The 57671-nt window shown below is 60.8% G+C and carries 54 protein-coding genes and 1 pseudogene (1 of these 55 running past the window's edge); 34 read left to right on the top strand and 21 right to left on the bottom strand.

All coding sequences use genetic code 11. The features are described 5' to 3' along the window. The first annotated feature begins 54 nt into the window (after positions 1-54). Complete coding sequence (locus FSO04_RS09455; RefSeq protein ID WP_154559419.1) at positions 55-1077, top strand: aldo/keto reductase; 1023 nt, start codon at positions 55-57, stop codon at positions 1075-1077. A gap of 81 nt (positions 1078-1158) precedes the next feature. Here FSO04_RS09455 and FSO04_RS09450 read toward each other — a convergent pair whose 3' ends face one another. Continuing rightward, a complete protein-coding gene (locus FSO04_RS09450) occupies positions 1159-2847 on the bottom strand; it encodes a hypothetical protein (RefSeq protein ID WP_154559418.1) in 1689 nt (562 codons plus the stop codon). 181 nt (positions 2848-3028) lie between these two features. Continuing rightward, positions 3029-3886 carry an oxidoreductase gene (locus FSO04_RS09445; RefSeq protein ID WP_154559417.1) on the bottom strand — a complete coding sequence of 286 codons (858 nt, stop codon included), beginning with the start codon at positions 3884-3886 and terminating at the stop codon, positions 3029-3031. Between the two features lie 116 nt (positions 3887-4002). Between FSO04_RS09445 and FSO04_RS09440 the strand changes: the two genes are divergently transcribed. After that, positions 4003-4938, top strand: coding sequence for a LysR family transcriptional regulator (locus FSO04_RS09440; RefSeq protein WP_154559416.1), 936 nt, complete (start codon positions 4003-4005; stop codon positions 4936-4938). 101 nt (positions 4939-5039) lie between these two features. On the opposite strand, the gene FSO04_RS09435 is transcribed toward FSO04_RS09440, so the two are convergent. Then, positions 5040-5423, bottom strand: coding sequence for a hypothetical protein (locus FSO04_RS09435; RefSeq protein WP_154559415.1), 384 nt, complete (start codon positions 5421-5423; stop codon positions 5040-5042). Between the two features lie 272 nt (positions 5424-5695). On the opposite strand from FSO04_RS09435, the gene FSO04_RS09430 reads away from it, so the two are divergent. Then, entirely contained in the window at positions 5696-6364 is a 669-nt protein-coding gene (locus FSO04_RS09430) for an RraA family protein (protein WP_154559414.1), read from the top strand. A gap of 150 nt (positions 6365-6514) precedes the next feature. Here FSO04_RS09430 and FSO04_RS09425 read toward each other — a convergent pair whose 3' ends face one another. The 3 genes from FSO04_RS09425 to FSO04_RS09415 form a co-directional block, all read right to left on the bottom strand. After that, positions 6515-7549: an L-idonate 5-dehydrogenase gene (locus FSO04_RS09425; RefSeq protein WP_154559413.1), complete on the bottom strand. Its 1035-nt coding sequence runs from the start codon at positions 7547-7549 to the stop codon at positions 6515-6517. 249 nt (positions 7550-7798) lie between these two features. Beyond that, complete coding sequence (locus FSO04_RS09420) at positions 7799-8914, bottom strand: porin (RefSeq protein ID WP_233464787.1); 1116 nt, start codon at positions 8912-8914, stop codon at positions 7799-7801. A gap of 123 nt (positions 8915-9037) precedes the next feature. Next, positions 9038-10246 carry an aspartate transaminase gene (locus FSO04_RS09415; RefSeq protein WP_168435625.1) on the bottom strand — a complete coding sequence of 403 codons (1209 nt, stop codon included), beginning with the start codon at positions 10244-10246 and terminating at the stop codon, positions 9038-9040. Positions 10247-10520: 274 nt separating this feature from the next. Here FSO04_RS09415 and nac point away from each other — a divergent pair, with 274 nt between their 5' ends. From nac to FSO04_RS09340, 15 genes are all read left to right on the top strand, one after another. Continuing rightward, positions 10521-11456, top strand: a complete 936-nt coding sequence (gene nac / locus FSO04_RS09410; protein ID WP_073430279.1) for a nitrogen assimilation transcriptional regulator NAC — start codon at positions 10521-10523, stop codon at positions 11454-11456. Between the two features lie 224 nt (positions 11457-11680). Further along, a complete protein-coding gene (accB, locus tag FSO04_RS09405) occupies positions 11681-12178 on the top strand; it encodes an acetyl-CoA carboxylase biotin carboxyl carrier protein (RefSeq protein ID WP_154559412.1) in 498 nt (165 codons plus the stop codon). Positions 12179-12184: 6 nt separating this feature from the next. Continuing rightward, positions 12185-13537, top strand: a complete 1353-nt coding sequence (gene accC, locus FSO04_RS09400) for an acetyl-CoA carboxylase biotin carboxylase subunit (RefSeq protein ID WP_154559411.1) — start codon at positions 12185-12187, stop codon at positions 13535-13537. Between the two features lie 83 nt (positions 13538-13620). Further along, entirely contained in the window at positions 13621-14292 is a 672-nt protein-coding gene (gene pxpB / locus FSO04_RS09395; RefSeq protein ID WP_233464789.1) for a 5-oxoprolinase subunit PxpB, read from the top strand. Next, a complete protein-coding gene (locus FSO04_RS09390; protein ID WP_154559409.1) occupies positions 14289-15296 on the top strand; it encodes a 5-oxoprolinase subunit C family protein in 1008 nt (335 codons plus the stop codon). Before pxpB ends, FSO04_RS09390 begins: the two co-directional genes overlap by 4 nt. Positions 15297-15299: 3 nt before the next feature. Further along, positions 15300-15764, top strand: a complete 465-nt coding sequence (locus tag FSO04_RS09385; protein WP_154559408.1) for an acetyl-CoA carboxylase biotin carboxyl carrier protein — start codon at positions 15300-15302, stop codon at positions 15762-15764. A gap of 85 nt (positions 15765-15849) precedes the next feature. Next, positions 15850-16617: a LamB/YcsF family protein gene (locus FSO04_RS09380; protein WP_168435624.1), complete on the top strand. Its 768-nt coding sequence runs from the start codon at positions 15850-15852 to the stop codon at positions 16615-16617. 172 nt (positions 16618-16789) lie between these two features. Beyond that, positions 16790-17548 carry an SDR family oxidoreductase gene (locus tag FSO04_RS09375; protein ID WP_154559407.1) on the top strand — a complete coding sequence of 253 codons (759 nt, stop codon included), beginning with the start codon at positions 16790-16792 and terminating at the stop codon, positions 17546-17548. A 32-nt stretch (positions 17549-17580) separates the two neighbouring features. Continuing rightward, positions 17581-18591 (top strand): 2-hydroxyacid dehydrogenase, encoded by a 1011-nt coding sequence (locus FSO04_RS09370; RefSeq protein ID WP_154559406.1) that lies wholly within the window; start codon positions 17581-17583, stop codon positions 18589-18591. Between the two features lie 348 nt (positions 18592-18939). Then, complete coding sequence (locus tag FSO04_RS09365) at positions 18940-19641, top strand: amino acid ABC transporter permease (RefSeq protein WP_154559405.1); 702 nt, start codon at positions 18940-18942, stop codon at positions 19639-19641. 1 nt (position 19642) lies between these two features. Then, positions 19643-20392, top strand: a complete 750-nt coding sequence (locus FSO04_RS09360) for an amino acid ABC transporter permease (RefSeq protein WP_154559404.1) — start codon at positions 19643-19645, stop codon at positions 20390-20392. A 27-nt stretch (positions 20393-20419) separates the two neighbouring features. Further along, a complete protein-coding gene (locus tag FSO04_RS09355; protein ID WP_154559403.1) occupies positions 20420-21148 on the top strand; it encodes an amino acid ABC transporter ATP-binding protein in 729 nt (242 codons plus the stop codon). A gap of 115 nt (positions 21149-21263) precedes the next feature. Further along, positions 21264-22112, top strand: a complete 849-nt coding sequence (locus FSO04_RS09350; protein ID WP_154559402.1) for a transporter substrate-binding domain-containing protein — start codon at positions 21264-21266, stop codon at positions 22110-22112. A 56-nt stretch (positions 22113-22168) separates the two neighbouring features. After that, positions 22169-22765 (top strand): gluconokinase, encoded by a 597-nt coding sequence (locus tag FSO04_RS09345; protein ID WP_154559401.1) that lies wholly within the window; start codon positions 22169-22171, stop codon positions 22763-22765. A 19-nt stretch (positions 22766-22784) separates the two neighbouring features. Then, entirely contained in the window at positions 22785-23540 is a 756-nt protein-coding gene (locus tag FSO04_RS09340) for a glucose 1-dehydrogenase (RefSeq protein ID WP_154559443.1), read from the top strand. 71 nt (positions 23541-23611) lie between these two features. Here FSO04_RS09340 and FSO04_RS09335 read toward each other — a convergent pair whose 3' ends face one another. Further along, the gene (locus FSO04_RS09335) at positions 23612-24157 is read right to left on the bottom strand and encodes an SRPBCC family protein (protein ID WP_154559400.1); all 546 of its coding nucleotides are present in this window, start codon (positions 24155-24157) and stop codon (positions 23612-23614) included. A gap of 118 nt (positions 24158-24275) precedes the next feature. Then, positions 24276-26507 (bottom strand): SulP family inorganic anion transporter, encoded by a 2232-nt coding sequence (locus FSO04_RS09330; protein ID WP_267905023.1) that lies wholly within the window; start codon positions 26505-26507, stop codon positions 24276-24278. 224 nt (positions 26508-26731) lie between these two features. Between FSO04_RS09330 and FSO04_RS09325 the strand changes: the two genes are divergently transcribed. Beyond that, positions 26732-30049, top strand: coding sequence for an adenylate/guanylate cyclase domain-containing protein (locus FSO04_RS09325; protein ID WP_233464786.1), 3318 nt, complete (start codon positions 26732-26734; stop codon positions 30047-30049). On the opposite strand, the pseudogene FSO04_RS48715 reads toward FSO04_RS09325, so the two are convergent. After that, positions 30031-30180: pseudogene (locus FSO04_RS48715) on the bottom strand (epoxide hydrolase); the annotation flags it as partial. The gene FSO04_RS09325 and the pseudogene FSO04_RS48715 sit on opposite strands and share 19 nt — an antisense overlap. Positions 30181-30328: 148 nt before the next feature. Here FSO04_RS48715 and speB point away from each other — a divergent pair. Next, positions 30329-31306, top strand: coding sequence for an agmatinase (gene speB / locus FSO04_RS09315; RefSeq protein WP_154559398.1), 978 nt, complete (start codon positions 30329-30331; stop codon positions 31304-31306). 78 nt (positions 31307-31384) lie between these two features. Here the strand turns inward: speB and FSO04_RS09310 are convergent, their stop codons facing one another. Continuing rightward, on the bottom strand, positions 31385-32308 hold the full coding sequence (locus FSO04_RS09310) for a LysR family transcriptional regulator (RefSeq protein ID WP_154559397.1): 924 nt from the start codon (positions 32306-32308) through the stop codon (positions 31385-31387). A gap of 228 nt (positions 32309-32536) precedes the next feature. Between FSO04_RS09310 and FSO04_RS09305 the strand changes: the two genes are divergently transcribed. Further along, a complete protein-coding gene (locus FSO04_RS09305; RefSeq protein WP_154559396.1) occupies positions 32537-33679 on the top strand; it encodes a branched-chain amino acid ABC transporter substrate-binding protein in 1143 nt (380 codons plus the stop codon). A gap of 54 nt (positions 33680-33733) precedes the next feature. Here the strand turns inward: FSO04_RS09305 and FSO04_RS09300 are convergent, their stop codons facing one another. After that, positions 33734-34660, bottom strand: coding sequence for a LysR family transcriptional regulator (locus FSO04_RS09300; protein WP_168435622.1), 927 nt, complete (start codon positions 34658-34660; stop codon positions 33734-33736). 280 nt (positions 34661-34940) lie between these two features. Between FSO04_RS09300 and FSO04_RS09295 the strand changes: the two genes are divergently transcribed. The 3 genes from FSO04_RS09295 (at position 34941) to betA (ending at position 39815) form a co-directional block, all read left to right on the top strand. Continuing rightward, positions 34941-36449, top strand: a complete 1509-nt coding sequence (locus tag FSO04_RS09295) for an aldehyde dehydrogenase family protein (protein ID WP_154559395.1) — start codon at positions 34941-34943, stop codon at positions 36447-36449. Between the two features lie 104 nt (positions 36450-36553). After that, positions 36554-38080 (top strand): purine-cytosine permease family protein, encoded by a 1527-nt coding sequence (locus FSO04_RS09290; RefSeq protein WP_154559394.1) that lies wholly within the window; start codon positions 36554-36556, stop codon positions 38078-38080. A gap of 43 nt (positions 38081-38123) precedes the next feature. Next, positions 38124-39815, top strand: coding sequence for a choline dehydrogenase (gene betA / locus FSO04_RS09285; RefSeq protein ID WP_154559393.1), 1692 nt, complete (start codon positions 38124-38126; stop codon positions 39813-39815). A gap of 125 nt (positions 39816-39940) precedes the next feature. Here betA and cuyB read toward each other — a convergent pair whose 3' ends face one another. The 4 genes from cuyB to FSO04_RS09265 form a co-directional block, all read right to left on the bottom strand. Then, positions 39941-41422 (bottom strand): cysteate racemase, encoded by a 1482-nt coding sequence (gene cuyB, locus FSO04_RS09280; RefSeq protein ID WP_154559392.1) that lies wholly within the window; start codon positions 41420-41422, stop codon positions 39941-39943. Next, on the bottom strand, positions 41419-42708 hold the full coding sequence (locus FSO04_RS09275) for a dicarboxylate/amino acid:cation symporter (protein ID WP_154559391.1): 1290 nt from the start codon (positions 42706-42708) through the stop codon (positions 41419-41421). The genes cuyB and FSO04_RS09275 overlap by 4 nt, the downstream gene beginning before the upstream one ends. A 180-nt stretch (positions 42709-42888) precedes the next feature. Continuing rightward, positions 42889-43803 carry a LysR substrate-binding domain-containing protein gene (locus tag FSO04_RS09270; protein WP_154559390.1) on the bottom strand — a complete coding sequence of 305 codons (915 nt, stop codon included), beginning with the start codon at positions 43801-43803 and terminating at the stop codon, positions 42889-42891. A 305-nt stretch (positions 43804-44108) separates the two neighbouring features. Next, positions 44109-45464, bottom strand: coding sequence for an epoxide hydrolase family protein (locus FSO04_RS09265; RefSeq protein WP_154559389.1), 1356 nt, complete (start codon positions 45462-45464; stop codon positions 44109-44111). Here FSO04_RS09265 and FSO04_RS09260 point away from each other — a divergent pair. Further along, positions 45463-45627, top strand: coding sequence for a hypothetical protein (locus FSO04_RS09260; protein WP_154559388.1), 165 nt, complete (start codon positions 45463-45465; stop codon positions 45625-45627). The two genes, FSO04_RS09265 and FSO04_RS09260, sit on opposite strands and share 2 nt — an antisense overlap. Positions 45628-45651: 24 nt before the next feature. On the opposite strand, the gene FSO04_RS09255 is transcribed toward FSO04_RS09260, so the two are convergent. Together FSO04_RS09255 and FSO04_RS09250 are read right to left on the bottom strand one after the other, a co-directional pair. Further along, complete coding sequence (locus FSO04_RS09255; protein WP_097395422.1) at positions 45652-45888, bottom strand: DUF4148 domain-containing protein; 237 nt, start codon at positions 45886-45888, stop codon at positions 45652-45654. A 255-nt stretch (positions 45889-46143) separates the two neighbouring features. Next, positions 46144-47067 (bottom strand): LysR family transcriptional regulator, encoded by a 924-nt coding sequence (locus FSO04_RS09250; RefSeq protein WP_154559387.1) that lies wholly within the window; start codon positions 47065-47067, stop codon positions 46144-46146. Between the two features lie 137 nt (positions 47068-47204). On the opposite strand from FSO04_RS09250, the gene FSO04_RS09245 reads away from it, so the two are divergent. Further along, on the top strand, positions 47205-48488 hold the full coding sequence (locus FSO04_RS09245) for an MFS transporter (protein ID WP_154559386.1): 1284 nt from the start codon (positions 47205-47207) through the stop codon (positions 48486-48488). Between the two features lie 126 nt (positions 48489-48614). Further along, positions 48615-49373, top strand: coding sequence for a creatininase family protein (locus FSO04_RS09240; RefSeq protein ID WP_154559385.1), 759 nt, complete (start codon positions 48615-48617; stop codon positions 49371-49373). A gap of 30 nt (positions 49374-49403) precedes the next feature. Here FSO04_RS09240 and FSO04_RS09235 read toward each other — a convergent pair whose 3' ends face one another. Continuing rightward, positions 49404-49985 carry a thioredoxin family protein gene (locus FSO04_RS09235; protein ID WP_154559384.1) on the bottom strand — a complete coding sequence of 194 codons (582 nt, stop codon included), beginning with the start codon at positions 49983-49985 and terminating at the stop codon, positions 49404-49406. Between the two features lie 237 nt (positions 49986-50222). Here FSO04_RS09235 and FSO04_RS09230 point away from each other — a divergent pair, with 237 nt between their 5' ends. The 4 genes from FSO04_RS09230 to FSO04_RS09215 all read left to right on the top strand — a co-directional run bounded on the left by FSO04_RS09230 (position 50223) and on the right by FSO04_RS09215 (position 54058). Beyond that, the gene (locus tag FSO04_RS09230) at positions 50223-50594 is read left to right on the top strand and encodes a GFA family protein (RefSeq protein ID WP_154559383.1); all 372 of its coding nucleotides are present in this window, start codon (positions 50223-50225) and stop codon (positions 50592-50594) included. Between the two features lie 126 nt (positions 50595-50720). After that, entirely contained in the window at positions 50721-51461 is a 741-nt protein-coding gene (locus FSO04_RS09225; protein WP_154559382.1) for a response regulator, read from the top strand. Then, complete coding sequence (locus FSO04_RS09220; RefSeq protein ID WP_154559381.1) at positions 51458-52774, top strand: sensor histidine kinase; 1317 nt, start codon at positions 51458-51460, stop codon at positions 52772-52774. The genes FSO04_RS09225 and FSO04_RS09220 overlap by 4 nt, the downstream gene beginning before the upstream one ends. A 240-nt stretch (positions 52775-53014) precedes the next feature. Next, entirely contained in the window at positions 53015-54058 is a 1044-nt protein-coding gene (locus FSO04_RS09215; RefSeq protein ID WP_154559380.1) for an alpha/beta fold hydrolase, read from the top strand. Positions 54059-54123: 65 nt separating this feature from the next. Here FSO04_RS09215 and FSO04_RS09210 read toward each other — a convergent pair whose 3' ends face one another. Next, the gene (locus tag FSO04_RS09210) at positions 54124-54297 is read right to left on the bottom strand and encodes a CsbD family protein (protein WP_154559379.1); all 174 of its coding nucleotides are present in this window, start codon (positions 54295-54297) and stop codon (positions 54124-54126) included. Between the two features lie 314 nt (positions 54298-54611). On the opposite strand from FSO04_RS09210, the gene FSO04_RS09205 reads away from it, so the two are divergent. Continuing rightward, on the top strand, positions 54612-54959 hold the full coding sequence (locus FSO04_RS09205) for a Spy/CpxP family protein refolding chaperone (RefSeq protein WP_154559439.1): 348 nt from the start codon (positions 54612-54614) through the stop codon (positions 54957-54959). Positions 54960-55030: 71 nt separating this feature from the next. Continuing rightward, positions 55031-55417: a hypothetical protein gene (locus FSO04_RS09200; protein ID WP_154559378.1), complete on the top strand. Its 387-nt coding sequence runs from the start codon at positions 55031-55033 to the stop codon at positions 55415-55417. 173 nt (positions 55418-55590) lie between these two features. Here FSO04_RS09200 and FSO04_RS09195 read toward each other — a convergent pair whose 3' ends face one another. Further along, positions 55591-56451 carry an alpha/beta hydrolase gene (locus FSO04_RS09195; RefSeq protein WP_154559377.1) on the bottom strand — a complete coding sequence of 287 codons (861 nt, stop codon included), beginning with the start codon at positions 56449-56451 and terminating at the stop codon, positions 55591-55593. Positions 56452-56480: 29 nt separating this feature from the next. Next, complete coding sequence (gene rimJ / locus FSO04_RS09190; protein WP_154559376.1) at positions 56481-57083, bottom strand: ribosomal protein S5-alanine N-acetyltransferase; 603 nt, start codon at positions 57081-57083, stop codon at positions 56481-56483. A 336-nt stretch (positions 57084-57419) separates the two neighbouring features. Between rimJ and FSO04_RS09185 the strand changes: the two genes are divergently transcribed. Beyond that, on the top strand, positions 57420-57671 hold the 5' portion of the coding sequence (locus FSO04_RS09185; RefSeq protein ID WP_154559375.1) for a nuclear transport factor 2 family protein. It continues 132 nt past the right edge of the window; the window shows 252 of its 384 coding nt (coding positions 1-252); its start codon is at positions 57420-57422; its stop codon lies beyond the right edge, outside the window.

The following is a 57671-nucleotide window of genomic DNA, read 5'->3' as shown; positions in this document are numbered from 1 at the left end:
GACCGATACTTCAGCGCAAGCGCCTTGCTTGCGGCGCACCTACCGAGGAACATCATGAAGCAACTTCAACTGGGTAAGACGGGTCCGCAAAGCTCCGCCATCGGTCTTGGCTGCATGGGGATGTCGGGCATGTACGGTCCGTCCGATCGCGCTGAAAGCATCGCAACGATCCACGCCGCGCTCGAAGCCGGCATCACGCTGCTCGATACCGGCGATTTCTACGGCTCCGGCCACAACGAAATCCTGATCGGCGAGGCCCTGAAAAGCGCGCCGCCGTCACGCCGCGACTCGGCGATCATCAGCGTGAAATTCGGGGCCATGCGCGACCCCGCTGGTGGCTGGTCGCTCTACGATGCGCGTCCCGCGGCGGTCAAAAACTTTCTTGCCTACTCGCTGCAGCGGCTGGGCGTCGATCATATCGACATCTACCGCCCTGCGCGGCTCGATCCCGACGTACCTGTCGAAGACACGGTCGGGGCGATCGCCGACATGATCAAAGCCGGCTATGTGCGGCACGTCGGCTTGTCCGAAGTGGGCGCGACGACCATTCGCCGTGCGGCGGCGGTGCACCCGGTGAGTGACCTGCAGATCGAGTACTCGCTGATTTCACGTGGCATTGAAGACGAGATCCTGCCGACGTGCCGCGAACTCGGGATCGGCGTGACGGCGTACGGCGTGTTATCCCGCGGTTTGATCAGCGGCCACTGGAGCAAGGAATCCGCGGGGAAAGGCGATTTTCGCGCCATGAGTCCGCGCTTTCAGGGCGACAACGTCGATCACAACCTCGCGCTGGTGGATGCGCTGCGCAAGGTGGCCGATGCAAAAAGCGTTTCGGTTGCGCAGATTGCGATTGCGTGGGTCGCGGCTCAAGGCAGCGATATCGTGCCGCTCGTGGGCGCACGTCGGCGCGATCGTCTTGCCGAAGCACTCGGTGCGGTTGATGTGACGCTCAGCGCGGAGGATCTGGCCGCGATCGCGCAGGCAGTGCCGCGCGGAGCTGCCGCAGGTGAACGTTATGCAGCGGCGCAAATGGCGCATCTCGACAGCGAACAGGGGAGTAAGGGCCACGCTGCCTGATGCGTTGACGGGTCGTGCAAACCGGGTGAGCCACGCACGGTTGAATGCGCCGCGGCGTGGCCTCACCCTGTTGTCAGTGCGTCAGAAACGGTGGTCCTGATCAGTACCCGGCGTGAACGAAACGCCGCGCAATACCTCACCAAAGCCCGCGCCTCGCAAGGCGACAAATTTCTCGCGAGCGGCGCCGGACACAGTCGTATTCGCGAGCAGGTCGCGAATGGCTACCAGCTTGTTCGGATCGGCGCCCACATCGCCGTTGCCGCTGATGGTCGACGTCATTGCCCAGAGCGTGACTGTGCCGTCATTTTCGACGCGGCCAGTCAGGTTGCGCAGCCCATCCGCCGCCGGTGCCCACGGCAGTCCAGTCGCCGTATTGGAGCCGGTCGGATATCCGGAGACCGTGTATTGCTGGCCCAGGTTCAGACCCGCCTGCAGGGTGTAGGCGAGCGTCCACTTTTTCGCACCGGCGTTATACACCCACTTCTGCAGACCCGCGCCAGTCTGCGCGGCCGCATGCGTGTAAAGATCGGGGCCACCCGTGTAACCATCGCCCTCGTCCGCGACATAGAGCGTCGTCGCGTTGGCGAACCAGAGGCCAAACGGAAAGGAGAGCGTAGTCGCGGTCTTGTTGGGTGTCGACGGAAAGCCGGCCAGCACGCACATATTGCTTGGCAGTCCGTTGGTTTGGACCGTCGCGGCGTCGTAAGCAAGCGCCTTGCTGGGCAATGCCGCATTGGCGGCCGGCACACCCGTGCCAGACGGGCAGGCGTTTCCAGTGGTATCCACAAAGTACACCGTGTTTACGCCGTTGCTGCCGCTGCCCTTCGTAAAGTAGAGGACATTGTTGAATACGGTCATGCCCCGGAAGTTGTCGTCCTTGCCGATCTTGTCCGCCGGCTTGCCAAGTTCAGTGACCGAGAAGCTGGCGACCGGCGTCGGCGCGCCTGGATCCTGCTGCGCCTCATGCTTCTTCGTCGCGTCGATGAATTGTGCGCCGGCGCCGAGGATCACGCCGGCCGGTTGCGGATTGGCACCGTTACCCGCGTTGCCCGCTGTGTAGAAAAAATCTTCGCCATCGCGGTTATTCAGAATCGCCGAACGGCCGTTGTTGCCGCTATATGCATTCGTCTCGGTGATGCGGAAGTGCCCATCACGGTCGACGCGTGCGACTGCCCGATAGTAATTCTGCCCCACCGGATTAGTGGGATCGACGACGCCTGGCGCGTTCGAATTGGAGACGTCCAGCGTATTCACCGGCGCCACATACCCCATAAAGGTCAGGTACTGGCCGTCGAGCGAAAGGTGCAGGCCGAGTTCAGATTTGGAGCTGAAGCTGGTGACGAGTTGGTCACGTCGCGGCGTTTTCTGCAAACTGTTGGGCACTTCGAGCGAGCTGACCCACTCGCCGGACGGCGTGAGCTGATCGAGAAAGATCCGCGACGTGATGCCGAAGCTGCCGTCATAGCCGTCGTTGTTCCACACGTACGGATAGGTGCCGTCGCTCGGCGCGCCAGTGGCCGCGCTACAGCCGCCCTGAGTGGCTCCGCAATTCGGCGGCAGGACCGCGCCAACCTGAACGTTGCTTGACTGGTTGTCGTACACGCTTCGACTTACAACCAGTAAGCCTGGTTCAAAGCGACTTTCACCGCGGAAATCGGACTGTTCGGCATGTGCGTTGAGGGCGGCGGCGCAGAGCACCAGTGCTACCGTGGAGGCTGGTCGGGGAAATGACAGGCGGCGTGTCGCGTTGCAGACGGGAGTCGTTTTCATCTGTAGGTTCCGGGTGGGGAGGTGGAAGTTCTTTTCAGACGGACTAGCACGTACAACCCGGTTACCGTAACAACGCATGATGAAGGATTAGTGGCGGCGACTTCGGTGCAAACCCCCATTGCGTATCGGCCTATCCGCTTCCCATTACGCAACGCAAATGGGAAGCGGATAGTGTCAGCATTTATTCAGAAAAATCAGTCGATGCCGACAACGCCTTCCAGGTTTCGGTTTCCTGCGTGACATAGGCATTCTTCTCAGCGATCGCCTTCAGCGTGTCGGTGCCAAGCGGCAGCCGCAGCGGAGGCGTTGGTGCGTCGACCAGATCGACCATGGCGGCCGCGAGTTTCTCCGGGTTGCCCGGCTGGTTGTGGTTCATGCCGGTAGCGAGCCGGCGAACAGCTCCTGACGTCTCGTCATAGTCGGCAATCACGTTCCCAGCAACAACAAGCGATGACGCGTCGAGAAAGTCCGTACGGAAGTATCCAGGCTCCACGACCGTTGCGTGAATGCCGAGCGGCTTCAGCTCGGCGTGCAATGCCTCGGTCAAGCCTTCAACTGCGAACTTGGTCGAACAATAGGCGCCGAACCCGGCGGCTGACCGATAGCCGCCGATCGACGACATATTGATGATGTGACCGGCCCGCTGGGCGCGCATCACCGGCAGAACGGCGCGCGTGATATTCAGCAAGCCGAATACGTTCGTGTCGTACATGCGGCGCACATCGGCATCGCTTGACTCCTCGATGGCGCCAAGCAAACCGAAGCCCGCGTTATTGACCAGAACGTCGATCCGGCCGAATCGTTCAACTGCGGCTTGAACCGCGGCCTTCGCCTGGGCTTCGTCGGTCACGTCCAGCGCGACGGGAAGGAGTGCCGGCGAGTGACCGAAGCGCTCGGCGATCGCTGCGACATTGCGGCCGGTAGCAACGACCGCGTTGCCGTCAGCCAGGGCTGCCTGGGCGATCAGCGCGCCGAGGCCGCGCGTTGCGCCGGTGATGAACCAGACGCGCTTGAAGCCGTTGTTCGTGTTGTTAGCCATGATGTTTCTCCTACGGTTCGGGTGAAAGTGAACGAATAATAGGAGTGTCGATTGGCATAAACTAGAGGCTGATTGGTAGACTGATAATCAACTTTTATTTGCTAATTCGGGCGGCCATGAACGAAGTACGCGCGATCACGATATTCGTCCGGGCCGCGGCGCTGGGAAGCCTGCGCAAGGCCGCCGTGGATCAGGGCATCTCGCCGCAGGCCGCGAGCCACGCGGTCATGCAACTGGAAAAGGAGCTGGGGGTTCGGCTTTTCCACCGAACCACACGCAAGTTGAGTTTGACCGAGGAGGGGCAGGGGCTTCTGGACAACGTGAGACCTGCGTTGGCGATACTGTCGTCGGCACTCGACGACGCGCGGCGATCGAAAGAGGCGATTGCGGGCCCGTTGCGGGTGAGTGCACCAAGTGCATTCTGGCGCACCGTGCTATGGCCATATTTCCTGGAATTCGCCGAATTGCACCCGAATGTGCAACTGGACGTGCAGTTCGACGATCACTTCACCGACCTCGTCAGCGATCGCGCCGATGTTGGCTTTCGCGGTGGTTCGCCGCCGTCGGGCGGCACGATCGCGAGACGGCTGTTGCCGATCCAACTGATTGTCTGTGCCTCGCCTGCCTATCTCGAGCGTTATGGCGCGCCGCGGACCATCGACGAGCTCGACGGGCACCGTTGCACCGGCTATCGACGGGCGAATACCGGCAAGCAGGCTCCGTGGGAATTTCTGATCGGTGACGAGATCGCCTATCGCGACGTCGCAGCTAGCTTATGCGTCAATGACACGGACGCGGAGACCCAAGCCGTGCTGGCGGGACTCGCAATCGGTCAACTCGGCAGCTTTTCGGCGACCCTGCCCATCAAACGTGGCGAACTTGTTCCGCTGCTCGTCAGGCATGTCACGCAGCGTGAGGCCATCTACGTCTACTATCGCCATCGAACCGAGCAACCGCTGCGCGTGAGGACGTTCATCGACTTTATGGTCGAGCGCCTCGCGGGGAACAGGGATTTCTATCTCGAGCCGTCTGAGCTTCGTGCTGCGCGTTGAACGTGCCGGGTTCAGATAAGCCTCTGAACGGGGATAACGTACTGCAGCGTTAGCGAGTTAGCTTGCGGACGTCATGTGATGAGGCGGCCGGCAGCGATGCTTTATGTCTTCGGCAACGTGGATTTGCCGCTCCGTTTGCGCGGCTTCGGTTCGACACCTACGCGCGGGTCGCGTGCGAGCACGAGCGCCGTCATGGTTTCGACGGTGGTTTCAAAAGCCGGATCGTCTTGCGGCACATAAAGCCATTTTCCAAGCACCGGATGCGGCCGCAAAGCGGGTACTTCTTCAATGAGCGCGGCGTGGCGTTCGTGCGAGGTGCACACCAGCAAGCCATTCCACGGCTTGTCGCGATCGGCGGCAATCAGACATAGCAGGCCGTCGATATAGGCGGCATCGCTGCCGAACATCCGTTTGCGAATATAGGTGGCGTCGCGCTCGAATGCGTCGAAGATCCAGACGAGCGAGTTGCGGATGGAAGAGGGCATCGGTGTGAAATCCCAGGGGCAATGAGCGATGTTAACCAATGTCTGCTTTCGCTGCCTATGACTGATCGTCGAGAGTCGACCTCGGCGTATCTGAGCGCCGCCTCCTCCGGCAATTGCGTTTCATAAGCGTTTCCTATCGTGCAAGAACGAACCCGTCTTGGCGCGATTTGCGGGGGCGATATACCGTTATATCCGTGTTGCAGCGGTGTCGTGCCTACTCGTTCCTGATCTGCATGAGCCGCTCCCCTTACATCCGGAAGCGAAGATCGACCATGTACAAAGCCATCAGGAAGAACCCGTCGGCGGCTCAGGCTGCCGAAACGATCCTTAGCGCGTTGCGCGACATCCCCGTCTCTGCGCTCAGCGACAACATGCATCGCAACATCGGCAGTGTGGGCCTGCACCCGTATCAGCGGCCCGGCAAGAAGACGATGGCCGGTACCGCGGTCACGGTGCGCTCGCGTGGCGGGGATAACCTGACTTACCTGCGCGCCCTGGAGTTTTGCCGTCCAGGGGACGTACTGGTCGTGGATGCTGGTGGTGATCTCAACAACGCCGTGGTCGGCGGCATTCTGTCGTTCTACGCGGCCCACATCGGCGTTGTTGGTTTGGTGGTAGATGGTGCGATCCGTGACGTCGCGGAAATCCGCGATCGGGATTTTCCGGTTTACGCCCGTGGGGTCACGCATCGGGGGCCGTATAAAGACGGTCCGGGTGAAATCAATGTGCCGGTGTCGGTCGGCGGCATGGTGGTCAATCCGGGGGATATCGTGGTCGGCGATCAGGATGGCTTGCTCGCCATTCCGCAAGGCGATGCCGAACACGTCATCGAAAAAGCGCTGGCCGTTCTGGAAGCAGAGGCTGAGACGATGCGAGCGATGAAGGACGGCCGCTGGAACCGCGCGTTTATCGATGCGCTCGAAGCACGATGCAATAACTGAGCACCGTGTGGGGAGAAGGAAAAAGCCGACGTCTACATCGCGACGTCGGCTTTTTTTATCGCCCTTTCATTGCCCATTCGCGTGATGGGTGGACGCATGACGACGAGAATGCGGCTTGCCGCGTCATCGTCGCCACACGTGCGGGATCAATTAATCGAAGCTCACCAGCACCTTCATCGATTTTGAACGGTCGCCCGCTGTCTGGAACGCCTTGACCGAATCCTGATACGGGAAAATGCCCGAGATCAGGGGCTTCACGTCGATCAATCCCTTGTTCAGCAGTTCGACGGCAATGGCGAATTCTTCGTGGAAGCGGAACGCGCCGCGCAGATCGAATTCCTTGGCGACGATCACATTGATCGGCAACGAGATGTCGCCGCCGAGGCCGACCTGGACGATCACGCCGCGCGGTTTGAGCACGTCGAATGCCCCGCGCAATGCCGCTGCGTTGCCGCTCGCCTCGAACAGAACGTCGAAACTGCCCTTGTCGACGGCGAACGGCTGGAGCGCGTCAGGCGTCTCCGCGATGTTGAACGCGAGGTCGGCGCCGACCTTTTTCGCGCTGTCGAGCGGAAGCGCATTCACGTCGGTTGTCACGATCATCGCTGCACCGGCCCTGCGCGCGGCCGCCGCGATCAACGCGCCGATCGGCCCACATCCTGTGACGAGCACCCGCTTACCGAGCAACGGACCCGCGCGCCGAACGGCGTGAAGGGCAACCGAAAGCGGTTCGGCCATCGCGGCTTCCGCATCGCTCAACGAGTCCGCCACGACGTGCGCCTGTGAACGGTCGATCACGATCTCCTGCCGGAATGCGCCCTGCACGTGCGGCGTGCGCATCGCGCTTCCGTAGTAACGCATATCCAGGCAGTGGTTCTGCAGCCCTTGCTGACAGTATTGGCACAGGCCACACGGCCGGCTCGGGCTGATGGAGATCCGCGTACCGACCGGCATATCCGTCACACCAGGTCCCACACGCGAGACGGCGCCCGAGACTTCATGGCCGAGCACCATGGGCTCCTTGATGCGAATCGTGCCGAAACCGCCATGGTTGAAGTAGTGAAGATCCGAACCGCAGATACCGCCGGCCCGAACCCGTACGAGCAACTGGTTGGCTTCCGGTTCAGGCGTGGGAACGTCCTCGATGCGCAGATCGAGTGGGGCGTGAATGACAAGTGCATGCATGGTGAGGGCCTATAACGGTGAATGCGGGATCAGCACGCTATACGGTAGCGCCTCAAGGCCCAGTCGACAAAGATCAAAGTTGTCTGGGCCGATAGTCGACGCTTATGGATGCTCATTCGAGCGCCTTGGTCATGTTCTCGATGACATTGTTGACGATCGGGACAAGACTTCGCGTCCCGATGTCGTTCGGCTTTCGGTGAGGTCTGCCGGCGTCGGGCGACACCGAACAGACGTGCCACACCGCAAACCTTAGAACTTGTGACGCAGACCGATCGTCGCTTCGAACAGCGAGTTGAAGCCATAGAACGGCTGGTTCGAGCCGGAGGCGGCGGCGAGGGTCGTCCATGCGCCGGTGAGGTGGTTGTAGTCCACGCCGACATAGACGTCGGTGCGCTTGCTGAGGAAATAGTCGAACGTCGGACCGGTCGTGATGCGCGTGCCGCTCTGACCTGCGTGATGGACGAAGTCGATGTAGAACGGCAGATCGAGCACGAGTCCCGGCGTGATGAAGTACTGGACCGCGGTGGAGAAGGAGTCGTTGCGATAGTCGGCCGGATAGACGTGGCTGTAGATATACGAGCCGAACACCTTCGCCGCGCCGAACTTATACGTTGCGCCCGCGGTGAAGATCTTTTGCGAGCTGTCCGGGATCGTCACGCCGAAGTACGTGCTGCCATAGGTGCTGGTCGCAGGCGTCAGGCCGCCGATGTCGTTGACGATCTGATAGGCCGCGCCAACGCTCAAGGGGCCGTGGTCGTAAGAAAGGCTGACGGCCGGCGACGAGTTCTGGTGAGTATTTCCCGCTACCCCGCCAAACGTATACGAGCCCTTGAGGGTGAAACCCGCAAGCGTCGGCGAGGTATATCGCACGGAATTGTCCAGACGGCCGCCGCCAGTCAGACCGGCACCTTGAAAGCCGACCGTGCCGGTGTAATTGGCGAACGCATAGATATCGTGCGTCCAGCCCATTTCATGCACCAGCGTGTATTGCCGGCCCATCGTCAACGTGCCGTAGTCGGTACTGCGCAGCCCCACCATCGCGGTGCGGCCGAACAGGCGGGCCGCGCCGGACGGCGTGGATTGCTGCGTCACACCGGTATTCGGTGTAAAGCCGCCTTCGAGTTGGAAAATGGCGGCTAATCCGCCGCCGAGATCCTCGGTTCCCTGCAGACCCCAGCGGCTACCCTGAATCTCGCCGCCGCTACCCATCGTGAAAAGCTTCCCGCCGGATTTGTTCTGGTGGGTGTCGTAGCGCACCGCTTCGTCGATGATGCCGTACAGGGTGACGCTCGACTGCGCGTGCGCGATCCCAGAAACTGCTGCCAGTCCTAATCCAGTTAGTATGCCTAATGTATGTTTTTTCACGAGTAGATCCCCTTGCAGATTGACGAAAAATGGAAAATTCCAAACCGACTGCCACGTCCTCGCGGCGCGGCATGTCTTTTTTTCAAAGCGACGACGCGACGTATTCACGTCGTCGCCGTACTCTCAGTTCAGTGCGGCGACCGCGGCGGCAATCTTCCTGCAGCCTTCATCGATGATGTCGATGCTTGTCGCGATCGACATCCGGAAGAAGGGTGAAACGCCATAGGCCGATCCGGCAACTAGCGCGACGCCGGCATGCTCGAGCAGATACAGAACGGCATCCACGTCGCCTTCGATGCGTTTGCCCTGCGGCGTGGTGCGGCCGATCATGCCGCCGCAATTGACATACAGATAGAAGGCGCCGCCCGGCGTTTTGCAACTGATGCCGGGAATCGCGTTAAGGGCTTCGAGTGCGTGGTCGCGGCGTTCCTTGTAGGTCCGCACCGATTGCTGCACGAATGTCTGGTCGCCCGTCAGCGCTGCGAGCGCCGCGGCCTGGCTGATCGAACTGGCGTTACTGGTGGATTGGGACTGGAGCGTGTCCATGGCCGCGATCAGGTCGGCGGGACCGGCGGCGTAGCCGATGCGCCAGCCGGTCATCGCGTAGGTCTTGGACACACCGTTGACGACCAGGGTGCGTGAGCTGAGTTCGGGTTCAATCGACAAGAGGTGCTGTGATGCTTCGCCTTCGAACCGGATGTGTTCGTAGATGTCGTCCATCATCACCAGCACCTGCGGGTGACGCAACAGCACATCCGCCAATGCGCGCAGTTCTGCGGCGCTATACGTTGCGCCCGTGGGATTGGTCGGCGAATTGATGATCAGCCAGCGCGTACGGGGCGTAATCGCCGCTTCGAGGGCGGCGGGCGTGAGCTTGAAACTGTCTTCCTCGGTGCAGGGCACGACGACCGGCACGCCGTCGCAGGCGAGCACCATGTCCGGATAGGACACCCAGTAAGGGGCGGGAATCAGAACTTCATCGCCTGCTTCAACGGTGATGGCGAGCGCGTTGAAGATCGCGTGTTTGGCGCCGCACGTCACGATGATGTGTTTGGGATCGTACGAGAGACCGTTCTCGCGTTGCAGCTTTGCGGCGATGGCGGCGCGCAGCGCCGGCGTGCCCGCGGTTTGCGTATAGCGCGTTTCGCCGCGCTCCATCGCATCGAAGGCGGCCTGGCGAATGTGCGCGGGCGTGTCGAAATCGGGTTCGCCGACCACGAGGTTGACGATGATTTTCCCCTGCCGCCGCAGTTCCGCGGCCCGGTCCGCCGCGGCGCTGCTCGGCGAAGGTTTGATTCGTTGGACGCGGGCGGCAATTCGCGATGCACTCACACTTGACTCCTCAACGGCATTTGATGAGGCTTCACCTTAAGCGCGCGAAAAAGTTCAAGCCAAGACGTCTTTCCGCTGGCGCAATAACATCCACTTATGACAGGACGGTACGCGTGCACGTCCGGCATTTACCGATCGGGGTTCATGCGGGAATACGCTGACAGGCCACGCTTTTAGCGTTGCAGGAGCGGGAGCGAGGTTTTTTAAGCACTGTGCGCGGGGCGGCGCTTGCCCTATCATTGTTGCCATCACTTAACGTTGAGACGCGACTACCGTGAACCTGCGGCGTTTGAAGTACTTCGTGAAGATCGTCGATATCGGCAGCCTGACGCAGGCCGCCGAAGTGCTTCATATCGCCCAGCCGGCGCTGAGCCAGCAGTTGATCACACTCGAAGACGAGTTCCAGCAACAACTGCTCGTACGCACCAAGCGGGGCGTCACGGCCACTGAGGCGGGCGCCACGCTGTATCGCCACGCCCAGTTGATACTGCGCCAGTACGAACAGGCTCAGGCCGACGTGAAGAGCGCCGGTCAGACGCTGTCAGGCCAGGTTTCGGTCGGGCTCGCGCCCGGCACCGGCGCGTCGGCGCTGTCGCTGCCGTTGCTGCGGACCGTGCGCGCCCGCCATCCGGACATCCTGCTCTATATCAACGAGAATTTCGGCACGACGCTCAGCGAACTGATCATGAACGGGCGTATGGACATGGCCGTGCTGTATGGCGACAAGCCCGTCCACGGCCTGTCGTTCCAGCTTCTGATGAACGAGGAACTGTTCCTCGTGGCGCCGCGCAGCATGGGGATCACGCAGGAGCAGATCGCCGTGACGGAGTTGCGCGACGTGCCTTTGCTGCTGCCGCGTCCGTACAACTATCTGCGCAAGTACGTCGACGAGGGTTTCGCGCGCGTGCAGATGATCCCCAAGGTCGTGGCTGAAATCGAATCCGCGTCGACGTTGTCGGCCGCGGTGAGCGCGGGGATCGGTGCGACCATCCTGCCCGATTCCACCGCACGGGTCGTAGCCGCGGCGGGCGACGTCGTGCAATGCCGGATCGTTTCACCCGTCATCAAGATTCCGCTTTCGGTCTGTCTGTCCGACCATTTGCCGCTTTCCGAGCCCGCCGCGGCCGTCAAGGACATCCTGCTGGAACTGGCCGGCGACCTTGCGCTCGACGTGCGCTTCGAGTCCGGCGCCGATAGCGCCGATACATAAGCGCGCCTTATCGCTACAAAGCCAAACCGTCTTGGCGCATTTTTTATGCGCCGGATACATTGAGTCCATCGTCGATCGCCCCGGTTCGCAGTGAGCCGGCGCGACGAGGCTAGCCGTCACGCGGGCGGGGCAACCAGAGATTGAATCGGGTTGCCGTACAGCCCCAGCGGTGCTTCGCGCACGCCAATCGACCGGCGCGCGTCCAACCGGCTACGGACTCAAAGATGGATCTCCAGAAGATTAAGGCGCTTATCGACCTGTTGGCGGACTCTCCGCTGGCCAAGCTCGAAGTCATCGAGGGCGAGGAACGGGTCAAGCTAGTGAAGGCGAAACGGCGCGGCAAGCGGGCTGAGGCGCCTTCGGGCGATGAACGTGTAGCCGTGACGTCCACCCCGGGCACCCAAGGGAGCCAAGGGGCTCAATCACCGCTCGCGGCGCCTGCGCAATCCGTCGACACCCCTCAGGCAGCCCCCGCAACCACCAGTGAGCCGCAACTCGTTCGTGCGCCCATGTTCGGTGTCGTTCATCTGACGCCGGCGCCCGGCGAGGCGCCCTTCGTGAATCCCGGCGACACGATCAAGGAAGGACAGGTGCTCTGCACGATCGAGGCAATGAAGATGTTCAACGCGATCGAGTCCGAACTCAGCGGCGCCGTTCTGGAGATTCTTGTAGCTCCGGGCAGCGAAGTGGAATCCGGGCAGCCGCTGTTCCGGATCGGCTGATCGACCATGTTCAACAAAGTACTGATTGCCAACCGCGGCGAGATCGCGCTTCGAATCCAGCGCGCCTGCCGTGAACTCGGTCTGAAAACCGTCGCCGTCCATTCCGAGGCAGACGCCGATGCGCGGTATGTCCGGCTCGCCGATGAAGCGCTGTGCATCGGTCCTGCCGCACCGGGGCAGAGTTATCTGAACCGGGCCGCGATCCTGTTCGCGGCGCACGTGAGCGGCGCACAGGCGATTCATCCCGGCTACGGCTTCCTGTCGGAAAACGCGGATTTTGCGGCGCAGGTCGAGGCTGCCGGCATGGCCTTCATCGGCCCCGAGCCCGACTCCATTCGAACGATGGGCGACAAGGTCGCCGCCAAACGGGCCATGCGCGCGGCCGGCGTGCCCTGTGTTCCTGGCCCGGACGGCGGTCTGCCGGACGACCCCACGGAGATCCTGCGGGTCGCGCAGGAGATCGGCTATCCGGTGATCGTCAAGGCGGCGGGCGGCGGCGGCGGGCGAGGCATGCGCGTCGTGCCGGGCCCCGAGCAATTGCTTGAGGCGGTGTCGGTGACGCGCGAAGAAGCACGCCGCGCCTTCGGCAAGCCCGAGCTCTATGTCGAGAAGTTTCTCGAGCATCCGCGTCACGTCGAAATTCAGGTCCTGTGCGATACGCACGGCAATGCCCTGTGGCTCGGTTCGCGCGACTGTTCGCTGCAACGGCGTCATCAGAAGGTACTGGAAGAGGCGCCCGCACCCGGCATCGACCCGGAATTGATCCGGCAAGTGGGCGAGCGCTGCGTCGAGGCCTGCCGGCAGACGAATTACCGCGGCGCGGGCACCTTCGAATTCCTGTTCGAGAACGGCCAGTTCTACTTCATCGAAATGAATACGCGGCTGCAGGTCGAACATCCCGTGACGGAAATGACGTCGGGCATCGACATCGTGCGGGAACAGATAAGGATCGCCCAGGGACACGCGTTGACGATTCGTCAGTCGGACATTCGCACGCTTGGCCATTCGCTGGAATGCCGGATCAACGCCGAGGACCCGTTCACCTTCGCCCCGTGTCCGGGGAAGATTTCCGTTTGGGAACTGCCGGGTGGCAACGGCGTGCGTGTGGACTCGCATATGAGTGGCGGCGCGGTCGTGCCGCCTTATTACGACTCGCTGATCGCCAAGGTGATCACCCACGGAGCAACCCGTGAAGAGGCGCTGGCGCGCATGCGCATCGCGCTCTCGGAGATGCGCATCGAAGGCATTCGCACCAACGTGCCATTGCATCAGGCCATGCTCGAGGACGAAGGGTTCGGTGAGGGCGGCGTCGATATTCATCATCTGGAGCGTTGGCTCGCAAAGAGGAAACAGACATGACGCTGACTGTTGAGCATGCGTCGATTGCGCACGGGGACGTAGTCGAACGGCTGCGTCCGGATTCACAGAGGACTGTCCTTGCAATGAAACAGGATGAATCGGAGCAGGCGCTTTGCATCAGCATGCTGGGTACGACGGCCATGCTGTTCGAAGCGCCCGGCGCGCTCGATCTGCATGCGCAGCGCCGCATCTGGACACTCGCCCGCGAGGTCGAATCATGGCCTGGCGTGCGTGAAGCGGTACCCGGCGTGACCAATCTGATGCTGACGTTTTCCACGCCGCCCGCCGATCCGGACTCGCTCGGCGCCGCGTTGCGCGACGCGTGGGCCGCGGCGGGCGAGTTGCAGATCGAAGGGAGGGTGGTGGACTTGCCGGTGGAATACGGCGGCGAGTTCGGGCCGCATCTGCAGGACGTGGTGAATCACACCGGCTTGTCTATCGACGAGGTCGTGCAATTGCACTGCGCGCCGCTCTACACGGTCTATGCGCTCGGCAGCCATCCCGGGTACTGCTATCTGGGCGGCATGGACCCGCGTATCGCCACGCCACGGCGCAAGGTGCCGGTGCTGGGTTTGCCTGGCGGTGCGGTGTCGATCGGCGGAGTGCAGACCGGAGTCTCCGCATCGACGGGACCGAGCGGCTGGAACACGATCGGTCATACATCGATGTCGTTCTTCGACCCCACGCGCGATAACCCGGCCACACTCGCACCCGGCGACATGATCCGCTTTCGCGTCGAAAGGATTGTTCCATGATCGAGATCTTGTCTTCGTCCGCGCTCGCGACGGTGCAGGACCAGGGGCGTGAAGGCTATCTGCGTTACGGCGTGGGAACGGCCGGCGCGATGGACCGGTTGGCGCTCGCGGTCGGCAATCTGTTGCTCGGCAATCCGGACGACGCGGCCGGCATCGAAATTCCGATGTTTCCGTTCCGCATCCGCTTCCTTGAAGATCTTTCGTTCGCCATCACCGGTGCCGATTGTTCGGCGCGCTTAGGCGACCGGCCGGTGCTGCCGTGGTGGACCGTGCATGCGAAACAGGGCGACGTGCTGACGATCGGCGTGCCGACCAGCGGCACGCGCTGCTACCTGTCGCTCGCGGGTGGCGTGGACGTACCGGTGGTGCTTGGTTCCCGCAGTACGCAATTGCGCGGCCAGTTCGGCGGCTACAACGGTCGTCAGTTGCAGAAGGGTGATGTGGTGAAGGCAGTGGGTCTCGCCGAGCGCGTCGTGCCGCAAGATGCTGTGCTCGCCGCAGGATTCGGCACGGTGCCGCCGGAGTACTCGTTGCCGGCGCCGCTGTCCCTGCCCGCAGCCGAGGCAGGCGAAACCGTGGTGCGCGTGCTGCCCGCCGCGGAATACGACTGCTACGAGCCGGAATCGCTCGAAGCGTTCTGGCGCGACGGGTGGAAAGTGACGCCGCAGAGCGATCGCTACGGATATCGCCTCGCTGGTCCGACCCTGGTCGCGACGCATTCGATCGAAAAGCGTTCGCACGGCATCGTGCCGGGCGTGATCCAGGTGCCGCATAGCGGCCAGCCGATCATTCAGTTGCGGGATGCGCAACCGTCGGGTGGCTATCCGAAGATCGGCACCGTGATCGAAGCCGATTTGTGGCGGCTCGCGCAGGCGCGCATTGGTACGAAGATTCGCTTTGTTCAGACGACGTACGCGGAAGCCGTTACGGCGCTGGAAGAACTGGACAGTTATCTCGTCAGGGTGCGCAATCTCGTTGCACTGTTTTGCCCTTCCCGACACTGACACATGACACAAAAAATCGAAGTGGATATCGGCGAGCTTCGGCAGATCACGTCGTGGCTCGCGGCAGTCGATATCGAGTTCATCGAAATCAGCAAGCCCGGGGCGACGGTTCGGTTGACGATGGAGCAGGCGCCTTGCTCTGCTGGTGCGGATGCGCCGGCGCAGGCGGTTTCGGCTGTGGTTCCTGGCGGACTCGCGCGCGCAGCGGACACTGCGCAGACGCAGGCCGTCAGCATCACCGCGAAGTCGGCCGGCATCTTTCTGTCGACGCATCCGGCGCGCTCAACGCCTTTGGTCAGCGCGGGCGATCACGTCAAACCGGGCGACATTGTCGGCTTGCTGCAGATCGCGCAATTGTGCGTGCCCGTGGTCGCGTCGGCGGACGGCATGGTCATGCGCTTGTGCGTCTCGCATGGCACAACGGTCGGTTACGGAACGCCCTTGCTCGAACTCTCGCCGTCGGCGTAGACGCATATCGATAGATAGACACTGAGTCGGTGTGGTCCGCTGCGGATAGCCCGGCACAGACCGCTTAAAGAATGGAGAGTGGATAGTGGAAATCGACCTGAACGCGGACCTGGGCGAAGGCTTTGGACCCTATCGAATGGGCGAAGACGAAGCGATGCTCGATATCGTTTCGTCCGCCAACGTCGCATGCGGCTATCACGCGGGCGACCCCGTCATCATGGACAAGACGGTGCGGATGGCTCTCGCGCGCCAGATCGACGTCGGCGCGCATGTCGGCTTTCCCGACATGATGGGCTTCGGCCGGCGGCAGATTCAGGCGGACCCGCTTGAACTGGCGAATTACGTGGTGTATCAGATGGGCGCGCTTGCGGGCATCGCGAAGCGGGCCGGGCATCGCGTCACGCACATGAGCTTTCACGGCGCGCTGGGCAACATGGCTGCGGCATCGTATGAACTGGCCGAGCCGCTGGTGCGGGCGCTCGCCGAGTTTGATCGCGATCTGATCATCAGCGTTTCGACGAACACCGAAATCGAACGGGCCGCCGATCACATCGGGATGCGCACGGCCAACACGTTTCTCGCCGACCGTGCCTACGACGATCAGGGCGCGCTCGTGTCGCGCAAGCTGGAAGGCGCGGTCATCAAGGACCGCGCGGCTGTCCTCGCACGCGTCAAGGAGTTGCTCGAAGACGGCACGATCACGACGATCACGGGCAACAAGCTCAAGATCGCGGTCCAATCGATCCTGCTGCACGGCGATACGCCTGGTGCCGTCGAACTCGCGCGCACGGTGCGCGGCGTGATCGAATCGGCGGGTGGCCGGGTCGTGCCGGTGTCGAAGCTCGTACGCTAGGCGCGCGCCGGCCGACCTGCATCGATCAACCTGCATTGATCAACCATAAGCCAGTCTTATCGCCACAAAGCCAATCCGTCTTTGCCCCACGTTTTCACGGCGTATACATTGGTAACAGGCTTATCGCACGCCTCAAAGGGCGACAGTTCAGAACTACAGATAGAGGTCATTCATGCCGTTTTCAGACTATAAGACCGCGCTGGTGACGGGCGCTTCGACCGGAATGGGCGCTGCGATCGTCGAGCGCTTCTGCCGTGAAGGACTCGAAGTGCATGCGCTCGCCCGCAACGCGGATCGTCTGAATGAGCTGGCGGAGCGAACCGGTTGCATCCCGCACGCGATCGACGTGTGCGATCTGGCAGCCGTCACGAAGCTGACGCAGGACGTGCAGTTCGATATCGTCGTGAACAACGCCGGCGTATCGACCAAAGGCTCGATTCTGGATGCCGCTGCCGCAGACATCGACCTTCAGGTGGAAGTCAACCTGCAAGCTGTTCTGCATATCGTGCGGCTTACCATGCCGGGCATGGTTGCCCGCGATCGCGGTCATATCGTCAATATCAGTTCGATCGCAGGGATCTACAACTTCAACGGCAACTCCATTTACGCCGCAACGAAGGCCGGCATCCATGCGTTGTCGCGCCAGTTGCGAGTGGACGCGACCGGCAGACGCGTACGCGTGACGGAGATCTGTCCGGGCCGTGTCGCCACCGATATTTTTGGCCACGTGCATGGCGACATCGAGGCGGCGCGCAAGCAGTTCATTGATGGCTTCGAGTTGCCGCTGCCGTCCGATATTGCCGATGCCATCGCCTTTGCGATCGCCGCGCCGCTCGCGGTCAACATTAGCAATATGGAAATCCTGCCCACGCTGCAGGTGCCGGGCGGGCTGACGACGATCAAGCGCGATCCCGCCGACCACAACGAGTAAGTGCAATCCAGAGTCCAACAAGGAGGTTTTCCATGGGTGCATCGGTACTGGTTACCCGTGCGTCATTTCCGGACATCGTCGACCGCCTGCGCGCGAACTTCGACGTGACCGACAATCCGGACGATACGATCTGGACGCAACCAGAGCTGATTGCCAGGCTGCAAGGCAAGGTGGGGGCCATGACGGCCGGCAGCGACCGGATCGACGCGACCTTGCTCGACGCTTGCCCGCAGTTGAAGGCGGTATGCAATATCGGCGTGGGCTACAACAACGTTGACGTGGAAGCCTGTACCGCGCGTGGCGTGCTGGTGACGAATACGCCGGACGTCCTGACGGATACCACCGCCGATTTCGGCTTCGCGCTGATGATGGCAACGGCGCGCCGCATCACCGAGTCGGAGCATTTCCTGCGTGCCGGCGAATGGACCAAAACCGGACGCTACGACATGTTCGTCGGCAACGACGTGCATGGTTCGACGCTCGGCATTCTCGGCATGGGACGTATCGGCCAGGCCATTGCGCGACGTGGCGCATTCGGCTTCGGCATGCGCGTGATCTATCACAATCGCTCGCAACTGGCGCCGGATGTCGAAGAGAGCTGCAAGGCACGCTATGTCGACAAGGAAACGCTGTTGCGCGAGTCGGATCACCTGATCATCGTGGTGCCTTACTCGGCCAGCTCGCATCACGCGATTGGCGCCGCGGAACTCAAGCAGATGAAATCGTCGGCCACGCTGACCAACATCGCGCGTGGCGGCGTAGTGGACGACGCAGCTTTGGCGGTAGCGCTGAACGAAGGCAGCATCGCGGCGGCGGGTCTGGATGTATTCGAAGGTGAACCGGTTATCTGCCCGGCGCTTCTCGCGCAAAAGAATGTGGTGCTTACGCCGCATATTGGCAGCGCGTCTGTCAGCACGCGGCGTGCGATGGCCTCGCTTTGCGCAGACAATTTGATCGCCGCTCTAGGGTACGGCGCAGCGGCCGGCAAGCCGCCGACACCGGTGAACCCGCAGGTGCTGACGCGCCCGACAGCCACAGCCTGAACGATGACCGGCGCAGCATGCTGCGCCGGCGCAATACCGCCGTTGTTTCTCAAGCGTGAGCGCTCCGATAAAGGAGCGCGCCACTGACGATGAGGCGCCCGCAGAGGCGCCACATACTGGAGACAAACACCATGTACAACCACGCCTGTCCCACTGCCGGAAGCCGCTCCGATTCATCATTCCCGAAACTTATTGCACCAGAAGAAAGGCCTCTGCAACGGCCTTTTTTCGCGAGCTAGTATCAATTCAACACGGAAGTCAATGACGGCTTCCGGGGGATGACGATGCTGCCGCCGGTCGAGTCAGACCGGGATCATCGCTTCGATCCGAATCATTGGGACGTGCTACATGAAACTTCATTTTGACCTGGTGACAGTGCTGCGAGGCGACTATGGGGCGCTGTTTCTCCATGGGATCGAGCTTACCCTCGCGATGGCCGCGCTGGCGTGGATACTCTCACTGGTCGTGGGCATTCTTCTCACGCTGATCCGCCTGACCAACAATCGCCTCGCGACGGCGTTTGTCGCGTCATTCGTGGCCTACCATCGCAATGTGCCGATGCTGGTCCAGATCCTGTTCTGGTACTTCGGCATTTCGAACATCCTCCCCGAATCGTTGCAGACCCTGCTGAACCACTACAACGGCCAGTTCATTTTTGCGGTCGTGGCGATCGGCTTGTGCAGCGCGGCCTACCTCTCCGAAGATATCCGCAGCGGATTGCGTGCGATTCCCTACGGTCAGTACGAAGCTTCGCGTGCGCTGGGCCTGAACTTCCTGAACGGCATGCGTTTCGTCGTGCTTCCGCAAGCGCTGCGCAATGCAATTCCGCCGATGGTCAATCACGCGGTCCTGCTGTTCAAGAACACGAGTCTCGCGATGGCGATCGGCGCGGCGGAGCTGACCTATGTCACCCGGCAGATCGAGAACGAAACCTTCCTCTCTTTCGAGTCGTATTTCATCGCCACGGCGGTGTATCTCGGCCTCTCCCTCGTCATCATGCTGTGCGGCGCCAAAATCGCGATGCACTACCGCATTCCGGGAGTGAAGTGACATGTTCGATATCCTGCGCGACAACTGGACACTGCTGCTTATCGGACAGTATCCGCATGGCCCGTTAGGCGGCATCGTGCTGACGATATTGCTGTCGCTTTCAGCACTCGTCATCGCATTTCCCCTGGGTATCCTGGTCGCCCTGGCACGCATCAGCCCTTTCCGGTTTCTGCGTGCGCCGGCCACAGGTCTCGTTTATATGGTGCGGGGCATCCCGCTCCTGATGGTGATTTTCTGGGTGTACTTTCTCGTGCCTGTTCTGACCGGCTATCCGGTCACCGGGTTTGTCACGATGCTGTGCGCGCTCGTCATCTATGACTCGGCCTATCTCGGGGAAATCATCCGTGCGGGCATCGAGGGTCTGCCGAAAGGGCAGACCGAAGCCTCGAGAGCGCTCGGCATGAGCTACATGAAGACCATGCGCGCGGTCATCCTGCCGCAGGCGCTTTACAACGTGGTGCCGAGCATGGTCACGCAGTTCGTATCGACGATCAAGGAAACCTCGCTGGGTTACATCATCAACGTCCAGGAAATCTCCTTCGCGGCGGATCAGATCAACAACCGGCTGCTGACGAAACCCTTTCCCGTGTATCTGATTCTCGCCTTGAGCTACTTCGCGCTGTGTTACGCGCTGACGCAGCTTGCGCAGTATCTGGAGCGGCGCGTGACGCGCAAGCGGGCCGGCGTCGCATCGAGGACCCAGAAGGCGGCCAACGTTGCGCTGACCGATCCGCTGCCCACCGAGAACTAGGCGCTCAATCACTTCGAGGTATTTCGCATGATCAAGTTTTCCAGCGTCAACAAATGGTACGGCGAATATCACGCTCTCGTGGACGTGAACGCCGAAGTTCGCAAAGGCGAAGTCGTGGTGGTCTGCGGACCATCCGGATCGGGTAAGTCGACTCTGATTCGCACCGTCAACCGGCTCGAGGAGATCAACCGTGGGCAGATCTTCTTCGACGGTCAAAACATTCACGACAAGAAGCTGGGTCTGAATGCTTACCGCAGCCGTGTCGGCTTCGTGTTTCAGCAATTCAACCTGTTTCCGCATCTGTCGGTGCTGGACAACATCACGCTCTCGCCGATGCGTGTGCACGGCCTCAAGCGCGCGGAAGCGGAACGTAAAGCGGCGGATTTGCTCGCGCGCGTCGGTCTGTCGAACAAGGCCAGTGCGTTTCCGCCGCAATTGTCCGGTGGTCAGCAGCAGCGTGTGGCGATTGCGAGAGCGCTGGCGATGGATCCGCCGGCAATGTTGTTCGACGAGCCCACCAGCGCGCTTGATCCGGAGATGGTCGGCGAAGTGCTAAACGTGATGAAGAGCCTCGCGCAGGAAGGCATGACGATGATGTGCGTCACGCATGAGATGGGTTTTGCACGCGAGGTTGCCGATCGCGTGTGGTTTATGGACGCAGGGAAGATTCTCGAAACGGCGGAGCCGGAGGAATTCTTTTTGCGCCCGAAACACGAGCGGGCGCAGCGATTCCTGTCCGATCTTCGCTCGCATTGAGGCAAGCAAGGCGGTATGGCTTTCGCGGCACAGATACAGGTTCGGATTCAGATTCGGTTTGACCACCGTTGATCAGCAGTCGATTGCTTTACACATAAACTTCAGGAGCATCACGATGCAGGTAAAGAAGATTTTCGCGGGGATGTTGGTCGTTGGCGGCGCGGTTGCATCGATTGCCCCGGCACATGCTGATCAATTGGCCGATATCAAGGGCCGCGGCGAGTTGAGCTGCGGTGTGTATTCGAACGTCGAGCCGTTCTCGTATCCCAACGCGCAGACGCGCCAGCTCGAAGGCATGGACGTGGACCTGTGCAACGCGGTGGCGAAACAGTTGGGCGTGAAGGCGAAGCTTGAACCGTTGGCTGTCGAGGCGCGGATTCCGCAATTGAAGCTGGGGCGTGTCGACATTGTGGTCGCCAACCTGGCCTACACGAAAACCCGCGCTACGCAAATTGCCTTTAGCGACTCGTACTACTCGACCAAGGAAGTCCTTGTCGTGAAGAAGGCCGATGCGAGCAAGAAACTGACCGATTTCGCGGGCCAGAAAATCAGCGCTGCCGACGGCTCCACTTCCGCTCAGTCGATTCCAATTTCGATCAAGGATGGCCAGGCGGTGACGTTTCACGATACCAGCTCGGCGTTTCTCGCACTTGAGCAGAACAAGGTCAAAGGCTTCGTGACAAATCAGATGACTGCCACGAAGATCGCGAAGCAGGTGGACGGCACGGACGGCGCGGTGGCGATTGCGTCGGAGCCGATGCTGATCGAGCCGATCGCGGTGGGCTTGCGCCAGAACGAGCCGGCCATGCTGAGCGCGGTCAACAAGGCCTTGGCTTCGATGGAGCAGAGCGGCGAGATGAGCGGTATCTTCGACAAGTGGCTCGGACCGAAGACGCCGTATGGCCTGACGCGAACCGACAAGGTCACGCCGATCGACAAGCTCAAGTTCACGCCGGTGTCCTGAGGCGGAAAGCGTGTGATGCAGCGGCGCGCTTTCATCCGCGTTCCGCTGCCGGTTGAATGGCCGGCGCGATTCATTGGATCGCGTGCCGTGACGACGTAGCTGGATTTTGCAACGTGACACATAAAATAGTGGTGATGGGCGTGTCGGGCTCGGGCAAGTCGACACTTGCACGCGAGTTGGCCGTGGCGCTGGAGGGCGTTTTCATCGAAGGAGACGAGCATCACTCGGCGGAAAGCCGTGACAAGATGTGCCGCGGAATCGCGTTGTGCGATAGTGACCGCGAGCCGTGGCTGGACCGCCTCGCCGAGCAGGTGGATGATATGCACAGGACGGCCGTGCTGTCCTGTTCCGCATTGAAACGTCGCTATCGGGAGCGCATGCGCGCGCGTGTCGCCGGGCTGAGATTCGTGTTTCTCGACATCACCTTGGCCGCAGCGGTTGCACGGGTTTCCAAGCGGCTGGATCATGAGTTTCCAGCGACATTGGTGGCGAATCAATTCGCAACGCTCGAGTCACCTGTAGGTGAAGATGGTGTGCTCCACCTTTCCGCTTCGCTGCGCAGCGCGTGCGGTCTGAGAGAGGTCATGCAATGGCTGGGTACGCCGGACGGTGCTGGATGGAAGTCGGACGAATTAGAGTCGAAGAGGAGTTGAGTTGAACAACAATCTGAAGATGTTTGATCTGTCGGGGCGTCGTGCTCTGGTTACCGGGTCGAGTACGGGTATCGGTTATGCGCTGGCCAAAGGATTGGCAGGTGCTGGCGCTGAAGTGATTCTGAATGGTCGCAACGCGACGAGACTGGCAGAGGCTGTCAGCCGTTTGCGCGATGAAGGCGCGACCGTTCATGCCGCGAGTTTCGACGTGACGTCGGCCGCTGAGGTCGATGCGGCGATCGCCGATATCGAACGCGAAATCGGTTCGATCGACATTCTCGTCAATAACGCCGGGATGCAGCGCCGTGCGCCGCTCGAACAGTTTTCCCATGCTCAATGGGAAGAACTGATGAAGACCAACGTCGACAGCGTGTTCCTGGTCGGCCAGGCGGTCGCGCGGCACATGATTGCTCGCAAGCGCGGCAAGATCGTCAACATCTGTTCGGTGCAAAGCGAACTGGGCCGTCCGAACATCGCGGCCTACACGGCGAGCAAAGGCGCAGTGAAGATGCTGACGAAAGGCATGGCAATCGACTGGGGGCAACATGGCATCCAGGTCAATGGACTTGGGCCGGGGTACTTCAAGACGGAGCTGACCGAAGCACTCGTCAAGGATGAAACGTTCAGCAACTGGCTGATCGGACGCACGCCGTCGCGCCGCTGGGGCGATGTGGAAGATCTCGTCGGCGCTGCTGTGTTTCTGACGAGCGACGCTTCGAACTTTGTGAACGGTCATATCCTTTACGTGGATGGCGGCGTGACGGCCACGCTGTAGGGGCTGGTTCGTATCGGGCGATCGTGGCTTGTCGAAATACTGCAAGTTGAAGCGCGAGCCGAGCAAGATTGCTATTGCTGCGATGTCACTTCCAGAAGGTCCTTAAGTTGCAACACTGCCGTGTCGGATTCCGCTTGAATCCGCGCGCGCAGAACAAGCCAGTTGAGTATCGCGAACCACAACGACGGCGCGTGATAAGTGAACGTTCGCTCGAAGCGTGTTCCGCTCGCGGTCGATGTCAGTAAATACGTGACACTGCCAGCCGATCTGCCTTCAATCTTTCCGTCTATTTTCCATTTGCCTGGAGGCTCGCGCGCAGTGACGGTCCACACCACGCTGCCGCGTCGGCCCGCCACACGGAACTCCTCCACGACCTGCTCGCCCAGATCGAGCGAATGGTCAACGGCGCCACTGACCGCGAGTGACGATGGATGCCAGGCTGGCCAGTGAGCGGGTGTCGTGACATAGTCGAACACGACTTTGGAGGGACGTTGAATCGACGCAACCGTAACGATGCGGGTGTCGAGCCCAACCTGCTGCGGTAACGGCAAAAAGAGCAACCCGATAACAACGAGTGCGGCCAATATTGCCGTTACGTACCGGGTACGTTTTTTCATGGCGACTTGTACTCCACATACTCAGGACGACGACACCGTACTGCAGCGTGCCTGATCAAGGGTAATCTGGTTGGGGAGTGTTCATCTCGCGTCAGTGCGTGACAATCGAACGAGCCTGTCAATGCGCCGCGCGCAATGCCTCGTCCGCAACAGCCAGCCGTGACGCCATGACCTTGACGACAAAACGATGAATTTGCTGCGCGGTCTCGGGATCGTCCTGCTCGAGCGCACGCAACGACTCGAGCGTCAAACGCCGGACACGCGCGGGGCCCTCGGCAAGCACATCCGCGCTGCGCACCTGCTGCGTGTACACCGCCATTTCGCCGACGATGGTACCTGGCCCGAACGAGCGCAACCTGAGGGATCTGCCGTCCGCAAGCCGCAGCAAGACGGTGACACGGCCGCGCTCGACGAAGTACATGGCGTCCCCTGGTTCGCCGTGACGGAACACCGGCTGCCCCGCGTCAAGCTCGCGCACATCCAGAAGGGCCAACAGCCTTTCAAGCGCGCGCGGCGTGAAATGCGGCGCGAGCATCGCGTGGAAATCCTCTTCGCCGCGCGGCAGCGCGCGTGGATCCGACGCGAGAAGCGTATCTTCGACCCATTCCAGCCCCGCATCCAGCGTAGCGAACTCGTGGATCCGGAGGTTCAGCGTGCCGGTCTTCAGGAGCAGGTCACGCGAGCGTGCCGGCAGCCCCGTCAACACCAGGTCAGCATCGAGCGTCGCACACAGTTGCCTGAGCTTGATGAAGCTGACCGATACCGACGCGTCCAGGCCGTTGGTCGAAGCGAAGTCGAGCACGACAAAGCGAACGGGTACCGGCCCGTGCCGGGTTAGCCGTTCGCGCACGCGCTGCAAGATCGAATTGGCGGTGCCGAAGAAGAGGAAGCCCTGCAGACACGTTCCGCACACCCGTGCACCTAGTTCGTGAAGCCGTCCGGTTGCCTCGATACTGCGCTCGACATTCGATGTGCGCGTACTGCCATCGAACTCCATGCGAATGCAACTGATACGGCCGTACAGCAGGGCGAACATCACACAGGCGGCGATGACGCCGGCCACCACCCCCGGGACGACGCCGTAGAACGCAATAGCGCCCAGAATAAGCGGTACAAGCAGATACTCATACCAGTTGAGCTGGCGATATGCGCCTACTAGCCACTGGATCAACAGGCGCAGTCCCATGAAGAGCTGCAGCCCGACCAGCACCGGCACCGGAAATAGCGCCACCAGGTCCGGCGAGACGGCCAGCACGAACAGACACGCGAGGGAGGCGAATACGCCTGCCATACGACTTGTCGCACCCGCGCGTGCGTTGAGCATCGATCGGTTGTACGACTGATAACCGACCATCCCGCCTAACATCCCGCTCGCGATGTTGGCGATGCCGGCCGCCTTCATTTCGCGGTTCAGGTCAATGTCTTCGCCCGTGGCTGCGCCAATCGCCGTCGAATTCATCAGGATCGTGATTGCCGAAATCGACGTGACCATGAGTGTCTCCGGCAAGTGCGCAGCGATGGCCGACCAGTCGACGCCTCCGTGCGCCAGCGACGCCGGCAGATGCAGCTCTGGAATCCTTATCGCGTGCAGCGCCACGCGCGGAAGCAATAATCCCCTGTTGCGGGCGTCGTCGATCGACAAGCCTGCAGCAAGCAGAAGCAGGTAAAACAGCGCGACGCCGAATGCAAGCGTGATCGGCAGCGCCGCAGCGTGTTTCCATGTGCGCGACAGGAGCGTGGCTAACGCGCACACCAGCACAGCGGGTGCCCACGCCAGCCAGTTCAGGTGTGTCACCAGCGCCAATGTGTGCCAGTTCAAGGGCTCGCCGGTCACGACCCGAAACGCGCCGGCTAGCAGGAGGTAGCCCGTACCGGCAAGGAAGCCGCCTACGACCGGATAAGGCAGGAATTGCAGGGAACGGCTGCGCTTCGACGAACCGACCGCATACAGAATGACGCCTGTCACCACGGAACACAACGCGATGGCGATCAGCACCGTCAGCAGAATTGTCTGCGGCGTACCGCCGTTAGCGCGCACGCTGCTCGCGACGCCGGCCGCCACACCGGCAAGAAACGCCGTCGCGTTGCCGTCGGGGCCGGCGATGTTCATGCGCATCGAACTCGTCAAAGCGATCACCAGCGCCGTCACTACGCAACTGATAAAGGCCGTGGGTACGCCAAGCACCGCGTAACGGGCGAGATCCGCGCTGAAGATCAGGGTGCCCAGGCTCATTGCGTAGCAGAGCATGACCAATGTCGACACCATGCCGGCCGACAGGTCCCCGACGAGGCCCGTGAAGCGTGGCCCGGAGTGGGCTACGGGCGAGGAACCTGTGGTAGCTGGCTTCACGGTGCTTCCCGGTGAGGGCGGATGGAATCTCGCCCGGTGGCCGTTTCCTTCACGCTGGACGTACACTGTATTTTAGGCGGGAAGGACTTGAACACGGAATACGTTGCGCCCGTCGCAGCGCGGCGCCAGGCGGTGCGCCGATTCGTATGATTGTTCGGGCGACGCGGCCCGGTTCGGGCATACGGTCGACAACCCGCGCGGCAACGAGCTGCGACGCAGCATGCGTGTTCGTACACGCACCGGATTGGGCGGCGGCGATGGATATCGATCAGTGGCTGCATGCATTGGGGCTTGAGCAATATGCACCCGCATTTGTTGGGAACGACATCGATCTCGCGATGCTGGCACAACTCGGCGACGCGGACCTGAAAGAACTCGGTGTCCTCTCGCTCGGCCACCGCAAGCGCCTGCTGGCGGCGATTGCCGATCAGCGCGGCGCTGCATTGTGCGCAGCGCCGCCCGCTGTGAACGCGCCGGCCAGCGAGCGCCGGCAAGTCACCATCCTCTTCGCCGATCTGTGTGGTTTCACCGCGCTGTCGCAGACGCTCGATCCTGAAGAATTGCGCGAGTTGACAGGTCGTTACACCGCGCTCGTCGATGGGATCGTCCTCGGTTACGGCGGCACGATCGACAAGCACATCGGCGATGCCGTGATGGCAATCTTCGGTGCACCGCGCGCACACGATACTGATCCGCTGCGCGCGGCGCGTGCCGCGCTGGAGATTCATGAGGCACTTAACGGACTGGGCGAGCATGGGTCGCCTCCGCTGAGGGCGCATGTGGGCATCGCCAGCGGCGAGGTGGTCGCGGGGCCGCTCGATCGCGCGGATGTTCAGGACTACACGGTGCTCGGCGACTCCGTGAACCTCGCCGCCCGGCTGGTTGCCGCCGCCGGCCCCGGGGAAACGCTGCTCTCCGATAGCGTGCATCGCGCGCTGGGTGACGGTGTGATGAGCGACGCCGTCGGCGCAATGCGTTTCAAGGGGATCGACTCGCCGGTGCAGGTGTGGCGTCTGCGCGGTCTCGCCTTTGAACCCGTCATGGCGAGCCGCAGCGTGTTTGTCGGCCGTAAGGCTGAACTCGAGCAGTTCAAGGGCGTCGCCCGCACGTGCCTCGAGCAGCAAGCCGGCCACGTCGTTTATGTCCGCGGTGAGGCGGGCATCGGCAAGACGCGGCTCGTCGACGAAATGCGCCGTTTCGTCGAAACACTGGGCTTTGCCAGCCACCGCGGCCTCGTGCTGGATTTCGGCGTGGGCAAAGGCCAGGACCCCATTCTCACCATTGTCGGCAGTCTGCTGGGCCTGCCGCCCGCGGCCGGCTCCGACGAACGACGCGCGGCCGCCGAGCGGTTTGCCACGTCCGGTGCCGTCGGCCCGGATCAGTTGATGTTTCTCCACGACATCCTCGACCTTGCGCAAACCGGGGAAGGGCGCACGCTTTACAACGCGATGGACAACAGCGCTCGGACGCGCGGCAAGCGCACGGTTGCCGCGGCGATCGCGCAGGATGCCTGCCGGCGCGGGCCGACCATGATTGTCGTGGAAGACCTTCATTGGGCGGACCCACAGGTGCTCGGTTACCTGGCCGCCTTCGCCGTAGCGATCGCGAACGGCCCGGGCCTGCTTGTGATGACTTCGCGCGTGGACGGCGATCCGCTCGACGCGGCATGGCGGGCAGGTTGCCGCGGCACGCCCTTCGCCACGATCGACCTTGGCCCATTGCGCAGCGACGAGGCGCTGAATCTTGCCGGCAGCTTTATCGATGCGACCGAACGTATCGCGCGTGCCTGCATCGAGCGGGCCGGCGGCAATCCGCTGTTCCTCGAACAGCTCCTGCATAACGCCGAAGAAGGGAGTGAGGAGGCGGTCCCCGCGACGATCCAGAGCCTCGTGCTGGCGCGCATGGACCGGTTGACTGCGCGCGACCGCGAGGCCTTCCAGGCTGCCGCGGTCATTGGACAGCGCTTTGGCCTTCCCTTACTGCGGCGGCTGATCGATGCACCGGAGTACGTCTGTCACGGGCTTGTCGCCAACGCACTCGTCTTGCCGGAGGGCGAAGATTTCCTGTTTGCCCACGCGCTCATCCAGGAGAGCGCTTACTCGACACTGCTGCGGGCACGCCGGCGCGAGTTGCATCGCCTCGCTGCCGACTGGTTTGCGGCGACGGACCCCGTACTGCGCGCCCAGCATCTCGATCGCGCCGAGGACGAGCGGGCACCGCGCGCCTACCTCGACGCTGCGATCGCGCAACGCGCGGCCTACTTTGCCGACGCGGCATTGCGGCTCGTCGAGCGAGGTCTGCAAATCGCGCAAACGGATAGGGATCGCCACGCGCTGATCTGTTTCAGGGGAGAACTCCAACGAGATCTCGGCGACATCGCCGCATCGATCGCGACGTACCGTGCGGCGGTGGCCGCCGCTCCGGACGAAGCGAGTCTCTGCCAGTCCCAGCTTGGGCTCGCCGAAGGTCTGCGGGTGAGCGAAGGCCTCGCCGAAGCCCTCGCGCTGCTCGACGCGGCCCAGCAAGTGGCGCAACGTCTGGATCAGGTGCCTGAACTTGCGCGCCTGCATCACCTGCGCGGCAACATCTTCTTTCCGCTTGGCAGGATCGACGATTGTTGCACCGAACATGAGCGCGGGCTCGCCTATGCACGGCGTCTCGGCGCGCCAGAAGCGGAGGCGCGTGCGCTTGGCGGCCTTGCGGATGCGGCCTACGCGCAAGGGCGCATGCGTACTGCTTTCGAGCACTTCAGCCGGTGCGTTGCGCTAAGCCGCGAACACGGCTTCGGCCGCATCGAGGTTGCGAATCGTTCGATGGCGGGCTTCAGCAGGATCTATCTCAACGAGGCACGTGCAGCGCACGAGGACGTCAGCGCCGCTGCACGCACTGCTGCGCTGGTCGGCCAGCCACGTGCGCAGATGCTGTGCGAAACGCTGGGTGCCTTTGCCAGCTACGAATTGGGCGACATGCAGGCTACGCTCGCCCATCTCGAGCGCGAGAAGCTGATCATCCGTCAACTGGGCGCTCGCCGCTTCGAGGCACAAAATATGGAAATGCGGGCGCGTGTGCTGCTCGCGAACGGCCATCGGCGTGAGGCCACGGAATTGTTGCGTGAAGCGCTGGCGATTTGCCGCGAGGTAGGCACGCAGTTCAGCGCCCCCAAGGCGGTGGGCGTACTGAGCCGCGCCGTCGAGGACGACGGCGAACGCGTGCGTCTGCTCGCCGAAGGCGCCGACATGTTGGACCGCGGCGCGGTTGGTCACAATCATCTGTGGTTCTATCGCGACGCCATCGAAGCGATGATGTCCGCCGGCGACGCGGCTGGCGCACTGCGCTATGCCGCTGCCCTCGAAGGCTATACGCGTGCCGAGCCGCTGCCTTGGGCGGACCTGTTTGTGGCGCGCGGCCGTGTCCTCGCTCGCGCGCTGCAAGACGACGTTGGTGAAGAAATGCAGCGCGAACTCGAGCGTGTGCGTGCAGCCCTCGTGGAAGCCGGCTTCAACAGCTATCTGCCTGCGGTGGACGCTGCGCTCGCGCCGTAGGCCGTGGGATTGGTTAGCGGATCGATAATCTTCAACATCTCGATGACCGAACCGGGCCACCCGTGCGTAACGATGTGGCGGAGTGCCTGCCGCGCTGTAACATTGCTTCGGAATCTTCCGAAGTGCATTTCTCATGTTTGGCATTTTCCCGTTGAATTTGTTTGCCTAGACTCCGTTCCAGATAAACCGCTGGCCCGTCATAACGGGCGTTGCTGCCGTGAAGACGGCAGTAGCGCGTGCGCCGCACCTAGCTGAATCCATAACAGGACGGAGATAAGCATGTCTGAAAACAGCTACGAAACAGGTCGGCTGAATTTGCCGTTTGTTGGAATCTGCACGTTCGCGAAGTCTCCGTTGTGTCTTGACTGGGACAAGATCGACGCGGATGTCGCGGTGATGGGCGCTCCCTTCGACTGCGGTACGCAATGGCGGGCAGGCGCCAGGTTCGGCCCGCGCTCGATTCGCGATGCGTCGACCCTGTTTTCGTTCGGTCATGGCGGCGCATACGATTTCGAAGACGACGTCGTCTATTTGCCCAGCAACGAAGTTCGGATCGTCGATATCGGCGACGCGGACATGGTGCACACCAACACGGAGAAGAGCCACGCAAATATCGAGTACGGCGTGCGCAAGATCCTGGCGGCGGGCGCGTTGCCGGTGGTGATGGGCGGCGATCATTCGATCAACATTCCCTGCATCAATGCGTTCGAAGGTCAGGAGCCGTTTCATATCGTCCATATCGACGCCCACCTCGATTTCGTCGACGAGCGTCACGGCGTGCGTCACGGCCATGGCAATCCGTTGCGTCGTGCAGCGGAGAAGAGCGTGGTGTCGGGCATGACGCAGATCGGCATCCGCAACGTGTCGTCCACCGCACGCGAAGGATACGCTCAGGCGCGCGAGATGGGTTCGGACATCATCTCGGTGCGCGACCTGCGGCGCCTCGGCATCCAGGGCGTTCTGGACCGTATTCCCAAGGGCGTGCGTTATTACCTGACGATCGATATCGACGGTTTCGATCCGTCGATCGCGCCGGGCACGGGCACGCCGAGCCACGGTGGCCTGCTCTATTACGAAGGACTCGAATTGTTCGCAGGACTCGCCGAGCAGGGTGACGTGATCGGTATCGATCTTGTGGAAGTCGCGCCGGACTACGACCATTCCGGTTCGACTTCGATTCTGGCGGCGCAATTGCTGCTGAACACGATCGGCCGCGTGATGCATCAACGCAAGGTCAAGCGAAACCTCACCCGTTAAACGGGATTCTCTTACGCCACGCGAACGCGATTGCCGGTCACGCTCATCGTGGACCGCAATCGCATAACGCGGCGCACGCTATTTGCTGCTCCGCGTGGCGCGGCTCACCTGCTTGGCCGCAACCCGCAACTGGTTGCAAAAGGCCAGCACTACCCGCGCCGATTCGCCGCCCTTGCGCGTGATGATCTGAAAGTCCAGATGTGTCACATAGTGCTCGGGATCGATGCGGCTCAACAGACCGCCGTCTACCCAAGGCTGCGCGTAGTGGGGCGGTAGAAAGCCGATGTAGTTGCCCGACAGGATCAGCATGGCTCGGCCTTCGACGTTGTCGACCGAGGCTGCGGCCTGCGGCATGCGCAGCAGCTTGAGCTCCTGGTTGCCGAGATACGCGCGGGCAGCGAGCCGCTGTTTGCTGAGCACCGCAACGGGCACGCGTCCGCTTGCCCGTTCATACAGCGGATGGGTGGACGCGCAGTAAAGCCCCTGTTCCTCGCGATAGAGCGGCACGTAGTCGAGGCCGGGGATACGCGCGGGAAACGGCCCCACGGCGAGATGCAGGCGGCCGTCCAGCACGTGCTGCTCCATGCTCCCCGGTGTGTCGATCTGCACGTGCAGGCGGACTTCGGGCGCCATCTGGCCAAACTCGCGAATCGCGGCCGGCAGCGGCGAGTATTTGTCGGTCAAGGTCGCTTCGATCATGCCAAAGCGCAGCACGCCGGAAAGCTGATTGCGCAACGCGCCAGCTTCCATATGAAACGTATCGACGGCACCGAGCAGACGTTGCGCGGCGGCGTGCAACTCCGCGCCTTCTTCCGTGAGGCGAAAACCCGCGCGTCCGCGTTCACACAAGCGCAGCCCGAGGCGGGTCTCCAGTTGCGACATGTATTCGCTGATGCTCGATGCACCAATGTTGAGAATCGGTTGTGCCGCGGCGAAACCGCCGCATCGCACGATGGTTTCGAAGATCCGCAACAGCTTGAGATCCGTGTCCTGAACTTGCATCGTGCCGCCTCTCGATTACTTCGGGAATTACCGAAATGTGTTTCATCAATGGTGCATTTTATTGAGGAATTTGGCTACACAGAATTGCTGTCAACCCCACTGCCCAACGTTCGGCGAAGGCATACGGACAGTGCGGCCCCAAAGCGATGTTTTCTGTGCCGAAGCGCCACGCGTTCGCCACTTCCGGCGGCAAGGCGGTCAGGCACGTCATGATGTGAGGAGAGCACGATGAAAAAGCCGTACGCAGGTGCAAGCTGGTTGGCAGCAGTCGCTTTGAGCATGGTGTCGGTGGGCGCGACGGCGGCAGAGCAGGTGGTCAAAATCGGTTTGACCGGACCCTTGACCGGTCCGCAGGCCGCCATCGGCAAGGACGACGAAAACGGCGTCAGGATGGCGATCGAGCGTCTGAATGCACAGGGGCTTGTGATCGGTGGCCAGAAAACCCGTTTCGAACTGGTTTCGCAGGATGACGCCGCCGATCCGCGTACCGGCATGACGGTTGCGCAAAGCCTGGTCGACGCCAACGTGAAGGTCATCTTCGGGCCGTTCAATTCGGGGGTCGCGATTCCGATTTCAAACCTGGTGAACGTGTCCGGAATCGTAATGGCGACCGTCGCGTCGAATCCGTCGATCACGCAACACGGCTATCCGTTCGTGTTTCGCATCTCCGCCAGCGATACGCAACTGGGCAGCCGGATGGGTGAATTTGCGGCAAAGGAACTGAAGATCAAGCGCATCGCGGTGATTGACGATCGGACCGCATATGGGCAGGGCCTCGCCGATGAATTCGTCAATGCCGCTAAAGCCAACGGCATCGAGATTGTCGATCGGGAATATACGACCGACAAGGCGACCGACTTCGTCTCGATCCTCACACACGTCAAGGGCGCGAACGCGGAAGGGATTTTCTACGGCGGTTATTACGCGCAAGCCGGTGCGCTGCGCAAACAGATGAAGCGCCTTGCGATGAACGGCTATCTCCTCGGCGGCGATGCCATGTGCAACGCCGAACTGGCGAAACTCGGCGGCGATGCGGTCGATACACGCGTGTATTGCCCACAAGGCGGCCCGGTGCTCGATCAGACACCCGAGGGTCGTCAGTTCAAGGCGGACTACAAGCAACGCTTTCATACTGATCCGTTGACCTACAGCGCGGCCTTGTACGATGGCGTGAATATCGTGGCGCAGGCAATGCAGAAAGCCAATTCGATCGAACCGGCTCAGTATCGTGCCGCGCTCGCCGGCATCGATTCTCATGGTGTTTCCGGGCACTACCGGTTTGACAGAAACCGCGACCTGACGGACTCGCCAATCACGATTTATACCTATCGAAATGGTGAGCCTACGCCGCTGGCGTCGACGCAGCCGTAGGTTCATGTCGCCCAACCATGGCGAAGGGTCGTGCCGCACGACGCTGCGGTAGCCCTATGCGATGGGTGCCGTCCGCTGAACCATACGGTAGCTTTCCATCAGGTCGATCATGAAGACCTGCAGGATGGTAGGCGGCGCGGCGGCCCGCCGCGTGATCGCGCAAAATGGCCAATGCGAGCCGAGCTGCGCCGGGCAGATCTGATGCATCTCGCCGCGCGCGACCCAACGGGCAGCGTAGTGAATCGGCAGAAATCCGATGTAGGCGCCCGATAAAATAAGGATGGCCTGCACCTCGATATTGTCGACGGTTGCTGCGGCTTTGCTCACTTTCAGCATTCGCAGGTCGTGCTGCTGAAGATACCCTCGCGCTACCACACGGCTGGATGCGATGGCCTCGTCGAGCGCGGCGTCGCCAGGCAATCGGCCTGCGAGTGCGTGACCCTTCCCGCAATACAGACCGTCCGGTTCGCAATACAGGTCGGTGTAGGTCAGCCCGGGCACGTGAAGCGGAAAATGCCCGACTGCGATATGCAGCCGGCCGTCCAGCACACGTTCTTCCAGTTCGGCGGGCGTGCCGACGTAGACATCCAGATGCACGTCGTGCCCTCTCGATACAAACGCTTGCAGCGCCTGCGGCAGCGGCGAGGCCGAGTCGGTCACCGTGTTGTCAATGATGCCGAGGTACAGCTTTCCTGAGACGTGTTTTTTTAGCGCGTCGGTATCCACACAGAAGCTCTCTACCGCCACCTGCAGCCGTTGCGCTGCCTCGAAAGTGGCCACGCCGTGTTCGGTGAGGCGAAATCCGCTCCGGCCCCGCTCGCAAAGCTTGAGTCCGAGGCGCGTTTCGAGCGTTGTCATTTGCTCGCTGATTGTCGACTGGCTAACGTTCAGGGTCGCCTGGGCAGCGGAAAATCCGCCGCACCGTACCACCGTCATGAAAACCCTCAGTAGCTTGAGGTCCACGTCCTGCAACTGGATCACGGTCGTTGCTCTCCTTGCGCCACTTGCTTCGGTATTCCCGATATGAACATCTGATTCACGTTATTTTTACCCCCGGCCTTGTCGTCCATAGTCTCTCAAAACACCGCGCTGCCACAAGCCGCGTTTATATCGATGGACCCCGGTCGCTTTTGAACGGCCGAACCTGTCGGCTGCAACGCAGGATCCACGAACAAACGTGCCAGGAACAGGCGGACCTTTCTGTACGAAACCGGCCCATGAGAGGCCGAATAGCAGTCAATCCGTAAGACAGGAGACAATGATGGACAAGGTCGTACAAACCTATCTGGAGACGTTCGGCATCCGGGAAGAGACACAACGCTTTCTCACCCGGCCGCAGAAGATGTTAATTGGCGGTGCCTGGGTGCCACAAGGCGATCGCGAATCCTGCACAGTGCTCGAACCGTCTACCGCGGGCGTGATCACGCACATTCCCCTGGGTACGACCACCGATCTGGATCGTGCGGTCGACGCTGCCCGCAAGCAGTTCGACGGTGGACCGTGGAGAAAGCTCAAACCCCTTGAGCGCGAACGACTGCTGCATCGCCTCGCCGATCTGATCGAAGCGAATGCAACGGAGTTGGCCGAGATCGAATCGATCGACGTAGGCAAGTCTGTTGCCAATGCGCGTGACGTCGACGTACAAGGCACGATCGACACCTTCCGCTATTTCGCCGGTTGGGCGTCGAAGCTCCACGGCCGTACGGTAGAACCCTCCCTGCCTGGTGAATACGTTGCTTACACGCGCAAGGAGCCCATCGGCGTGGTCGGCGTTATCGTGCCGTGGAACTTCCCGCTGCAAACCATGGCGTGGAAGGTTGCGGCGGCGCTCGCTGCCGGTTGTACGACCGTGATCAAACCCGCCGAACTCACGTCGCTGTCCACACTTCGCTTCGCAGAGTTGGTGCAGGAGGCTGGAATTCCGGATGGCGTCGTGAATGTCATAACGGGGCGAGGGCGCGAAATTGGTGCCGCTATGGCCGCTCATCCGGGCATAGACAAGATCACGTTCACCGGTTCCACCGAGGTGGGCCGAACTGTCGGGCAAGCGGCTGTGGGCGGCATCAAACGTATGACACTCGAACTGGGCGGAAAATCGCCGGTACTCGTGCTCGAGGACGCAGACATCGAAGCGGCGGCCCAGGCCGTAGCAAACGGCGTCTTCTTCAATTCTGGACAGGTCTGCGACGCGGGTACGCGGGTTTACATCCAGCGCGGCATTCACGACAGATTCATTGGCGCGCTAGTCGAGCACACGCGTAAGTTGAAGATCGCACCGGGCCTCGATCGCGATTGCTTCATCAGCCCGCTCGTTTCCGCGCTGCAGAAGGATCGCGTCGCTTCCTATATCGAAGCCGGGCGCCGCGAAGGCGCGGAAATCGTGCATGGTGGCCGCGTGTTGGACCGGGCAGGCTACTTCGTCGAACCGACCATCTTTACGCATTGCCGCAGCGACATGAAGATCGTCCGTGAAGAAATCTTCGGACCTGTGCTGGTGACCACGCCCTTTGACGATCTGGGCGATGCGTTGTCGCAGGCGAATGACTCGCCATACGGTCTTGCTGCCGCGATCTACTCCAATGACCTGAATCGCGTTCACAAACTGATCCCGCAACTGCGCGCGGGTACCGTCTACGTCAATGCCCATAGCACGATCGATCCTTCGATGCCGTTCGGCGGATTCAAGGAATCCGGCTTTGGCAAAGACCTCGGCCCCGAGCAACTCGATCATCTGATGGAGAGCAAGGCGGTCTGGATCACGCTGCACTGAACCGTCAATGCGCCGGAGGCGTCTCCAGACGAGCGTGGCGCCGCGGCCAGCATGCATGCCGGATCAAATCTATTCCATCAACCTCTCATTGCTGTCAGGGGTACATGATGCAAGCAACAGACGAAGTAGTTAAAAGCACGGTAGTTGGCGTCGAGCATGGCGCGATCGAAGGTCACTCGATCGATTTCATTCCGGATAGCGAAAGAACCGACAGATTGTCCAGGCAGGGGCCATTCTGGTTTCTGGGTAACTTCACATTCTTCACCATGACCATCGGTTTTGTTGGTCCCAGCATTGGTCTGAGCGCGCTGTGGACCACGATAGCCGGTACGCTTGGCATCATGTTCGGCACCTTGTTCATGGCCTTTCACGGCTCGCAAGGCCCGCATCTCGGCTTGCCGCAGATGATCCAGTCGAGAGCGCAATTCGGTTATCGCGGGGTCATCGTCGTCCTGTTGGCGACGCTATTCGTGTTTGCAGGATTCAATATCGTCAACCTGGTGCTGATGATGCAAGGTCTCAAAGCCTTGTTCAATTGGGACCCCGTCAAGGTGGCGTTGGCCGTGACCGTGCCGGCTTCGGTTCTGGCGATTCTCGGCCACGACTGGATGCACCGCAGTTTCAAATGGGCGTTGTGCCTGTCGCTTCCCCTCTATGGTCTGGTCACGGTGGCCGTCCTGATGCACTGGGTGCCTGATGTGCCCCTCGCCGCTGTCGAACCGGGCGTGACACCGACGCCACCGCTGGGCTTCAACTGGATTGCGTTCATTGCTCAATTCGCGGCCGCCGCCAGCTACAACATCGCTTACGCGCCGTATGTATCCGACTATTCGCGCTACCTGCCGAAAAACACGCCGAGCGGCAAGCTGATCGCGGCTGTGTTTCTCGGCGCATCCCTGTCGGGTGCGTGGATGATCGCGATTGGCGGCTGGCTCGCGGACCATCTGCACGCGACCGATGTGCTGGTCGCATTGAGTCAGGTGGGTAACGACCTGGCGCCGGGGATGGGAAGTGTGGTGGTCGGCGTCACGATTCTGGCGTTTCTGCCGGTGATCGCAATGAACATCTATAGCGCCAAATTGACGGCCATCACAGCACTCGATTCGTTCCATAAAGTCCAGCCGACGCCCAAGGCTCGCATTCTGGCGATTCTCTTTGTGGTGATCCTTCAGCTGGGTGTTGCGCTCAGCATCTATACCTCGGGTAAGGGACTCTCCGTCCTGAATATTTACCTCGTCGTCATGCTGTATTTTCTCGTGCCCTGGACCGCTGTCAATCTGACGGACTACTTCTTCGTCCGCAAGGGTCGCTATGCCATTCCGCACTTCTTCATGCCTCACAACAATCTGTACGGGACATGGGGCGCACGCGGTCTGATCGCATACGCAATCGGCTTTGTCGCGATGATTCCGTTCTTCTGTGTTCTCGACGGCTCAAACGAGGTGTATGTCGGCCCGCTTGCGCGTGCCATGGGTAGCGTCGATCTGGCGTGGCTGGTCGGTCTGTTCGTCTCGGGCATCGCCTACTACGCCTTGTCGCGCTCGCTCGATCTGAAGTATGAGGAATCGGTGATCGCTCATATCGAGAAGACATCACCGCAATACACCACCGGCGACAAGGGTCGCTACTGAAATACGGACGACCCCGTCAAGATCTGGAAATCAGGAAAATATCATGGTTACCGAGCAATTCGATTACATCATTGTGGGCGCCGGATCGGCCGGATGTGTGTTGGCCAACCGGCTTACCGAGGACCCGGCGGTCCGCGTTCTTGTGCTGGAATACGGCGGCAGCGATCGCAGCGTCATCATTCAGATGCCGAGCGCGTTTTCGATGCCGATGAATACGGCCAAGTACAACTGGCGTTATCAGACCGCGCCCGAGGCTCATTTGAATGGCCGCCAGTTGCATTGTCCGCGCGGCAAAGTGCTGGGAGGTTCGTCGTCGATCAATGGCCTCGTCTATATTCGCGGCCACGCTTGCGACTTCGACGAATGGGAGGAACTGGGCGCACGAGGTTGGGGCTATCGCAACTGTTTGCCCTATTTCCGCCGGGCCGAGAGCTATAAGTTCGGGGGGGATGAGTACCGGGGTGCGGAGGGGCCGCTGTGCACCAACAACGGCAACAACATGGAGAATCCGCTGTACGGTGCGTGGATCGCGGCAGGGGCAGAAGCCGGATACATCAAGACGGAGGACTGCAACGGCCATATGCAGGAGGGTTTCGGGGCAATGCACATGACCGTCAAGGATGGTGTGCGCTGGTCGACCGCGAACGCCTACTTGCGCCCTGCAATGAAGCGCCCGAATTTGACCGTAGTGACGAATGCGATGACACGTCACGTGATTCTCGAGGGCAAGCGCGCCGTTGGGGTCGCATACGATCAAGGCGGACGCACGCATGTCGCGCGGTGCCGTTCTGAGGTATTGATCGCCTCCGGTCCTATCGGTTCGCCGCACTTGCTGCAACGTTCTGGAATCGGCCCGGCCGACGTACTGCGGAAAGCGGGGATCGAGGTTCGGCACCACCTGCCCGGAGTCGGCGAAAACCTTCAGGATCACGCGGAAATCTATATCCAGTACGCGTGCAAGGAGCCCGTCACGCTCAACGCGAAAATGGACCCGTTTAGCAAATTCATGATTGGATTGCGCTGGCTTCTTTTCAAGGATGGTCTGGGCGCCAGCAACCATTTCGAGGCGGGCGGATTCATCCGCTCCGAAGCCGGGTTGCGCTGGCCCGACATTCAATTCCATTTCTTGCCGGCCGCCATGCGCTATGACGGCGACAAGCCGTTCAAAGGACACGGATTCATGGTGCTGACCGGGCCGAACAAGCCGAAGAGCCGGGGCCATGTGCGAGCGGTGTCGGCCGATCCCTATACGCATCCGGAGATCCGCTTCAACTACCTGGATCGGGAAGAGGACCGGGAAGGATTTCGACGCTGCGTGCGCTTGACCCGGGAGATCATCGGGCAGCCGGCGATGGACCGCTTTCGTGATGCTGAACTCGCTCCTGGACCGGACGTGCAAACGGATGAACAGATCGATGCCTTCGTCAGGGCGAACCTTGAAAGTACGATGCATCCGTGCGGTTCATGTCGCATGGGAGAGGATGACATGGCTGTGGTCGATTCCGAGTTGCGGGTTCGCGGCATGGAAGGCCTGCGAGTCATCGATTCATCGGTTTTCCCGACCGAACCCAATGGCAATCTGAACGCGCCGACGATCATGCTCGCTGAACGCGCTTCGGATCTCGTTCGCGCGGTGTCGATGTTGCCTGCGTCCGATGCCGACGTGGGCCTGGCAGAGGGATGGGAGACGCGGCAACGCACGCATGCGCCGACTCGTGATTTGCATGTCGGATAGGTCGATTGACGGCGACAACGTCGAGCGGCATCAACGTGTGTAGTTGGCTTGCGACGTGGCCTCAACGCGGCGTGTGCTGCCTGATTAGCGGCGCACGTCGCTAATCAGAGCTTGCCGTATCACGGTCAAAGGGTGGCCGAAAAGGCCTGCTGGAGGTTGCCGGCCGTCGCCAGAGCCACGCATTGCTGAGCAAGGACATCGGTTGGATCGACCAGACTGACACGTGCGCCAGTCGTGCCCACGAAACTCGTCTGTGGCAATAAAAGCGGCAACTCGGTACATCCGAGGACGATGACCTCGACGCCTTCCGCTATGAGCCCATCAATAGCAGCGGCGATGTCGTCGAGGCATTGCCCGGTAGTGAATCCCGCTTTTACCCCTTCCTTGCCGTAGATCGCATCCATCACGCGGGCCTGCAATTCAGCGGCCGGAACGATTTGCCGCAGACCCTGCGACTCGAGGGCCTTCTCGTAGACGCCGCTCGCGATCGTGCCGGAGGTTGCCAGCACGCCAACGGAGCGCAGCAGCGGAAACGTTTCGCGCAGATGGCGGACCGTCACCGTCAGCATGTTGACGATCGGTATGCCCAGATACGGCTGAATGCGTTCGACAAATGCGTGAGCGGTGTTGCACGGAATCGCGATCAGGTCTGCGTCGCCCGACTCGAGCTTCTTGCAGGTCGCGTAAAGCGAAATCGTCGGGTCGGGCCCGTCACCAATCAGGTTTTCTGTGCGGTCGGGAATCTGCGGATTCTGTTCAATCAGAAGCCTGATATGGTCCTGATCCCGATTCGCCGGCGTATTGCGTACGATCTTCTGCATGAAGTCGACCGTCGCCGCGGGCCCAACTCCGCCGACCACGCCCACTTTGAAAATGGATTCGGGCAAACCGTATTCACCCGCAATCACGTACTGCGCGTACGCAAGATTTGAATCGATCACTGGCACTCGAAATGAGCCCATTTCCTCGGCCACGAGCGCAATCTCCGTCAGACCCGGCACGATGATTTGTGCACCTTGTGCGATGAGGTCCTCGCACGCCTCGCGCAGAAGCGCGACGGGTCGGCCAGACAGATTTCCGCTCTTGATGCCGTTCGCGCCGTAGACGGCTTCGGTGATGAGATCGACACTGTCGCGCGGGCGGGGATGAATGACTTCAAATTCCGGCCCCGCGAAATACTTTTCGAATAGCCCCTTTCGACGGGTGTAGTCCGAGGTCAGCACACCGATTCGCCGTGCAGCCGGAAATTTTCTTCGAACATGGCTGCGGACGGCTTCCACCATATCGACGATCTGCAAGGGCGAGTTAGCCTTTAGCTCGTCGATAAACGTGTGGCTGAGAAAGCAGGGGAGTACGACGGTCGTCACACCCCTCTTCTCGAAACCGCTAATCATGTCGAAAATGTAGAGTTTCCGTTGAGTCGTCGCCTCACTCCCTATGGCCGCGCTTCGGAAGGGATGCTGCTCGAAAATGACATCGACGTGTTCGGCATCGCTCGAGGCGGGCGTCGATTTGACGAGCTTGAAAAAGACATCCGCGCTCGCCAGTGGACCCAGGCCGCCCACCACACCGAACCTCTTCCCGCTCAGCACGTTGGCGCTGATCATTTTGCTTCGCCTTGCAGTTGGCCCAGGACAACGCTGTTCTCTGCGTCGTTCTGCCTGGCAACCCGCTTGGCCTCCCACTTCGCGATAACGGCCGTCGCGATGCTGTTACCGATCACGTTCGTAGCGGTTCGCCCCATATCGAGAATCTGATCGATGGCGAGGATCAACACCACGCCGGACGGGGGCAAATGAAACATCGGGGCAACGGCCGCCACCACCACCACGGAGCCTCTTGCGACGCCGGCCATCCCCTTGCTGCTCAACATAAGCACCAGCAACATCATGATTTGAGCGCTGAGCGGCATGTCGATGCCGAACGCTTGCGCGATAAAGATCGCAGCAAACGCCTGGTACATCATCGATCCGTCTAGGTTGAACGCGTAGCCGAGCGGCAACGTGAAGCCGACGACCTTCTTGTCGATGCCGAACTGTTCAAGCTTTTCGGTCAGGCGCGGATAAGCGGCTTCACTGCTCGCGGTAGAGAAGGCGAGCATCGCGGGCTCACGGACCGCTTTTAGCAACTTCCAGATCGATTTGCCCAGAAAGACGTGGCCAACGAGGATGAGCACAGCCCACAGCAGGACGAGACCGAGGTAGAAGCTTCCAACGAGCTTGCCGTAGGTAGTCAACACGTCCAGGCCGTGCACCGTAATCGCGGAGGCGAGAGCGCCGAAGACACCAATCGGACCGAGCCGCATCACATAGTCGGTCAGTTTCAGCATCGCGGGAACGAGCGCATCGATGCCTGCGATCAACGGTGTGACGCGCGGGTCCGTCTTGATGGCACTCAAGACCACGCCAAACAGCACAGAAAAGACGAGGATTTGCAGAATGTCATTTCGAGCCATCGCATCGATGATGCTGGAAGGGAACGCGTGCGTGACGAAGTCCTTGAAGTTCAGACCCGCGGTGTTGAGACCGGTGGCAACATCGGAACTGGTCTGCGTCATATGCAAGCCGGCGCCGGGTTGCAGCGCATTCGCCAGGACGAGGCCAAGCGCGAGCGAGAAAAGCGAGGCGCACACGAACCAACCCACCGACCTGAACCCGATTCTGCGTACGTCGCTCGTCCCTTCCATTCCGGCGAGCCCGGACACGAGCGTGGCGAAGACGAGCGGCGCGATAATCATCTTCACGAGACGCAAGAAGATGTCGGTAATGATCGAGAAGTAACCGGCGATTGTCTTGGCTTCCGCAGCATCGGCTACGGTCCGATGGCACACGTAACCGACAATCACGCCGAGCACCATGCCGACCACAATATAGAACGTTAGGCGGTTTTTCATTTCCATCAGTCCGAGAAGGCGCACTGAGGTCTGACGTGACCACCGTACGCAGGCAGGAGGCAAAAACGCCGCTAGAGGAGCGACGTTTCTGTGTATGGACGGATGATAGAGATGATCAAAAAAGACTCAATGCGGGTCCTGCATGGGGATATGCGAGACTCGCATAACGCGGGATTACCCTTAATCGACTGCCTGCGATTCGGCGCGAAGGTGGCGCCAGAGCGTGTCCAGAAACCCACTGCGATTCGAGGCATCCCGGTAGACGCGAAGTTCAACTTCGAGATGCCACGTATCCCGGCCGGCTGGGACGAGTTCTCCCGCGTCGAGCTCGGCGACGATCGAGCTTTTTGGCAGCCAGGCAACGCCTTCGCCTTCCAGGACCAGCTTCTTGAGGACCTCGGCCATGTCGGATTCGTAATGAGGCCGCAAAGCCGGGGTTGCGTCGACGCGGCCAAGGAGGAGTGCGAGGCAGCGGCCGAAGTAGCTGGTTTCCGTGTACGTAATCAACGGCAGTGGACGCGCCGCCGTGCCCGGCAACCGGAATATCGGCGCGCCACGCGGATTCGGCCGGCAGACAGGCATCAATACATCGACGCCCACGGTGAGATGCTCGTACCTGATCGGGTCGAGATGGAGGGGTAGCTCCGGGTGATGATAGGCAAACATCAATTCGCAATTGCCGTTCACGAGCATCAGGATGGAGTCGTGGACATTGGTGGGTATCACCCGCGCACGTACCTCCCCGAAGCGCGCAGTGAGCGCCTTCAACCAGGCAGGCAGAAAACTTAGCGCGATCGTATGACCCGCTGCAATCTGCAAGCCTTTGCCCGCCATGCGTTGGTCGATGCGAATGATGGCTCGCGTATCGAAGAGCTTTCCAAGGATATCTACCGCTGCTTCCCGAAACAGTTGTCCGGCAGGCGTCAGTGTTGGAGGGAAACTGCTTCGGTCAATGAGGTCCGCGCCCACCCACTGCTCAAGCGACTGAATGCGCCTGCTGAAGCCCGACTGGGTGACATTCCGAAATTCCGCCGCCCGCGAGAAACTCTGATACTGGGAGAGCGCGATGAAGTCCTCAATCCACTTGATTTCCATGTCGGGTCCGATGTGTGCGGCGAGTGTGCGTGCCTCGAAACGAGTGGGTGATTCTACGCGGGCTCGACACCCGCTTGGCCTCCTCTGCCATGCATTGCGATACAAATCACGGATTTTCCGCCAGCAATGCACCGGGAGCCATGGCTGCTAACAGGCAAATTTTTGCCGTTTAGACTCATTTTTTCCAGTTAGCCGGCCAAAAAGTGATGGTTACTTGAAGCCGTCGCGGTGGGTCGATGCACACGGCGCGCGGCGACGGCGCTCCGTGCGGCCATCCAAGTCGGGCCAAAGCGGGGAATGATCCGCTAGTTGCGCAGCGTTCTCAAACCGGCACGAACCTCCTCGGCAAATAATTGCGGCTGTTCCCATGCCGCAAAGTGTCCGCCTTTATCGAGCCGGTTGTAATAGATGAGGTTGTGATACGCACGCTCCGTCCAGCTTCGCGGGGCCTGATAGTTCTCGCGGGGAAAGACGCTCACGGCAGCCGGCACGGATACATCGGCGGCGGCCAGGAAGTTGAAGTGGGACTCCCAATAGAAGCGCGCCGCGGAAATTCCCGTGTTCGTCAGCCAGTAGAGCGTGATGTCGTCGAGGAGATCGTCCCGTGTCAGGTCGCCTGCGGATTCGCCATTGACGGGTCGCCCGAACACGGCCGAAGTCAGCGCCGCCGCCGGCTGAACATACCCGTCGCCGTGATCGAGCAGCCAGCTTGCCAGTCCAACGGGTGAGTCCGCCAGTCCGTAGAGCGTTTGCGGGCGTGTTCCCATCTCCAATGCATAGGCACGCCGTTTCTTGGCCGCGCTGCTTAGCTGCTCGTAAGCGTGCTTTTCATCGTCCGATAGACCGGGTGGCGGCGGATCGCCGGCTGCGAGCGCCTTTGCAATCTCGGGCGGAACAGTCGCAGGGAAGTTGACGTGGATGCCCAGCAATTCCGGCGGCGCCTGCTTACCCATCACATTCGCGACGACGCCACCCAGATCGCCGCCTTGCGCCGCGAATTTCTCGTATCCAAGGCGCTTCATGAGTACGACCCACGCACGGGCGGTACGCTCAGGACCCCAGCCGGTCGTGGTAGGTTTGCCTGAAAATCCGTAGCCCGGCAAAGACGGAATGACCAGATGAAAAGCATCCGACGCGCTTGCGCCGTATGCCGTGGGATTGGTCAGCGGATCGACAATCTTCAACATCTCGATGACCGAACCGGGCCAGCCGTGTGTGACGATGAGCGGCATCGCATTTTCGTGTTTCGAGCGAACGTGGATGAAATGAATGTCCAGTCCGTCGATCTCGGTCACGAAATTCGGCAGCGAATTCAGCTTCGCTTCGCACTTGCGCCAATCGTAATCGGTCGCCCAATGGCGCGCGAATTCCTGAATCATCGCGAGCGGCACGCCTTGCGAGTCATCCGTAACGGTTTCACGGTCAGGCCATCTCGTGGCTTTGATGCGCCTGCGCAGGTCGATCAGTTGCGATTCCGGCACATGCACGCGAAGTGGACGAATAGCGGTCTTGTCGCCGCCGGCCGGCTGGGCAACCTCAGTAATCGCATGATTCGTTTCTGCAAAAGCGAGCTGACTCAGCGAGCCCGCGGCAACGGCTGCCGCTGCCACGCTAACAAAACGACGGCGAGACGGCGATTGGGGAAGGATGGTGTCTGACATGGCATTTCCGATGGGCGATAAAGCGAGGTTCCTGATCAATAGCAGCGTGATCTCACGAGTCATTGAACGCGATACGCCCACGCCGAGCGTGCTCGGTATGGGCGTAGTGGAACGTGTGAAGCATCTTGAACCAAGAGGATTGCTTACCGTATTGGAAGCATAGTTCAATCTTGCGGCGCTCAGATTATCAGCTACCGCGATACAAGCTGCTGAGCTGGGCGAGCTGACCATCCCGCTGGGCTTGCACCAGTTCGTGGCGGACCTCTGCGCGCGTCTTTTGCATCGCGCCGGTTTGGCTCGGGTTCCATTGCTGCACTTGCGTGGCGGCCGATTGAGCAGCGGTTGTTGCGGGAGCTTCAGAGGCGTGAGCGAAGCCGGCGGTAGCGAATGCAGCGAATGCCAAAGCGATCATTGAGGTTTTCATGTCGTTCTCCGTGAACCAATAAATTAAAAGGAAGGCGCCGCGATGTCAGGAGCAAGGGCAGCAATTCGGTCCGTCATCTGCGATTTGCTTGTGTCTTGCATCCGGCGTTGATGCATTAAAACGTGCCGACGTATCTGACTTGTGTCGAGAAACCGGGTCAATTGCAATGTTCTGTATCACCTGGAGGCCCAGATACATTGCGATACGAAGCGCGGGTTTTCCGCTAGCAGGGACAGATGCGAATGCGTCGACGCACTAGGCGTTATCCGGCTCCGCGAACATGGTCATATGGCGCAGGATCCATTCGAGCATCTCCTGCGGGGCGGCCGCGAGCGGCCGGCCGGATTTGACGAGCAGCCGCGCCTTGATACCGCGGAACAGGGGATGGTCGATTGGCACGACGGTTAATTCGCCCGCCGCGATCTCCCGATACGCGGCAAATTCGCCAACGAGCGTCACGAAGTTTTCCGACGCGACGAAGCGCTTGAGCGCGCTCAGCGAATTCGTGGTGAGCGTCGGACGGATCTCGATGTTCTCGGCGAACGCCAACATCTTTGCCGCGTGACCGATTCCGAAGGTGGCCGGCATCAATGCCAGCGGATAGGCGAGCACGTCTTCGATGCTTGCTGGCCCGCCTCTCACCGCCAGCGGATGCTCCGGGCGGACCAGCAGAACGACGGGTTGCGCTGAACTCGCGCGATATTCGATGCGCGAATGCGGCGGCGGATTGTAGGCAAGACCGATATGCGCGCGGCTTTCGGCCACTTCGTTCAGCACGTCGTCGACAGCAAGGATCTCCACGCCGATGTCCAGCTTGGGATACCGCGCACAGAACGGGGTGAGCACTTCATCGACCAGCGCATCGACATAGCCTTCGCTGATGGCCAGTTGAACATGGCCTTGCTGGAGGCCCTGCAAGGCATGAAGCTGGTCTTCCAGTTTCTCCTGCTGTGACCGATACCCTCGCCAGAATTCGAGCAGATGCGCCGCCGACTCAGTGGGCTTGACGCCGCGGGCCTGGCGCTCGAACAGCATCACGCCGAGTTCGTCTTCCAGTAGCTTGATCTGCCGCGTAATCACGGAAGGGGACGTGTTGAGGCTATCCGCGGCGCCGCGAATCGTTCCGTGAGTCAGTACTTCATGGAAATACCGGAGGCGTTGCTGGTTGATTTCTCGCATGTCGGCTGTCCTTTCATTGCTGCCGTTGCCCTGTGAGCAACGATACGTGAACTTAGTTGCTGTTGCTAGTTCGGCTGGGCGTTGCCACTATTCATCCGGAAGACGAGCCGGACGAAACGGTGAACAGGGAGACAGGCATGGCAGCAATTCAAACCACAATCGACGAGGACGATGTTTCCGCGCTCTACGACAGGCTTAACTGGCGGCTACTCCCGTTTCTTCTGATGTGTTATCTGTTCGCTTATCTGGATCGCGTCAACGTCGGCTTTGCCAAGTTGCAGATGCAAAGCGACCTCGGGTTTTCCGATGCCGCTTACGGTGTGGGCGCCGGTATCTTCTTTCTGGGCTACGTGCTGTTCGAGCTGCCGAGCAACCTCATGCTGCCGAGAGTCGGCGCACGGAAAACCTTCTGTCGAATCCTGGTGTTATGGGGCATCACATCGGCTTGCATGCTGTTTGTGCGCAACGTTCACATGTTCTACGGAATGCGCTTTCTGCTTGGCATCTTCGAAGCGGGTTTCGCGCCGGGCATGATTTTTTACCTGTCGCGCTGGTACGGTCCCTCGCGTATGGCCCGGGCCATCGCGATCGTTTTTCTCGCCGGCCCGATTGGCGGCATTGTCGGTGGCCCCGTCTCGGCCTGGCTGATGACCACCTTCGCCGGCACAGCGGGTCTCGCCGGCTGGCAGTGGATGTTTCTCGCCGAAGGCTTGCCATGCATTGTGCTGGGTGTGCTGACGCTGTTTGTCCTGTCGGATCGGCCCGCGCAGGCCCGCTGGCTGAGCGATGACGAGAAGCGCCTGCTCGAGGCCGAACTCGTGGCGATCCCGGCTGGAGATCACTCGTTCAAGGCTGTGTTGCGCAACCCCAAGATCTATCTGCTGGCGTGCGCGTACTTCTGCATCATCGCGTCGATCTATGCCATGAGCTTTTGGCTGCCTACCATCGTGAAGTCGCAAGGCGTCAACGATACGATCCGGCTTGGCTGGTACTCGGCGATTCCGTACGTTGGGGCCGCCTTCGGCATGTATTTCATCGGCCGCAGATCGGACACACGTGGCGAACGGCGCTATCACAGTTCGGTGCCGGCGCTGCTCGCCGCGGTATTGCTTTCCCTGTCGGTTTTGATGGACGGCAACCTCGTCGCCACGCTCGTCCTGTTGACGCTCACCACGACGATGTTGTGGATGGCGTATACGGTGTTTTGGGCCATCCCCTCTGAATACATCAAGGGCGATGCGGCAGCGGGCGGTATTGCCTTGATCAATACGATTGGCTTGTCTGGTGGATTCTGGGGACCCGCCATCATCGGCTGGGCGAAGACGGCAACCGGCAACTTGCATCTTGGACTCCTGATAATTGCCGGCCTGGCGTTATGCGGCTCTGCGCTGCTCGTCGCGAACAGGTTGCCGTCAGAATAGCGATCTGGGCACGCCCGGATCCGGATAAGGACGTTCTTCCATCGACACCCGCAGGCGTCGTCGAGGAGCAGCAGTCAACCCAATGCGCCGCGTTCCTGCGGGACACGGCGAAGCAGAGGACTTCAAATGCTTTTACACCTGTCGACATGGGCCGAAGTGGGGCAATACCTGGAGCGAAGCCGTTCGATCGTCGTTCCTATCGGTTCGAACGAGCAGCACGGCCCCACCGGTCTTTTGGGCACCGACTGGCTGTGCCCGGAAATCATCGCGCACGAAGCCGAGAAGAGTGCGGACATCCTGATTGCGCCGACCTTCAATATCGGCATGGCCCAGCATCACCTGGGCTTCCCGGGAACCATCTCCTTGCGGCCATCAACCTTCATTGCGGCCATTGGCGACTGGACGCGCTCGCTTGGAGTTCATGGCTTCGAGAAAATCCTGTTTCTGAACGGCCATGGCGGCAACATCGCGTCGATCGAAGCTGCGTTCTCCGAGATTTATGCCGAGGCCAGTTTTGCGCGGCGCCGCTTGGGGTTCGCACTGAAGCTATGCAACTGGTGGGATCTCGAAGGCGTGGGCGAGTTGGCGCGCGAACAGTTTCCCGAAGGACATGGCGTGCATGCGACGCCCTCCGAAATTGCCATCACTCAGTGGGCGCTTCCCGAGACGATCAAGAAAGCCCGCTACGCCCCGCAGATCGCGCCGTCCGGGCCGATTCGCGAGGCGCTCGAGTTCCGCGCGCGCTATCCCGATGGACGGATGGGCTCGGATCCGGCCCAGGCATCTCAGGAGAAGGGCGGCGCGCTGGTGAAGCTGGCCGCCCAGAGCCTGATTCGCGAGATGGATGCGTTCAGCCGCGAGATCGTGCCGGGCGGGCATGACTGATTGATCAGCCCAAGTACATTGCGATGCGAATCACGGGTTTTCCGCCAGCAACGCCTTGATCTTCGCTTCGGTCTGTTCGTAGTCGCCTTCGCCGAAGTGCGTGTAGGCCACGTGCCCTTTCTTGTCGACCAGATAAAACGCGGGCCAATACTGGTTGTCGTAGGCGCGCCATGTTGCGTAGTTGTTGTCCTGCGCGACTGGGAACGTAATGCCGAAGCGCTTGATCGCCGATTTGACGTTGTCCGTGTTGCGCTCGAACGGATACTCGGGTGTGTGGACGCCGACCACCGCCAGGCCCTGGTCCTTGTATTTCTGGTTCCAGGTCTTGACGTAGGGCAGCACGTGGATGCAGTTGATGCAGGTGTAGGTCCAGAAGTCGACCAGCACAACCTTGCCCCGCAACTGTTGCAAGGTCAGGGGATCGCTATTGAGCCATTTATCGATGCCAGTGAATTCCGGCGCGGTGGCGTTGTTGTCGAGCTGGTTTGCAACGGGACCGGCGGCAGCGCTGGCCGCGGGACTTGCAACGAGCGTCGCGATTGCGGCGGCGCCGGCTGTCACGGTGGCGGCGAACAGGGCGACGGTAGCGGTGGTTTTGAGTCGGGAGAGCATGTCAGCGTCCTTTCAGAGAGGAGAGCAGAGCGGCGATCCGGGCATGGGCCCGTACGCCGCCTCAGGCATTCCAGTGGTTGGCATGGGTGCATTTGAACGCCCGTTCGTATCTGGCTTGTGTCGCCGAGGCGGCGCGGGTGCAATGTTTTGTGTCAGGGGAACGCCCAGATACATTGGGATACAAAGCGTCGCGCGTACCAGGCTATAAAGCAGCCATTCCTACCGTGGAGAAGCCACATGAGTACCGAACTGCTGCAAGGATCCTGTCATTGCGGGACCGTGAAATTTGAAGTCCGTACCGATGTCCTGCCCGCTGGGCGTTGCAATTGCAGCCTGTGCCGGCGCAAGGGCGCGCTGATGACGCCGCCGTTTGCCGCGGGTGAACTGAAAATCCTGAAGGGTGAGGAAGCGCTGACGCTTTATCAGTTCAATACGCGCACGGCGAAGCACTATTTCTGCAAGCACTGCGGTATTTATCCATTCCATCAGACGCGTAGAGATCCGCAGCTGTGGCGGGTCAACATCGGTTGCCTGGAGGGTGTCGATCCGTATACGCTGGAGGCGAGCGTAGCCAATGGCGCCAGCCTGTCCGTCGTGGAGGATGCATGAGAAAACTCATGACAATTCTCGCCTTCCTCGCGGGCGGATTGGCGGCGGAACTGGCGCACCCCGTGCACTGTTCGCTGATCAACGTGAACCGGGTGCGCGTCAATCGTCGAAAGGATTGATCCGTTGATGGAAACCACCGACCACGTCCTGATCGTCGACGACGATCGCGGCATCCGCGAATTGCTTGCCACCTATCTCGAGAAGAACGGCATGCGCGTTTCGCTGGCCGCCAACGGCCGGCAGATGCGCACGGTCCTCGAACAGGGCGCGCCTGATCTGATCGTGCTCGATCTGATGATGCCTGGCGAAGACGGTCTCGTGCTGTGCCGGGAATTGCGTGCCGGCAAGTTTCGTGCGGTACCGGTCTTGATGCTGACCGCCCGCAGCGAGGAGACGGATCGCATCGTCGGGCTGGAAATGGGCGCGGACGATTACCTGTCCAAACCGTTTGCGGTGCGTGAACTGCTGGCGCGCATCCGCTCCGTGCTGCGCCGCGCGCGGATGCTGCCACCCGGCATGCAGGTGACGGAATCCGCGCCGATGATCGCTTTCGGTGACTGGCGTCTCGACACCACGGCGCGTCATCTGCTCGACGCCGAGGGCACCATGGTGGCCTTAAGCGGTGCGGAGTACCGCTTGCTGCGCGTGTTCCTTGATCATCCCCAGCGCGTGCTCACGCGGGATCAGTTGCTCAATCTGACTCAAGGCCGCCAGGCCGATGCATTCGACCGCTCGATCGATCTTCTGGTCAGCCGTTTGCGCCAGCGCTTGCAGGACACCGCGCGCGAGCCTCGGTACATCAAGACGCTGCGCAGTGAGGGTTATGTATTTTCGGCGGCGGTGACCATGATCGAAGGTACGCCATGAAGCTGAATGCATTGCTGCGTTGGCCGCGCACGCTGTTCGCGCGGCTTGCCCTGATTCTCTTTGTCAGCCTTGCGCTGGTGCAAACGCTGTCGGTCTGGCTCACCATGACGGAACGGGACCAGACCATGACGAACGTGATGATGGGTTACATCGAACGCGAGGTCACCAGCTCCGTCGCGCTGCTCGATCATTTGCCCGCTAACGAACGCGCCGAATGGTTGCCAAGGTTGGCGCGGCGCACCTATACCTTCAATCTCGGGCCCGGGGTCGCCGGCGCGCCTCCCGATGCGAAGCTCTCAGCGAGAGTGGCTCAATCTATCGCCGACGGCATCGGCAAGCGCTATCCGCTCACGGCCAACGCCGTCCCCGGCGATCCGGACCGCCTGCAGGTCCATCTGCTGTTGAGCGACGGCACGCCGCTGACGATCGACTATCGCCCTATGCCGGGCGCGCCGCTGTCGCCGTGGTTGTCATGGTTGCTGGTGCTGCAACTGGTGGTGCTGGCCGCGTGCTGCTGGCTGGCGGTACGGTTGGCAACACGCCCGTTGAGCCACTTGGCGCGAGCGGCGGATACCCTGGGCCCGGACCTTAAGGTGGAGCGCTTGCCCGAAGACGGCCCGGACGAAGTGGCGCGCGCGGCGAGGGCGTTCAACGCCATGCAGGATCGCATCAGGCTGTACATGACCGAGCGCTTGCAGATCCTCGCGGCGATTTCGCACGACCTGCAAACGCCGATTACCCGCATGCGTTTGCGCGTCGACGTGATGGACGAGAGCCCACAGGGCGCCAAGCTGCAGCAGGACCTGCAGGAAATGGAAACCATGGTCAAGGAAGGCGTCACGTACGCGCGCACCATGCACGGCGCCAGCGAGGCACCCCTGCGTATCGATCCGGACGCGCTGTTCGACAGTCTGGTGTTCGACTATGTCGACGCCGGCAAGGACGTTTCGCTGCACGGTCGAATCGACGCTGCACTGGTGACGCGTCCTCAGGCGTTGCGCCGGATCGTGGGCAATCTCGTCGATAACGCGCTGAAGTTCGGTGGGTCGGCCGAGATCAGGGTTGCCTCGCAGGACGGGCACGTGAGGGTCTCCGTGCTCGATCGCGGGCCGGGTATTCCGGCCGAGTCGCTGGAAGCGGTATTCGAACCGTTCTATCGGCTGGAAGGATCGCGCAACCGCGGAACCGGCGGTACCGGGTTGGGCCTCGCGATTGCGCGGCAACTCGCTTTGGCGATGGACGCGACGCTATCGTTGCATAACCGGCCCGATGGCGGCCTAGAAGCCACACTGGTGTTGAAAGGCGTTGGCTAAATTCCGATCGCTCGCCGATCGCGTTGTATGCCGTACGTTTTCGTCGATGAACGTCAACTACCCCCGTCTTGTATCCCAATGTATCTGCACCGCCGGTAAATACATAACGTTTCACTGGTGCTTTTCGCAGACACACGCCAGATACGTCCACGGGCTTTAATGATTCCAGGCCAGATCGTCTGGCTTCGCAGGCCGGACATGTCTTGCGCCCGTTTAGCTAACCTTTGAGGAGAATCCGCGATGCCGGATCAGATCAATACTCGACGTCGTCGTCTGCTTGGGACGGCAGTTGCTGGTATCAGCTTGATGGAGTTGGGTTTGAGCGGGCTCGCCAAGGCGCAGTCGACCGGCACGCCATCCAATGCGAACACTGCAATACGTGTTGCTTCGTTTGACAACATTCGCCAGGTCAATGCCGGAACGCTCAGCATGGGCTATGCGGAAGCGGGTCCGCAGAATGGACCGGTTGTGATCCTGCTGCACGGCTGGCCCTACGATATCTACAGCTTTGCTGAAGTCACACCGTTGCTGGCAGCCGCGGGCTACCGGGTCATCGTGCCGTATCTGCGGGGCTATGGTTCGACGCGGTTTTTATCCGCAGATACGCCTCGCAACGGTCAACAGGCCGTGGTTGCCATCGACATCATCGCGTTGATGGATGCATTGAAGATTGACAAAGCCATCTTTGGCGCCTTCGATTGGGGCGCGCGCACGGCGAATATTATCGCCGCGTTGTGGCCGCAGCGATGCCAGGCGATGGTGTCGGTCAGCGGTTATCTGATCGGCAGTCAGGAAACCAACCGGGCGCCGCTGCCGCCGAAGGCTGAACTGGCCTGGTGGTATCAATTCTATTTCGCCACGGAGCGTGGCCATGCAGGTTACGAAGCGAACCGCCACGACTTCAACAAGCTGATCTGGCGTCTCGCGTCGCCGAAATGGAATTTCGACGATGCGACGTACGACCGCTCGGCTGAGTCCTTCAACAATCCCGATCACGTCGCGGTGGTGATTCACAACTACCGCTGGCGTCTGGGTCTGGTTAAGGGCGAGCCGCAATACGACGAACTCGAAGCGCGGCTCGCGAAGGGGCCGACCATTTCGGTTCCGACCATCACGATGGAGGGCGACGCCAACGGCGCACCGCATCCCGAGCCGGCAGCCTACGCGAAGAAATTCACCGGCAAGTATCAGCACCGGAACATCGACGGCGGTATCGGACATAACTTGCCGCAGGAAGCGCCGAAGGCATTTGCCGATGCCATCGGCGACGTCGCCCGGCTTTAAGCGGAGTGGAGGAGCGGGGTCCTGGCGCGCTAACGTACTGCACCATGCGGCGCATCGGTCGATTATTAGCGTTTCTTGAAGCGCGCCTTGGCATCGCCATACGATGCCTGCGTCTTGCCGATGACCTGCTCGACGCGCCCCCTCCACGCGACCGTCCGGTTTCCCATGGTCTTGCCGAGGCCGGTACGCAGCTTGCCCGTGATCTCTCTTATCCATCCCTGCATCTGGTCTTTGTTCATCACCTCGCTCCTTGAGCGCTGCTTCCATCGCCACAGCATGACCTCGATGGACGAAGCAGTCGGTACGGCACCGGACAGACGCCGGTCGGGAGTCGGCGCACAAATGATTTGTTCGATTGAATTCGCCGCACTGACGGTGGTCCCTTTGCGAGTCCATCGAACTCCTTTGGAGACCGATCATGAGACTCGTTGGCACCCCATTCCAACCGCGACCCGCGCCCGCATTCGCGATCGCGGTTTTTCTCGCGATAACGGCATTCGCCAATCCTGCGAGCGCTGCTTCCCCCACCCAGACTCAACCACGTGCAAGCGTGATGAACGTTGCGGCCCATAGCCAGATCGATACGCGTATCAGTGGACTTCACACGAGGCTTCAGATCACCGCGGCGCAGGAAGAACTTTGGCAAAAGGTCGCTCAGGTCATGCGTGACAACGCGGGAACGATGGACTCGCTCAGACAGGCACGAAGCAGTCAAGCCAACAGCATGAGCGCTGTCGACGATCTCAAGTCCTATGGCCAGATCGCCGATGCCCATGCGGACGGCATCAGAAAGCTCACCCCGGCGTTTCAGGCACTCTACGACAGCATGTCCGACGTTCAGAAGAAGAACGCCGATCTGATCTTCCAGACTGACCATCACCACGCCGCGAAGAAGGGGTGATCTCAAGACACCCGCAACGGGAAGCGGACTGGCACCTCAGTAAGGTCCCGGATCGCAGACAGGAGTACATCATGAAAATTCAAAGAGTGAGAGCCGCGTGCATGGGCTCGATGAAGACCGGAATCACGACTGCAGTTGGCCTGGCACTGGCTCTTGGCGGCATGTCCATGGCGCCCGCCTTCGGCGAAGGCAACGGTAACGGAAACGGAAACGGAAACGGCAATCACGAGGGCCAGGAGCAGCATGGAGCGAATAACAACTATCACCATAACCAGGGGCATCAGTCGGATCACGGCAATCGGCAGGCCTATCAGCATCCCAACAATGACCACCGTCGCGGCGACTATTCCGACAACTATTACGGCAACCAGGACTATGTGTATGCGCCGCCACCCGTGGTCTATGCCCCGCAGTCGGCACCGGGCATAAGCTTGTTTATACCGCTCCAGTTCCGATAGAACGCAGGACCCGCGCCTGGTGATTGCCGTTTCGACAATCTTCCAGGCGGGTCCATAGAGGCAGGATCCCGCCGAATCTGAATTTGGATTCTGGACGAGAGATATGCTGTTTCCCGTGTGGCTCAAACGCGCTGGGTTCTGCCCGTCGCGTACGGCCGCATCGAGACGACCCGCTATTTGGGCACGGTTCCCGGGTCTTCCAGCCATCGCGAGACCGCCGACAGTACCTGCGTCTCGATGCCAAGAAAACCATGTGGCGACTTCGCCCCGCATTCACTGGCGCCCATTCTGCCGCGCTCGCTGCTTGATACTGCCAGGAACTGCAACCGGTTGTCCTTGGCGAGCGTGCGGGCCGCGCTAAACGGTGAAACCCGACATCCGTCATTTTCGTTCGACACAACCAGAACCGGCGTAGCGCCGACGTCCCATTGCATGCCCGAAAGCCCGGTCTCGCCACGCATGCCGATCGTGACGGGCGACGTCAGTACATACGCGTCGACCAGCCGTGGTTCGCGTTGGAGCACATTGCCAACCGAAATCGTGCCCCGGCTGGTACCCACGAGGGCGATTTTTGCAGCCGGAAAGCGTTGCCTGAGCGCCGAGACAATGACGTGCAAGTCCTGAGCGTGAGCTTCGCTCAGACGGAACGCGTCATTCATGCCGGATGATTGATCGGATGGCGCATCGACGATAGCGATCGCATCGCCCGAAGAAGTCCAGTATCCGGCGGTCCGGAGGAGGAAATTTGCCGTCATTGTCGTCGGGCCGGTCTCGTCGAGGGCGATAACGCCTTCATCTCCGGCAAACAATACGATGACCCATGGCGGCGCGCTGGCGGGCTGTTCGATGAAGACGGCCTGGGTTTGCGACCCCCGTACCGGGACTTGCAGCAGTTCACCTGAATACGCGGGCATTGCGGTTAGGACGGTGCAGGCGAACGCGCAGACCGGGACCGCGAATTTAAGCAACGATTTCCAAAGCCTGTTGGCGAAGCAGGCGATGGGCCTTGCTCGTGCTGATTTCTGATCGCGCATTCTGAATGAAGACCGCGTTGTTGTTCCATTCACAGCATACGTGAGTTGGATGGGGGATCGGCAAGATCGTCTGGATTGACCAACGATGTAAGTACGTGATCGGCCCAGGAACCATTGATCTTCAAGTACGACCGAGCGAGGCCTTCCTTCTCGAAACCAAGACTAGCCAGTAGGTGCTCGCTGCGGGTGTTCTCCGGTCGATAGTTGGCCATGATGCGATGCAAGCCGATATCTCTGAACACGTGCTGGATGGCCACCCTTAGACTCTCTCGCATTAGGCCTTTCCCTTCGACCGCTTTCGCAAGAGAGAATCCAAGATGACACGCTTGGAACGGTCCCCTAACGATATTGGTAAAGTTGCATTCACCGATCAACTGACCGCCTTCACGTTCAAACAGCACGAGATGAAGAGCGTTTCCTGTTGCGGTTTGATGAGTCGTTGTGCGTAGCCTGTCGGCGATCGCATCCACATTAAAAAAACTTTCCTGTCGCGCAGGCTCCCAAGGCTGAAGATGCATTCGATTGGCTGCGTAGTACGCCTGCAGCGCGCTTGCGTCGTTCTCGCTGACGGCTCGCAATATCACGCGTTGGGTGGTCAGTCCTTTATCTGGATGGTTCGCCGCATTTGCCATTAGTCTATCGCCCTTGATATGCAATATTGCGCGTGATTGTACCGAAGCCAAAAACTACGCTCGGCACCTCCGGCGCCGGCGAGTCACGAGCTACACACGCAACGAGATTGACCCCACGCCAGGTTGAACCTTTCAGACCCCCCACTGCCGCTCAGTAGTTCATTTGCTACACTGGATCGAAGAGCAGACCCGTTTGGCACTCGGTTTGACTCTGATGCCCGCGCTCGGATTCGGCACGCTGATTCCCGATGCAGCTACGACGACCAGTCGGGCAGCCCGGGGTTTATTCCGCGAAGTGCGCAATAGATCGACGTGAACGGTATTCGGAGGCAAGCCATGCAGGAAGAACAAATACGTGAAGCACTGAATGCCCACTGGCACGCGTCGGCGGCCGGCGATCTCGATGCGGAACACGATATTTACGATGACGACGCCATCTGTGACTATCCTCAATCAGGTGAACGAATCCTCGGGCGAGTTAATTTGCAGGGGCTGCGGAGTCATCATCCAGATAAGCCATCAGGTTTCGACGTCAGGCGAATTCAAGGAGAAGGTAATCTCTGGGTCACGGAATACTCCATCACCTAT

Origin of the sequence: Paraburkholderia madseniana (assembly GCF_009690905.1) — a bacterium.
In the GTDB taxonomy this organism is placed as follows: Bacteria; Pseudomonadota; Gammaproteobacteria; order Burkholderiales; family Burkholderiaceae; genus Paraburkholderia; species Paraburkholderia madseniana.
This window is presented reverse-complemented; position numbering and strand designations above follow the sequence as displayed.

Coding starts and splice junctions, on each gene's coding strand:
- FSO04_RS09445 (WP_154559417.1), bottom strand. CDS start 3,886: ATGGCTAACAACACGAACAACGGCTTCAAGCGCGTCTGGTTCATCACC.
- FSO04_RS09365 (WP_154559405.1), top strand. CDS start 18,940: ATGAAACTTCATTTTGACCTGGTGACAGTGCTGCGAGGCGACTATGGG.
- FSO04_RS09385 (WP_154559408.1), top strand. CDS start 15,300: ATGACACAAAAAATCGAAGTGGATATCGGCGAGCTTCGGCAGATCACG.
- FSO04_RS09270 (WP_154559390.1), bottom strand. CDS start 43,803: ATGGAAATCAAGTGGATTGAGGACTTCATCGCGCTCTCCCAGTATCAG.
- cuyB (WP_154559392.1), bottom strand. CDS start 41,422: ATGATCAGCGCCAACGTGCTGAGCGGGAAGAGGTTCGGTGTGGTGGGC.
- FSO04_RS09305 (WP_154559396.1), top strand. CDS start 32,537: ATGAAAAAGCCGTACGCAGGTGCAAGCTGGTTGGCAGCAGTCGCTTTG.
- FSO04_RS09455 (WP_154559419.1), top strand. CDS start 55: ATGAAGCAACTTCAACTGGGTAAGACGGGTCCGCAAAGCTCCGCCATC.
- FSO04_RS09205 (WP_154559439.1), top strand. CDS start 54,612: ATGAACGTTGCGGCCCATAGCCAGATCGATACGCGTATCAGTGGACTT.
- FSO04_RS09360 (WP_154559404.1), top strand. CDS start 19,643: ATGTTCGATATCCTGCGCGACAACTGGACACTGCTGCTTATCGGACAG.
- FSO04_RS09225 (WP_154559382.1), top strand. CDS start 50,721: ATGGAAACCACCGACCACGTCCTGATCGTCGACGACGATCGCGGCATC.
- FSO04_RS09295 (WP_154559395.1), top strand. CDS start 34,941: ATGGACAAGGTCGTACAAACCTATCTGGAGACGTTCGGCATCCGGGAA.
- FSO04_RS09260 (WP_154559388.1), top strand. CDS start 45,463: ATGGCATTTCCGATGGGCGATAAAGCGAGGTTCCTGATCAATAGCAGC.
- pxpB (WP_233464789.1), top strand. CDS start 13,621: ATGAAACAGGATGAATCGGAGCAGGCGCTTTGCATCAGCATGCTGGGT.
- FSO04_RS09450 (WP_154559418.1), bottom strand. CDS start 2,847: ATGAAAACGACTCCCGTCTGCAACGCGACACGCCGCCTGTCATTTCCC.
- speB (WP_154559398.1), top strand. CDS start 30,329: ATGTCTGAAAACAGCTACGAAACAGGTCGGCTGAATTTGCCGTTTGTT.
- FSO04_RS09340 (WP_154559443.1), top strand. CDS start 22,785: ATGTTTGATCTGTCGGGGCGTCGTGCTCTGGTTACCGGGTCGAGTACG.
- FSO04_RS09275 (WP_154559391.1), bottom strand. CDS start 42,708: ATGAAAAACCGCCTAACGTTCTATATTGTGGTCGGCATGGTGCTCGGC.
- FSO04_RS09200 (WP_154559378.1), top strand. CDS start 55,031: ATGAAAATTCAAAGAGTGAGAGCCGCGTGCATGGGCTCGATGAAGACC.
- FSO04_RS09425 (WP_154559413.1), bottom strand. CDS start 7,549: ATGCATGCACTTGTCATTCACGCCCCACTCGATCTGCGCATCGAGGAC.
- FSO04_RS09215 (WP_154559380.1), top strand. CDS start 53,015: ATGCCGGATCAGATCAATACTCGACGTCGTCGTCTGCTTGGGACGGCA.
- FSO04_RS09345 (WP_154559401.1), top strand. CDS start 22,169: ATGGCCGGCGCGATTCATTGGATCGCGTGCCGTGACGACGTAGCTGGA.
- FSO04_RS09440 (WP_154559416.1), top strand. CDS start 4,003: ATGAACGAAGTACGCGCGATCACGATATTCGTCCGGGCCGCGGCGCTG.
- rimJ (WP_154559376.1), bottom strand. CDS start 57,083: ATGGCAAATGCGGCGAACCATCCAGATAAAGGACTGACCACCCAACGC.
- FSO04_RS09350 (WP_154559402.1), top strand. CDS start 21,264: ATGCAGGTAAAGAAGATTTTCGCGGGGATGTTGGTCGTTGGCGGCGCG.
- FSO04_RS09220 (WP_154559381.1), top strand. CDS start 51,458: ATGAAGCTGAATGCATTGCTGCGTTGGCCGCGCACGCTGTTCGCGCGG.
- FSO04_RS09355 (WP_154559403.1), top strand. CDS start 20,420: ATGATCAAGTTTTCCAGCGTCAACAAATGGTACGGCGAATATCACGCT.
- FSO04_RS09255 (WP_097395422.1), bottom strand. CDS start 45,888: ATGAAAACCTCAATGATCGCTTTGGCATTCGCTGCATTCGCTACCGCC.
- FSO04_RS09335 (WP_154559400.1), bottom strand. CDS start 24,157: ATGAAAAAACGTACCCGGTACGTAACGGCAATATTGGCCGCACTCGTT.
- betA (WP_154559393.1), top strand. CDS start 38,124: ATGGTTACCGAGCAATTCGATTACATCATTGTGGGCGCCGGATCGGCC.
- FSO04_RS09265 (WP_154559389.1), bottom strand. CDS start 45,464: ATGTCAGACACCATCCTTCCCCAATCGCCGTCTCGCCGTCGTTTTGTT.
- FSO04_RS09435 (WP_154559415.1), bottom strand. CDS start 5,423: ATGCCCTCTTCCATCCGCAACTCGCTCGTCTGGATCTTCGACGCATTC.
- accC (WP_154559411.1), top strand. CDS start 12,185: ATGTTCAACAAAGTACTGATTGCCAACCGCGGCGAGATCGCGCTTCGA.
- FSO04_RS09375 (WP_154559407.1), top strand. CDS start 16,790: ATGCCGTTTTCAGACTATAAGACCGCGCTGGTGACGGGCGCTTCGACC.
- FSO04_RS09230 (WP_154559383.1), top strand. CDS start 50,223: ATGAGTACCGAACTGCTGCAAGGATCCTGTCATTGCGGGACCGTGAAA.
- accB (WP_154559412.1), top strand. CDS start 11,681: ATGGATCTCCAGAAGATTAAGGCGCTTATCGACCTGTTGGCGGACTCT.
- FSO04_RS09245 (WP_154559386.1), top strand. CDS start 47,205: ATGGCAGCAATTCAAACCACAATCGACGAGGACGATGTTTCCGCGCTC.
- FSO04_RS09250 (WP_154559387.1), bottom strand. CDS start 47,067: ATGCGAGAAATCAACCAGCAACGCCTCCGGTATTTCCATGAAGTACTG.
- FSO04_RS09390 (WP_154559409.1), top strand. CDS start 14,289: ATGATCGAGATCTTGTCTTCGTCCGCGCTCGCGACGGTGCAGGACCAG.
- FSO04_RS09195 (WP_154559377.1), bottom strand. CDS start 56,451: ATGCGCGATCAGAAATCAGCACGAGCAAGGCCCATCGCCTGCTTCGCC.
- FSO04_RS09240 (WP_154559385.1), top strand. CDS start 48,615: ATGCTTTTACACCTGTCGACATGGGCCGAAGTGGGGCAATACCTGGAG.
- FSO04_RS09235 (WP_154559384.1), bottom strand. CDS start 49,985: ATGCTCTCCCGACTCAAAACCACCGCTACCGTCGCCCTGTTCGCCGCC.
- FSO04_RS09290 (WP_154559394.1), top strand. CDS start 36,554: ATGATGCAAGCAACAGACGAAGTAGTTAAAAGCACGGTAGTTGGCGTC.
- FSO04_RS09210 (WP_154559379.1), bottom strand. CDS start 54,297: ATGAACAAAGACCAGATGCAGGGATGGATAAGAGAGATCACGGGCAAG.
- FSO04_RS09370 (WP_154559406.1), top strand. CDS start 17,581: ATGGGTGCATCGGTACTGGTTACCCGTGCGTCATTTCCGGACATCGTC.
- FSO04_RS09310 (WP_154559397.1), bottom strand. CDS start 32,308: ATGCAAGTTCAGGACACGGATCTCAAGCTGTTGCGGATCTTCGAAACC.
- FSO04_RS09430 (WP_154559414.1), top strand. CDS start 5,696: ATGTACAAAGCCATCAGGAAGAACCCGTCGGCGGCTCAGGCTGCCGAA.